The sequence below is a fragment of the Halorussus amylolyticus genome (assembly GCF_004143485.2).
In the GTDB taxonomy this organism is placed as follows: Archaea; Halobacteriota; Halobacteria; order Halobacteriales; family Haladaptataceae; genus Halorussus; species Halorussus amylolyticus.
The window spans coordinates 231,621-288,151 of the sequence record NZ_ML974131.1 but is presented as its reverse complement, the minus strand read 5'-3'; the positions used below and the strand labels follow the sequence as shown (position 1 = coordinate 288,151).

53 protein-coding genes and 1 tRNA gene (2 of these 54 cut by a window edge) are annotated in these 56,531 nt (G+C 66.6%); 23 read left to right on the top strand and 31 right to left on the bottom strand.

The window, feature by feature from the left end; translation table 11 throughout:
* The 15 genes from EKH81_RS05305 to EKH81_RS05235 form a co-directional block, all read left to right on the top strand.
* Window positions 1–309, top strand: the 3' portion of a protein-coding gene (locus EKH81_RS05305; RefSeq protein WP_132056909.1) for a group I intron-associated PD-(D/E)XK endonuclease. Its footprint begins 117 nt before the window's first position; 309 of the gene's 426 nt are visible here — the last part of the coding sequence; its start codon lies beyond the left edge, outside the window; it ends in the stop codon at window positions 307–309.
* Window positions 310–408: 99 nt separating this feature from the next.
* A tRNA-Asp gene (locus tag EKH81_RS05300) sits at window positions 409–481 on the top strand.
* A 116-nt stretch (window positions 482–597) separates the two neighbouring features.
* Window positions 598–1,101, top strand: a complete 504-nt coding sequence (locus EKH81_RS05295; RefSeq protein ID WP_132056907.1) for an HPP family protein — start codon at window positions 598–600, stop codon at window positions 1,099–1,101.
* A gap of 127 nt (window positions 1,102–1,228) precedes the next feature.
* The gene (locus tag EKH81_RS05290) at window positions 1,229–3,133 is read left to right on the top strand and encodes a hypothetical protein (RefSeq protein WP_132056905.1); all 1,905 of its coding nucleotides are present in this window, start codon (window positions 1,229–1,231) and stop codon (window positions 3,131–3,133) included.
* Window positions 3,134–3,197: 64 nt separating this feature from the next.
* Entirely contained in the window at window positions 3,198–4,814 is a 1,617-nt protein-coding gene (locus EKH81_RS05285; RefSeq protein ID WP_132056903.1) for an FtsZ/tubulin family protein, read from the top strand.
* Between the two features lie 2 nt (window positions 4,815–4,816).
* A complete protein-coding gene (locus tag EKH81_RS05280) occupies window positions 4,817–5,893 on the top strand; it encodes a hypothetical protein (RefSeq protein ID WP_162224500.1) in 1,077 nt (358 codons plus the stop codon).
* 27 nt (window positions 5,894–5,920) lie between these two features.
* Window positions 5,921–6,346, top strand: coding sequence for a hypothetical protein (locus tag EKH81_RS05275; protein ID WP_162224499.1), 426 nt, complete (start codon window positions 5,921–5,923; stop codon window positions 6,344–6,346).
* A 90-nt stretch (window positions 6,347–6,436) separates the two neighbouring features.
* Window positions 6,437–7,633, top strand: a complete 1,197-nt coding sequence (locus tag EKH81_RS05270) for an FtsZ/tubulin family protein (RefSeq protein ID WP_132056899.1) — start codon at window positions 6,437–6,439, stop codon at window positions 7,631–7,633.
* Window positions 7,630–7,893 (top strand): hypothetical protein, encoded by a 264-nt coding sequence (locus EKH81_RS05265; protein WP_132056897.1) that lies wholly within the window; start codon window positions 7,630–7,632, stop codon window positions 7,891–7,893. Before EKH81_RS05270 ends, EKH81_RS05265 begins: the two co-directional genes overlap by 4 nt.
* Window positions 7,893–8,954, top strand: a complete 1,062-nt coding sequence (locus tag EKH81_RS05260; RefSeq protein WP_132056895.1) for a hypothetical protein — start codon at window positions 7,893–7,895, stop codon at window positions 8,952–8,954. Before EKH81_RS05265 ends, EKH81_RS05260 begins: the two co-directional genes overlap by 1 nt.
* A complete protein-coding gene (locus EKH81_RS05255; protein ID WP_132056893.1) occupies window positions 8,951–11,050 on the top strand; it encodes a hypothetical protein in 2,100 nt (699 codons plus the stop codon). The genes EKH81_RS05260 and EKH81_RS05255 overlap by 4 nt, the downstream gene beginning before the upstream one ends.
* A 1-nt stretch (window position 11,051) precedes the next feature.
* Window positions 11,052–12,266: an FtsZ/tubulin family protein gene (locus EKH81_RS05250; protein ID WP_132056891.1), complete on the top strand. Its 1,215-nt coding sequence runs from the start codon at window positions 11,052–11,054 to the stop codon at window positions 12,264–12,266.
* Between the two features lie 2 nt (window positions 12,267–12,268).
* Window positions 12,269–15,073, top strand: coding sequence for a carboxypeptidase-like regulatory domain-containing protein (locus EKH81_RS05245; RefSeq protein ID WP_132056889.1), 2,805 nt, complete (start codon window positions 12,269–12,271; stop codon window positions 15,071–15,073).
* Window positions 15,074–15,086: 13 nt separating this feature from the next.
* The gene (locus EKH81_RS05240; RefSeq protein WP_132056887.1) at window positions 15,087–16,094 is read left to right on the top strand and encodes a hypothetical protein; all 1,008 of its coding nucleotides are present in this window, start codon (window positions 15,087–15,089) and stop codon (window positions 16,092–16,094) included.
* Window positions 16,087–18,780, top strand: a complete 2,694-nt coding sequence (locus EKH81_RS05235) for a COG1361 family protein (protein ID WP_132056885.1) — start codon at window positions 16,087–16,089, stop codon at window positions 18,778–18,780. Before EKH81_RS05240 ends, EKH81_RS05235 begins: the two co-directional genes overlap by 8 nt.
* Before the next feature lie 108 nt (window positions 18,781–18,888).
* Here EKH81_RS05235 and EKH81_RS05230 read toward each other — a convergent pair whose 3' ends face one another.
* The 8 genes from EKH81_RS05230 to EKH81_RS05195 all read right to left on the bottom strand — a co-directional run bounded on the left by EKH81_RS05230 (window position 18,889) and on the right by EKH81_RS05195 (window position 28,411).
* Window positions 18,889–21,693, bottom strand: a complete 2,805-nt coding sequence (locus tag EKH81_RS05230) for an outer membrane protein assembly factor BamB family protein (RefSeq protein WP_132056883.1) — start codon at window positions 21,691–21,693, stop codon at window positions 18,889–18,891.
* Entirely contained in the window at window positions 21,690–23,315 is a 1,626-nt protein-coding gene (locus EKH81_RS05225; RefSeq protein WP_238392125.1) for an ATP-binding protein, read from the bottom strand. The genes EKH81_RS05230 and EKH81_RS05225 overlap by 4 nt, the downstream gene beginning before the upstream one ends.
* An 89-nt stretch (window positions 23,316–23,404) precedes the next feature.
* Window positions 23,405–24,046, bottom strand: coding sequence for a hypothetical protein (locus EKH81_RS05220; RefSeq protein WP_132056879.1), 642 nt, complete (start codon window positions 24,044–24,046; stop codon window positions 23,405–23,407).
* A gap of 4 nt (window positions 24,047–24,050) precedes the next feature.
* Window positions 24,051–25,064, bottom strand: coding sequence for a hypothetical protein (locus tag EKH81_RS05215; protein WP_132056877.1), 1,014 nt, complete (start codon window positions 25,062–25,064; stop codon window positions 24,051–24,053).
* Window positions 25,065–25,090: 26 nt separating this feature from the next.
* A complete protein-coding gene (locus EKH81_RS05210; protein ID WP_132056875.1) occupies window positions 25,091–26,215 on the bottom strand; it encodes a hypothetical protein in 1,125 nt (374 codons plus the stop codon).
* Window positions 26,216–26,402: 187 nt separating this feature from the next.
* Window positions 26,403–26,768 (bottom strand): fluoride efflux transporter FluC, encoded by a 366-nt coding sequence (locus EKH81_RS05205; protein WP_132056873.1) that lies wholly within the window; start codon window positions 26,766–26,768, stop codon window positions 26,403–26,405.
* Window positions 26,765–27,136 (bottom strand): fluoride efflux transporter FluC, encoded by a 372-nt coding sequence (locus EKH81_RS05200; protein ID WP_132056871.1) that lies wholly within the window; start codon window positions 27,134–27,136, stop codon window positions 26,765–26,767. The genes EKH81_RS05205 and EKH81_RS05200 overlap by 4 nt, the downstream gene beginning before the upstream one ends.
* 189 nt (window positions 27,137–27,325) lie before the next feature.
* Complete coding sequence (locus tag EKH81_RS05195; RefSeq protein ID WP_132056869.1) at window positions 27,326–28,411, bottom strand: ATP-binding protein; 1,086 nt, start codon at window positions 28,409–28,411, stop codon at window positions 27,326–27,328.
* 76 nt (window positions 28,412–28,487) lie between these two features.
* Here EKH81_RS05195 and EKH81_RS05190 point away from each other — a divergent pair, with 76 nt between their 5' ends.
* Window positions 28,488–28,988 (top strand): DUF7382 domain-containing protein, encoded by a 501-nt coding sequence (locus EKH81_RS05190; RefSeq protein WP_238392124.1) that lies wholly within the window; start codon window positions 28,488–28,490, stop codon window positions 28,986–28,988.
* 24 nt (window positions 28,989–29,012) lie between these two features.
* On the opposite strand, the gene EKH81_RS05185 is transcribed toward EKH81_RS05190, so the two are convergent.
* From EKH81_RS05185 to EKH81_RS05150, 8 genes are all read right to left on the bottom strand, one after another.
* Window positions 29,013–29,810 (bottom strand): protein-L-isoaspartate O-methyltransferase family protein, encoded by a 798-nt coding sequence (locus tag EKH81_RS05185; RefSeq protein ID WP_132056867.1) that lies wholly within the window; start codon window positions 29,808–29,810, stop codon window positions 29,013–29,015.
* Between the two features lie 95 nt (window positions 29,811–29,905).
* Window positions 29,906–30,817 (bottom strand): class I SAM-dependent methyltransferase, encoded by a 912-nt coding sequence (locus EKH81_RS05180; RefSeq protein WP_132056865.1) that lies wholly within the window; start codon window positions 30,815–30,817, stop codon window positions 29,906–29,908.
* A 25-nt stretch (window positions 30,818–30,842) separates the two neighbouring features.
* The gene (locus tag EKH81_RS05175; protein ID WP_132056863.1) at window positions 30,843–31,490 is read right to left on the bottom strand and encodes a protein-L-isoaspartate(D-aspartate) O-methyltransferase; all 648 of its coding nucleotides are present in this window, start codon (window positions 31,488–31,490) and stop codon (window positions 30,843–30,845) included.
* Between the two features lie 46 nt (window positions 31,491–31,536).
* On the bottom strand, window positions 31,537–32,190 hold the full coding sequence (locus tag EKH81_RS05170; protein ID WP_132056861.1) for an HVO_0476 family zinc finger protein: 654 nt from the start codon (window positions 32,188–32,190) through the stop codon (window positions 31,537–31,539).
* Between the two features lie 182 nt (window positions 32,191–32,372).
* The gene (locus tag EKH81_RS05165; protein WP_132056860.1) at window positions 32,373–32,693 is read right to left on the bottom strand and encodes a DUF7126 family protein; all 321 of its coding nucleotides are present in this window, start codon (window positions 32,691–32,693) and stop codon (window positions 32,373–32,375) included.
* Window positions 32,693–33,610, bottom strand: a complete 918-nt coding sequence (guaA, locus tag EKH81_RS05160) for a glutamine-hydrolyzing GMP synthase (RefSeq protein WP_132056858.1) — start codon at window positions 33,608–33,610, stop codon at window positions 32,693–32,695. Before guaA ends, EKH81_RS05165 begins: the two co-directional genes overlap by 1 nt.
* Window positions 33,610–35,271, bottom strand: a complete 1,662-nt coding sequence (locus EKH81_RS05155) for a CTP synthase (protein WP_132056856.1) — start codon at window positions 35,269–35,271, stop codon at window positions 33,610–33,612. Before EKH81_RS05155 ends, guaA begins: the two co-directional genes overlap by 1 nt.
* A gap of 90 nt (window positions 35,272–35,361) precedes the next feature.
* Complete coding sequence (locus EKH81_RS05150) at window positions 35,362–35,970, bottom strand: dienelactone hydrolase family protein (protein WP_132056854.1); 609 nt, start codon at window positions 35,968–35,970, stop codon at window positions 35,362–35,364.
* Between the two features lie 159 nt (window positions 35,971–36,129).
* Between EKH81_RS05150 and EKH81_RS05145 the strand changes: the two genes are divergently transcribed.
* Window positions 36,130–36,966, top strand: a complete 837-nt coding sequence (locus EKH81_RS05145; protein WP_132056852.1) for a PspA/IM30 family protein — start codon at window positions 36,130–36,132, stop codon at window positions 36,964–36,966.
* Window position 36,967: 1 nt separating this feature from the next.
* Here the strand turns inward: EKH81_RS05145 and EKH81_RS05140 are convergent, their stop codons facing one another.
* Complete coding sequence (locus EKH81_RS05140) at window positions 36,968–38,329, bottom strand: hypothetical protein (RefSeq protein WP_132056850.1); 1,362 nt, start codon at window positions 38,327–38,329, stop codon at window positions 36,968–36,970.
* A gap of 493 nt (window positions 38,330–38,822) precedes the next feature.
* Here EKH81_RS05140 and EKH81_RS05135 point away from each other — a divergent pair, with 493 nt between their 5' ends.
* On the top strand, window positions 38,823–39,293 hold the full coding sequence (locus EKH81_RS05135; protein ID WP_132056848.1) for a desampylase: 471 nt from the start codon (window positions 38,823–38,825) through the stop codon (window positions 39,291–39,293).
* A 296-nt stretch (window positions 39,294–39,589) separates the two neighbouring features.
* On the opposite strand, the gene EKH81_RS05130 is transcribed toward EKH81_RS05135, so the two are convergent.
* Together EKH81_RS05130 and EKH81_RS05125 are read right to left on the bottom strand one after the other, a co-directional pair.
* Entirely contained in the window at window positions 39,590–39,883 is a 294-nt protein-coding gene (locus EKH81_RS05130) for a DUF7977 family protein (protein WP_202935066.1), read from the bottom strand.
* On the bottom strand, window positions 39,880–40,929 hold the full coding sequence (locus tag EKH81_RS05125; protein ID WP_132056846.1) for a zinc-binding dehydrogenase: 1,050 nt from the start codon (window positions 40,927–40,929) through the stop codon (window positions 39,880–39,882). The genes EKH81_RS05130 and EKH81_RS05125 overlap by 4 nt, the downstream gene beginning before the upstream one ends.
* Before the next feature lie 211 nt (window positions 40,930–41,140).
* Between EKH81_RS05125 and EKH81_RS05120 the strand changes: the two genes are divergently transcribed.
* The gene (locus EKH81_RS05120) at window positions 41,141–42,670 is read left to right on the top strand and encodes a methyl-accepting chemotaxis protein (protein WP_132056844.1); all 1,530 of its coding nucleotides are present in this window, start codon (window positions 41,141–41,143) and stop codon (window positions 42,668–42,670) included.
* On the opposite strand, the gene ppc is transcribed toward EKH81_RS05120, so the two are convergent.
* The gene (gene ppc / locus EKH81_RS05115; protein ID WP_132056842.1) at window positions 42,667–45,360 is read right to left on the bottom strand and encodes a phosphoenolpyruvate carboxylase; all 2,694 of its coding nucleotides are present in this window, start codon (window positions 45,358–45,360) and stop codon (window positions 42,667–42,669) included. The genes EKH81_RS05120 and ppc overlap by 4 nt on opposite strands.
* 131 nt (window positions 45,361–45,491) lie before the next feature.
* Here ppc and EKH81_RS05110 point away from each other — a divergent pair, with 131 nt between their 5' ends.
* Entirely contained in the window at window positions 45,492–46,247 is a 756-nt protein-coding gene (locus tag EKH81_RS05110; protein ID WP_132056840.1) for a hypothetical protein, read from the top strand.
* 66 nt (window positions 46,248–46,313) lie between these two features.
* Here the strand turns inward: EKH81_RS05110 and EKH81_RS05105 are convergent, their stop codons facing one another.
* The 7 genes from EKH81_RS05105 to EKH81_RS05075 all read right to left on the bottom strand — a co-directional run bounded on the left by EKH81_RS05105 (window position 46,314) and on the right by EKH81_RS05075 (window position 51,294).
* A complete protein-coding gene (locus EKH81_RS05105) occupies window positions 46,314–46,643 on the bottom strand; it encodes a transcription factor S (protein WP_132056838.1) in 330 nt (109 codons plus the stop codon).
* A 95-nt stretch (window positions 46,644–46,738) separates the two neighbouring features.
* Window positions 46,739–47,284, bottom strand: coding sequence for a DUF8135 domain-containing protein (locus EKH81_RS05100; RefSeq protein WP_238392123.1), 546 nt, complete (start codon window positions 47,282–47,284; stop codon window positions 46,739–46,741).
* Window positions 47,281–48,174 (bottom strand): hypothetical protein, encoded by an 894-nt coding sequence (locus EKH81_RS05095; RefSeq protein WP_132056836.1) that lies wholly within the window; start codon window positions 48,172–48,174, stop codon window positions 47,281–47,283. Before EKH81_RS05095 ends, EKH81_RS05100 begins: the two co-directional genes overlap by 4 nt.
* A gap of 109 nt (window positions 48,175–48,283) precedes the next feature.
* Complete coding sequence (locus EKH81_RS05090; protein WP_132056834.1) at window positions 48,284–49,150, bottom strand: dihydrodipicolinate synthase family protein; 867 nt, start codon at window positions 49,148–49,150, stop codon at window positions 48,284–48,286.
* A gap of 47 nt (window positions 49,151–49,197) precedes the next feature.
* Window positions 49,198–49,494: a hypothetical protein gene (locus EKH81_RS05085; protein ID WP_132056832.1), complete on the bottom strand. Its 297-nt coding sequence runs from the start codon at window positions 49,492–49,494 to the stop codon at window positions 49,198–49,200.
* A gap of 664 nt (window positions 49,495–50,158) precedes the next feature.
* Window positions 50,159–50,833: a potassium channel family protein gene (locus tag EKH81_RS05080; RefSeq protein ID WP_132056830.1), complete on the bottom strand. Its 675-nt coding sequence runs from the start codon at window positions 50,831–50,833 to the stop codon at window positions 50,159–50,161.
* Between the two features lie 98 nt (window positions 50,834–50,931).
* The gene (locus EKH81_RS05075; RefSeq protein WP_132056828.1) at window positions 50,932–51,294 is read right to left on the bottom strand and encodes a response regulator; all 363 of its coding nucleotides are present in this window, start codon (window positions 51,292–51,294) and stop codon (window positions 50,932–50,934) included.
* A gap of 267 nt (window positions 51,295–51,561) precedes the next feature.
* Here EKH81_RS05075 and EKH81_RS05070 point away from each other — a divergent pair, with 267 nt between their 5' ends.
* Window positions 51,562–51,999 (top strand): universal stress protein, encoded by a 438-nt coding sequence (locus EKH81_RS05070; RefSeq protein ID WP_132056827.1) that lies wholly within the window; start codon window positions 51,562–51,564, stop codon window positions 51,997–51,999.
* Between the two features lie 14 nt (window positions 52,000–52,013).
* Here EKH81_RS05070 and EKH81_RS05065 read toward each other — a convergent pair whose 3' ends face one another.
* A complete protein-coding gene (locus EKH81_RS05065; RefSeq protein ID WP_394352036.1) occupies window positions 52,014–52,319 on the bottom strand; it encodes a DUF2249 domain-containing protein in 306 nt (101 codons plus the stop codon).
* A gap of 113 nt (window positions 52,320–52,432) precedes the next feature.
* On the opposite strand from EKH81_RS05065, the gene EKH81_RS05060 reads away from it, so the two are divergent.
* Entirely contained in the window at window positions 52,433–53,056 is a 624-nt protein-coding gene (locus EKH81_RS05060; RefSeq protein WP_132057733.1) for a helix-turn-helix domain-containing protein, read from the top strand.
* Window positions 53,057–53,196: 140 nt separating this feature from the next.
* Window positions 53,197–54,015, top strand: a complete 819-nt coding sequence (locus EKH81_RS05055) for a hypothetical protein (RefSeq protein ID WP_132056825.1) — start codon at window positions 53,197–53,199, stop codon at window positions 54,013–54,015.
* Between the two features lie 9 nt (window positions 54,016–54,024).
* On the opposite strand, the gene hemG is transcribed toward EKH81_RS05055, so the two are convergent.
* The 3 genes in view from hemG to EKH81_RS05040 are tightly spaced (each overlapping or abutting the next) and all read right to left on the bottom strand, a layout consistent with a single transcriptional unit that may run on beyond the window.
* Window positions 54,025–55,320, bottom strand: coding sequence for a protoporphyrinogen oxidase (hemG, locus tag EKH81_RS05050; RefSeq protein ID WP_132056823.1), 1,296 nt, complete (start codon window positions 55,318–55,320; stop codon window positions 54,025–54,027).
* Window positions 55,317–55,670: a hypothetical protein gene (locus EKH81_RS05045; protein WP_132056821.1), complete on the bottom strand. Its 354-nt coding sequence runs from the start codon at window positions 55,668–55,670 to the stop codon at window positions 55,317–55,319. The genes hemG and EKH81_RS05045 overlap by 4 nt, the downstream gene beginning before the upstream one ends.
* Window positions 55,670–56,531: the 3' portion of a radical SAM protein gene (locus tag EKH81_RS05040; RefSeq protein ID WP_132056820.1), read on the bottom strand. The gene runs 281 nt beyond the window's last position; the window shows 862 of its 1,143 coding nt (coding positions 282–1,143); its start codon lies off the right edge, out of view; its stop codon occupies window positions 55,670–55,672. Before EKH81_RS05040 ends, EKH81_RS05045 begins: the two co-directional genes overlap by 1 nt.

Genomic DNA, 56,531 nt, shown 5'->3' with positions numbered 1-56,531 from the left:
TATGATCTCGTCGTAGACTGCGGAGAGGGTCTACAACGCATCCAATGTAAAACCGCCTGGACAAACAAACCAGACACGATGCGTTTCAACACACACTCTCAGACCACGAGAGATGGGAAGTATCACGAAAATACGTACGATGGGGATATCGACGCGTTCATCGTCCGGTACCCGAAAAACGAGCGCATTTACTGGGTCGACATCGAGGAAGCGACCGGACAGAAGATGGAACTTCGCTTCGAGGGCGAGATTGACCACCCGTCTATCAATTGGGCTGAGGAATACGAATTTCGAGGGCGAATTCCATAACCTGAGGCCGGAAAGTGTGTCGAGGTATCACACCCCAATAGCGGAGCAAATCGGCACGCCTTAATACGGGCCGCCGAAATGAACGAGTGCACTACGAAAGCCCGGGTGGTGTAGTGGCCCATCATACAACCCTGTCACGGTTGTGACGCGGGTTCAAATCCCGCCTCGGGCGCTTTCTGCTGACGCCAACTCGTGAGCGAGGAGCATCGCGACGAGCAAACGCTGGCGACAGCGACTGCGAAACCGAAATCGACCACCGTTATAACCGCGTTCCACAGACGCGTGGACATGAACAGACGCCGCATCGGCACGAGCCTCTACGCGAGCGTGCTGTTCACGGTTCTCGGTCTCGTCGCGTGGCTGACCGGCCAGCCGTTCATCTTCCCGAGCCTCGGGCCGTCGGCGTTCATCCTCGCGTTCGACCGGCGGGGCGAGCGCACCTCGACGTATCGAATCGTCGGGAGTCACTTCATCGGCGCGGTAGCGGGGCTGCTCGCGTACACGCTTATCGCCGATGGCGTGTCGCTCACGAGCACGCCCGCTGGCCTGTCGTCCGACGGCCTTCGACTCGCCGCGAGCGGCGTCGTCTCCATCGCGGTTACGAGTTGGGGAATGATAGCGACCGACACGAATCACGCCCCGGCGTGTGCGACGACGCTCATCGTCTCGCTCGGATTATTATCGACGCCGCGACAGGCCGCGACCATCGTGGTGAGCGTCGTGATTCTGGTCGAGGTCCACCGGGCGTTCGTCGCGGGATTCGACCGAATGAAGCGGTATCTGGAATCGTGACCGGAGCAGACCGCGGTCGCGGTCTGCTCCGGTCGGGCGTGAAGTGAACGACGGCCGATACTCTCTCGAATCCGGACATACCACCAAGGGCAAACGTTTTGAAACCCCACTGAGAGAGATGTAGGTGATGGCTACAGGTCGTGACACGCAGTTACCCCTCGCGGCATGGGGGCTCGCAGGGGTACCAATACTGGCGACGTTCGTCCAGACGACGTTGGCGGTCGCTGAGACGACACTGGGCTCGGCGGGTCTTAGCGGCGTGCAGGACGCGATTCGCTCGGTCGCGGTGTTCGACGCCGCCGCGATTCTCATGTGGCAGAGTCCGGGGCTGGTGTCCGGACTGTTCGTACTCATCGCGGGCGCGTGGGCCGCACAGGGCGTAGCGCAGTTCGGGCGGCACAACCGCGACGTGACGTTCGCGGCCGCGGGACTCGTCTCTGTGCTGTTCTTCGCGCTGTTCTTCGGCGTTTACTTCCCGATGTTCGGGTCTGACGTACCGCTCGTGCAGGTCCTCGGGTTCTTCGCAGTTCCGGTCGTCGCGTCGGGCGCGGCGGTCGGGTCGGCGCTCGGTCACGACTGGGACGAGAAGGTAGTCGAGGAGAAGTCGGCCGAACTCGCCGCGGTCGCGTCGGACCTCGACCGGAAGCGAGAGGCGTTCGAGGAGGCGTATCGCCGACGAATCGGTGACCTCGACGCGCTCGCCGATATCGCGCCGAACGGGGTCGAGCGTGCCCGAGAACGTCGGCGAGAGTTCCGAGAGCGGTGCGACGGTCTCGAATCCGACGTGGCGGCCGCCGGCCGCGGGTCGGCCGACCAACTCCGGGCCGAGGCGTCGTCGCTCGCGAGTCGCGTCGAGAGTCTCGACCCCGAGACGGAAGTCGGTCGCATCGAGGACGACCTCCGCGAGCGGGTCGCGTCCGGCGTCAGAACCACCTACGGTACGGTCCAGTGCTGGTCGCGGTACGACCGGTCGTACGAACTCGTGAACCTCCCGAGTCGGTTCCGAGACGTAGAGATTCAAGCGTTCGACACGGCGGTCCACGTCGGCCGAATCGACGAAGCGTTTCTCTCGCGTCTCGACGAGGGTGCCGACCTCGAAACCGTCGCGCAGGCGGTCGGCGAGGTGGACGACCACGTCGGGCGCATCGAGGCTTACGTCGGCCAGTACGAATCCTCGTTCGCCGAGCGTGCCGACGCGGCCGGGTCCGATATCGAGACGGTCGAGACCAAGTGCGACCGATTCGAGGGCCGTGTCGCCGACCGACTCTCGGAGTTAGTGGTCGAGGGCCGCGACGGCGACCTCCCGAGCGTGCGGGGAGTCCGCGAGCGACTGGATTCGGGACGGGACGCGCTTCACGACTGTCGGTTCGACGAGGCCGAGCGTGCGGCCGAGGAGGCCGCCGAAGACGCGAGCGAGGCCGTGACGCTCGTGGAGTTCCTCTGGAGCGTCGTCGGCACCATCGACCACCGCGGCGAGCGCGTCTCGCTTCCCGCGAGCGTGGACCCGACGGCTATCGAGCGGCTTCGCCCGGCGTTCGAGCGCGAGTACGGCGTCGAGTTTCGGGTCGCCGACGGCGCGCTCGAACTCACGTACCGGGAGCGGGCGGGCGAGACGGAACCCGGTGACGAATCCGAGGGCGGTTCCGAATCCGGAGTCGGCGGAGAAGTCGCCGCTCACGAACGGGGCGAAGCCGACGTCCGAACCGAGTCCGACGGGCAGGTCGAGCGGGCCCGACCCGAGGAGGTAATCGACTCGGTGCTGTTCGTGTTCCGCGAGCTGAAAACCGCCGGGCGGGCGACCGACGGCGACCACGCCGAAATCCAGACCGGCGAACTGCCCGAGAGCGTCGCCACGCCCGCAGTGCTGACACAGATACGCCGGTTCGGGCAGCGCCAGACCGACGTGCTCGAAACGCTCGACGTGCAGGAGAACGCGCCGCCCGGATTCATCGAACTCGTTCCCAAGGAAGGGACGTCCGTCGAGGCCGCGGCGGACGCGCTTCACGAGCGATACCGGGAGCAGTACGGATAGCGCGAAGCGCGGATGCAGTAGAACGGGACGGGAGCACCGACCGCTCGACACAGAATACACAACAATGACAAAGTGCAGAATCTGCTACCAGACGAAGGCCGAATGGCCGGAGAACAGCCTCGACGACCACCTGCTCGAATCCCACGCGACCGACGAGACTTCGATTCGCGCGGTGTACAGCGACCGGTACGAACGCCTGTTCGAGAACGGCGCACCGGTCGAAACCGACGACGAGACCGACGCAGACTCCGAGGCGGAGTCCGGGTCGGAACTCGGACCCCTCGACGACGGAGGCTTCGATAGCTCGGTGAGCGACGACCTGCTCGACGACACCTACGGAAAGAAGTGGTACATGATAGGCGTCGGCGGCGCGGGTAACAACATCATGGACGCCATCTTGCTCCGGAAATCGACGCTGGAGCGCAACAACGAGGACCGGTCGCTGGTGTGGCGGGGCGGTCTCGCGGGCTACGGCATGCTCAACACCAACATCGCCGAGTTGGAGCAGACCTACTACGCCCAGGAACTCAAGGAGTACAGCAGAAACGACCTGCTTCCGAACGCCATCATCGGGTTCGGCAAGCACGACTACTCCGGGATGGGGCGGCGGTGGGACAACGGCGAGAAGGTGGTCCGGGCGGACTTCGAGGACGGCAATCCGTTCCGCGAACGGTGGGACATGGACCCCCAGCACATCCGGGACGCCCAGGCAATCATGTTCGTCCACAGCGTCACGAAGGGCACCGGGTGCGGTTCGACGCCCGCGCTCGCCGAACACGTCCGCGAGGAGGTGCTGTCCGACGACTACGTCATCGACAAGGCGATTCTGAGTTCGGTCGTCATCCCCTCCGCGGAGGACAAGTTCGGCGGCCGGGCGCGGACCAACGGCGCGGTCGGACTCGCCCGGATGTCCCAGACCGCCGACGCCATCATCCCGTTCAACAACGAGCGACTGCAGGACGTGCAGGGCGACGTAAAGCCACGCATCGACGGCATCGAGCGGTACAATCCACCCCAGTACACCGAACTCAACAAGCCGCTGGTCGCGTTCCTGGAGGCGTTCACCATGTCCTCGACGCCCCAGATTATCGACCAAGACGCGACCATGTCGATTCAGGGCGAGGTGTTCGACGTGTCCGACAGCTTCCGGCCCGTCGAGGACAAGTACCCGCTCGACCTCGACCGCGAGTACACCCCCGCGGTCATCCTCGCGCCCGTGTTGGGCCGGTCGCGGGACGCCTCGCTCGACAAGTCGGGCCTCGAAATTCTGGTGCGGAACGCGCTGTTCCACAACAAGCTCTCGGACTTCGACCCCACGACCGCGTGGGGCGGCACCTTCCTCATCTACGGTCCCGAGGAGAAGATGGAGAGCATCTCGCCGTACGTCAACGACAACACGCTCCGTGAGATAATCGGCGGCGAGGAGATGCTCGACGTGGGAGACGTGAGCGGTGCGGAGTCCATCGACATCCACATCAGCCAGATGGTCATCCCGTACCTCGACGACGTCTACCTCTGGGGCACGCTCTGGAACCCCCGGATGCCGTCGCTCGAAGCGATGTACGAACACGCAAAGAAACTCAAAGAGGAGGGCAACAGCAGACAGGCCGAGAGCCTCCGGGACATCTGGCACCTCGTGGACCCGCTGTTCTCGTGTCTCGGTCGGGAGAACATGGCCTAATCATGGAGGTGCTCGTCCCACTCGGTGCGGCCGCGGCATCGCTGGTCGGCGTCGGCGTCCTCGGTCTGTTCGGGCGCGACTCGAACGACGACGGCGGTCTGAGTCGAATCGCACGGCGACTCGACGCCCGAGAGGACCCCGACGCGGTCGAGCGAAAGCTCGACGCGCTCGACAGAGCGATAGACACGCTGATAGCCGACGCCGACCTCGACCGCCACGTTTCGAACCCCCCGGCCGCCGACGCGTCGAGCGTCGAGAAGGCCGAGGCGCTGTCGCGGGCGGTCGAGCGCGACCGGCTCTCGGTCGGCCCGGCGGCAACGGCGGGGTCGGAGGGTGAGACCGGTGGGACGGTTGCGAGCGCGGCCGCCGCCGTCAAAAGTGACGCGTCGCCGTCTTCTCCCGCGGCCCGTCGGTTGCTCGACGCGACCGCGGCACCGGCCCGTGCGGACCGCGGCGAACTGACCGACCTGCTCGAACGCGCGGTCGGCGCGCTCGACACGCAACGCGAACTCGAACGCGCACTGGGCGACGTGTCCGAGGGCGACGAGTTCGCGCCGAGCGAGGCCCGACGGGTCCGAAATCGGCTCGACCACCCCGACAACGCGGTCACGGCGGGGGTCCGGCGGCTGGCCGCGAAGGCCGAGGAGAGCCACGCGACCGCCGAGAACCGCGAGACTGAGTACGAACGAATCGCCGACGCCACCGACACGCTGACCGAGAGCGCGACCGAAGCGACAGACCTCGACGTCGGCCCGAACAGCGGTCGGCCGGTCGCCGAGCGGTTGGGCGTCGTCGCCGACGCGGTGAACCGCGACGAACTCGGATTCGGTGCGGGCGGGAGCGGCCGCGTCCCCGCGGCCGCGGCCGAGGTTCGGCGGTCTCGAAACCCCGAGAGCGCGATTGCGAAGCGTCTCCTCGACCGACTCGCGTCGCCGAAACTGGGCGACGTGGAGGCCGCGCTCGACACCGCGGCCGAGCAGTTGGACGCCGCGACCACGACCCACAGCATCGTCTCGGACCTCGACCGCGATTCGGTTCGAAGCCTCGCCGACGCCGTGGCGGACCGACTCGACGACTAATCGGGGCCGGTCGCCGACGCGCTCGCCGTGCGCGTCGGCGACCTTCGAGGGATGCTCGACCGCGCCGACGAGTCGAATCGGGTCATCCCCTACGCGATTCGGAACGAACTCCGATTTTACGACCGGACGTTGCTCTCGGAACTCGGCGGGACGGGCGCGGCCAGCGGAGGTTCGAGCGAGAGCGCGGACGTGCCGCTCGCGCGAGTCGCCGAGCGCCGCGAGGACCTCGAAGACAGGTACGTCGAGGGTCGCCGCGACCACAACCACAGCATCCCGCTCCACTTCCTCTCGCTGGTGGACGCGCTCGCGGACGAGGCCGAGCGCGCGGCCGCGACCGGCGACGACGCGCGCGCCGCCGGACTCTGTGCGGCCGCGGACGAAACCCTCGACCACGTGACACAGCTCTACGAGCGAAACGAATACAGCGTCATGCTGAGACGGCTCCGTGGATAGCCCACCCGTAAGATATACATCATATATCTAAGTTTTGATTTTCGCCAGATATATGTACGAGCTTTGTAGATAAAGTACCGACGTACCGACATGGTATACGTATTTGCTGGCACAGGGCAAGCAGGGAGCGCAATCGTAGACGACGTGTTCGGGCACCGACGCGTCTCTACACCTGCATCTCCCCTCGTGTTCAATTCGACCATTCGAGACCTCAGAAATTTATCAAATATCGACGAGGAGAGTCAGTACGGCATCGCCGAGCGACACGGATTGGTCGAACGGGGCACGCCGGGGTTCGAGGAACAGGTCACAGGTGGGTTCGGTCGGAATCCGGTGGAGGCCGACTCCGTGATGGAGGACCACCGCGGGGAACTCGTAGAGACGCTGGCGGCTCACTTCGACGAGCCCGACGGAACGCCGGGCGACATCCCGTTCGCGTTCGTCTGTCTCGGACTCGGCGGCGGAACCGGGTGCGGTATCGCGCCCCACGTCGCCGACGCCATCAAGGAGTACACCGACGGCGTGGCACAAATCATCGGAGTCGGCGTGCTTCCGAACACGGACGGACCGGTCGCCGAGGACGACGACGAGCAGATAAGCGCGGGCCGACAGGCGTGGAACACCATCTACGGTCTCGACCGACTGGAGGAGTCGGTCGATGGCATCGTCCTCGTGGACAATCAGCGACTCGCCTACGAGAACGCCGCCGAGGGCCGATTTTCGGAGTACAACGAGTACGTGGCGTCTGGTCTCGTGGACCTCATCTCGGGTTCGACGCTCGAACGAATCGACCCGAGCGAGTACGACGAGGTGGACCCGCCGGTCGTGGACCTCCAGGACGTGGTGACGTCGCTGTCGTTCGACACCCGGGGCACGAACTCCCGGCCGGGGTACGCGACCATCGGGCGGTCGGTCACGATGACCAAGTCGCTGGTCGGCTATCTCGTCCCGTTCGTCGGCGACCGCGAGGTCGATAGCAGCGCGCTCTCGCGACTCGCGGCGAGCAAGCAGACGCTCTCGGGCGTCTCGCCGAGCGAGGCCCAGAAGGCAATTGGTCTCATCCGAGCACCCGTCGAACACATCTCGAACGAGGGCAAGCGCATCGAGACCTCGACCATCCGGCGGTTCCTCGAATCGCAGTGCTCGGAGGTCAACCTCGGCGTGGCGCTGACCCGCCGGAACCTCGCGTCGTTCACGTCGCTGTTCACGTACGAGCGCGACCAAATCGACCGAATCGCGGAGATAGAAGACCAAGCCGACCAGTACGAGGCACAGAATCCGATATGAGACGCGAACGCTCTGTCGTGGGTCTCGCGGTCGTCTTCGCGCTCGCGGTCGCTCTCCAGTCGGCCGTGACCGGAGCCGACGGCGGGACGACCACTTCGGCGCTGTCCGCACAGATACACCAGCAGGCGGACGCGACGTACGCCGCTGTCACGCTCGCGAACGACATCTGGACGCCGCGGGTCGCGGGACTCGGGGTCGGCCTCGCGGTCGGACTGGTGGCTGGTGGGGCTGGCGCGTACCTGAAGCGAGGTGACGCGTAGTGAGGCGGCGAATTTTCGTGGCGTTTCTCGCGGTGTTGCTCGTCGCACAGCCTGCGGTCGCGGCCGACTACCCGGACGTGGAAACGGCCTGTTCGGAGGCCGGCGGGGGCGAGGTGCTAATCGGCGTCCTCCCGGGGGCTGACACCCCGAGTGACGGGCAGGTGCTGAACGACACCACGACGCTGTACGCCGGAACCACGCTGAAGGTCGCGCTCTGCAAGAACGGCGAACTCGCGAACACCCAAGGGTCGGAGTGGTCGCTCGCCGATTCGCCCGGACTCGAAACACTCGACCGGAGCCAGTCAGACGTGACGGTTCGTGTGACCGGCGACGAGTCCGAGACCGACGTGCCGAGCCTCGTGGAGGACAAAGACGACCTCGACGGCGTCTCGATTCGCGTCCAGCAGCCGCCGACGGTCGAGTCCGAACTCGCGGACAGTTCGATAGCCTTCGGAAGTGCGGACGCCGCGTCGGCGTACGCCGAGAGCGAAACCGAGTACCTCGACGCGCTGGCAGACTACTCCAACGCGACCGAGCGACTGAACGACACGGATGTTTCGGCGGCTTCCGACGACCCGGAGAACTCGACCGAGGAGCTGTTGGACCCGCTCAACGAGAGCAGCCAGTCGGTCGCGAATCACACGAACGAACTCGAAAACCACCTGTACGAAACTGCGTGGAACTCGAGCGGCGGTTCGAACGCGATACTGGCGTTGGAGGCCACGAACGACCGCAAGCGGGCCGCGGACGCCGACGCGCGTGCGGCGAAACAGAACTACCTGACGCGACTCGAAGCGGCCGAAAGCGACGCGCGGTCGACCGTTCTCCTCAATCTGGTCGGCGCGGCGGTCGTCGGTCTCGTGGTCGGCGGGATTCCGGGGTGGAAGCTGACCGCGAGCAAACTCGAAGACATCAGATACGACCGGCAAGTCAACTCGAGCGTGACCTACGGGCCGCGCGTGCTCGCGCGAGCGGGCGGCCTCGCGCTCGTCGCGCTCCTCGTCACGGCGGCGGCGCTATTCGCGCTCGGCGGACTCACGGCACTCGGAGGGTTACTATGAAACGCGAACTCAAAGCGGCACTCGGTATCGGCGGTATCGTCCTCGTGGCGGCAGTGGTCGGAATCGGCCTGTTCCTGTTTACGAGCTCCCGACTCGGCGTCGGCTTCATCGCAATCGGGATTCCGGCCCTGCTCGTGGTCGGCGTCGGCGTCTACGTGCGCGGCGTCGTCTCCAAGCCGGGAACGTCCCAGTCGGACTACGCCAAACAGCAGGCGACCGACACCGCGACCGCGCTCCGGGACTTCCACGCGGAGTTCGACGACCTTCGCGGTCGGTACCCGGCGTGGGACGCTTCGGGCGTGGAGTCGTCGGTCGAACACGTCGCGAACGACCTCGAAGAACACGGCGTCAGCTTCGACGCCGAGTCGGGGTCGTACTCGATGAAGCGGTTCAGTTCGGCCGACATTCAGGGACTGGAACAGATTCGCTCGGACATCGACGACCTCGGCGAGACGCTCGCGTCGTCGTTCGAGTTGTTCGTCCGGGACGAGCTTCAGAGACTCGACGAGACGCTCCTCAGACTGGAGGGTGCCGACCTCGCGACGGTCGGCACGTGGGAGGGTCAGCAGGCCGCCGACGACGCCGACGACATCGGCGCATTCGAAGACGTGCTGGCGTCCCACCGCGAACAGGCCACCCGGACTGTCGAGCGCGCGAGCGAGGAAGTCGAGCGCCTGCTCGCGGACGTGGACGGCCCGGTGGACGAGAACCGCGTCCGCGACCTGCTCGCGGACGCAGACTCCCGCGCGTCGGCCGACGACCACGCGGGCGCGGTCGATTCGGTGCTCGACGCGCAGGCCGCGCTCGAAGGCGAACTCTCGGGGCGGTTCGAGGCCGACCGCGAATCGGTCGAGAATCTGCTCGAAACCGTCGAGTCGTCGGTGGTCGATGACTACGTGGACGCTCACCACGTCGAGCGGGTCCGAGACATCGACGCCGCGATGGCGTCGCTCGACTCGGCGCTCGACGTGAGCGACCTCCGGAAACACCAGGACGACCTCCGGGAGACCGCGACCGCGATGGTCGAGGAGATGGCCGCCGACCTCGAAGCCGACCTCTCGACGCTCGCGGACGCCGACGTTCCGGCCGACTACTACCAGCGACCGTCGGCCGCGACCCAGGATTACGTGGCCGACCTTCGACGGACCGACTCGCTCGACGACTTCCGAATGACGTGGACCGGCGCGGTCGGCGACCTGTCGAGCGCGCTCGACCAGGTGAGCGAGAAGGCGTCCGTCGCCGAGTCGTACGCAGACATCGAGGCGGTCATCGACGAGGAACTCCGGACCGACGCCGAGGTTTCGGGTGACGACCTCCCGGTCAAACAGGTCGGGCGGTTCATGGACCTCTACGCCCGCAACAACCCGGACGTGACCTACGACCCCGCCGGGCCGACGCTGTCGTCAGCGGGCGACGGCGAGATGTACGACGTGACGGTGTTCGCGCAGTTCGACCAGGGCGGTCCCAAGCGCGGCGTGACCGTCGAAATCGACGGCACCGGCCACGCCGACAGCGAGCGCCGCGAGACCCATCTCGCCGAGGAGGTCACCTTCGAAGACGTGCCGTACGGCGAGTACACGGTTCGGGCGGTGCCGGGTCCCGACGATTACCGGACTCCCGAGGAGAGCGTGACCGTCGAGGACGACGCGGAAGTCGAACTCACGATGGAGGAAGTCGGCCTGCGCGAGCAGGTGTGTGCGGGCGTCGAGAGCGACATCCGCGAGTACCTGCCCGAACTCACCGACGATTTGAACGAACAGTACGACGACGAAGGCTACCTCTCGACGTCGATGTCCTACCCCATCACGGACGACTACGTGCCGTGTCTGCTCGCGCTGTGGGCCGAGCAGGAGGACCTGTCGGTCACCATGACCGACGAGGGCGTGGTCGCGTACGACCGCGTCCAGTCGAATCAGGAGGTGGAGATGGTCGTCGAGCACAACCTCGACGCGGGCGAGTCGATGTCGTTCGACGACCTGCGCGACCGATTCCTCTCGGCACCGCTTCCCGACGACGTGATTCGGGAGACGGTCGCGGACGGCGCAAAGGCCGAGTCGGTCGAACTGACGCCGAGCGGTATCAGGAAGGATGAGTAACATGTCACAGAAGGCAGATACATACACGCGGTGGACGGTCATCGCGTCCGGCGAGGGTGGCGGGCGAATCGCTTCGCAGTTTTTCACCCGGTCGGACAACCCCGGTATCGACGACCGCATCCTCGTAATGAACACGAATCGCGCGGACATCAGAAACACCATCAGTCGGATGGAGACCCATCTCGACGACGGCGAGGACCCGTGGGCCAACCACGCGCTCGAATTCGGCTCCCAGCAGGGCGCGGGGAACTTTTTCGTGATGGGTCAGGAGGCCGCCCGCGAGGACCTGGACCGAATCGTGGGGAGCATGAGCCAAGTCGGGACCGCGACCGACGCGTTCCTCCACACGGCGACTCTCGGCGGCGGGACCGGAAACGGGTCGATACCGTACATCATCGACCAGTTCAAGAGCGGTCTCGACTCCGACGCCCACGAGGGGTGGATGGACAGCACCATCCACACCGCGCTCGCGGTGTGGCCGTACTACTACGAGGCACCCCAGCGCCAGTTCAACGCGGTGTGCGGTCTCTCGCGACTCCTCCGGTCGTCGGACGGGAGCCAGAACGCCGACATGGTGTTGCTGGCGGCGAACTCTCACCTGAGCGACGACGAGACCACGGGCACCGACTACAGCGAGGTCAACGACCAGATAATCTCGGCCATCGACCTGATGATAGGTGCGGGCCGCGAGACGCGCGGGGTCATCGACGTGCAAGACTACGTGACGGTTCCCTCGCAAATCGGCGCGTACCACTTCACGCCCGCGGTCGCGACCGACCTCAACGGCGACCTGTTCGAGATGGAGTACATGTTCGACAAGGCCGCCGAGAACGCGTTCGTCCCGATGGACGTGGGCACCTCCCGGGTCACGTACGCGGTCGTTCGCGCGCCCGAGTCGATGATACAGAACGGCGACATCACCGAACCGGACGTGCAGAACGCGTTCAACGACTGGAAGCGCAAGCACGGCCTGCTCGGCGCGTCGGGCATGACGAGTCTGACCCCGAAACAAGAGCGAGGTACCGACGTCGACGTGCTCCTGTTGCTCGGCGGGTTCGATTTGGACCCCCTGCTCGACCACTCGTGGGAGGAGTACGAGGAGTACAAAGAGAGCCTCCAGTCGGGTCGCTCGCTCGGCAACGGCCAGCTTTCGGCCACCGAACTCGGACGCATCGAGGAGAATCTGACCGAGTACATCGAAATCAACGAGGGGTAGCCATGCCAGGCACGCGTCACTCACGACTCGAACGCGCGGGCGCGGTCGTCGTCGCCGCGCTCCTCGTCTGCTCGATGGTCGCGGCGGTCGCGGGCGTCGGGAGCGCCCACGGCGGCGACCACGTGACCCGCAACGGCGACACGCTGGAGATAACCCTCGGCGCACAGCACTTCGACGGCGACAACCGGAACGTCACCGTCAGCGCGGCGGGTGGCTCTGTGGACCGAAACGCGAGTGCCGGAGCGGGCGAAGCAACGTACAGCGTGCCCGTCGCGCGACTCAGCGAACCGCAGACCGACCTCTCGAACGCGAGCGTCACGGTGAAACCGCAGAACGGAAGCGCCGTCACCGAGCACGAGAACCTCCAGTTACTCACGTTCGACGGGTCCGCGTCCGCGAAGCTTTCGGGCGCGACGCTCGAACTGCCGGTCACGCAGGCGCTCGGCTACGCCGACGGCGGCGGTGCCGACGCCCGACTCGACGGCGAGACCGGGCCGGTCGATGCGACCGTCGAGTACCGAAACGGCACCGACGTTCTCGCGGCGTCGCTCGCGCCCGACCGCCTCGACCTCCCGCTCGAACAGAGCGCGACGATTCAGGTCTCGAACGGAAATTCGACAGACGTGAATCTCCGGTCGCTCGTGACCGGTGCGACCGAAATCGAACGCGACGGCAACGAGACGGTCGTCGTGAACCCGTTCGTGGTCGCCGACACCGACTACGACCTCGTGGTGACCACCGAGAACCCGACCGGGACCTACGCGGCGACGGTGACGGCGAGCGGGACCGAACTCGCGGTCACCGACGAGGCGCTCGCGAGCGCCGGGGCCCTGAGCGTCTCGGCGTATCACGGCGGCGACCCGCTGTTCGAGGACGCCAGTCCCGAGGGCGGCGAGACCGAGACGATGACCGCGACCGTGGCGTCGAACGGAACCGCGGTGAACTTCAGCGACGAGTCGCTTTCGGCCGACGGCGCGACGCTCTTGATGCACGTCGTGGACGAGGAGTCGGCGGCGGTGAACGCGACCGTCTCGGTCGAGAACGGAACCCTCGACCTGAGCGGAACCGACTATCGACTGCATCCGAACGGAAGCTATCGACTCATGCTCGCGGGCGACCGATTCGTCCGCGCAGAAATCGACGGACCCGAACCCGACAACAGCACTCTGAGCTACGCCCCGGCCGACTCCTCCACCGGCGAGAGCGGCGACGCCGCGAACGCCGACGGCGATTCCGGCGGGACGTTCGCGGCCGTTCCCGGCGGCCTACTCGGCGTGGCAGCCATCGCGGGGACGCTCGTGGTACTGGGCGCTGGCGCGGGTATCGCACTGATTCGAAAGCGCCGAACTCCCTCGGTGACGACCGGGAGTTCGGCACCCCCGGCCGCGGCCACCGACCCCTCGGTCACCGTCACCGTCGAGGACGCGGGGACCGGCACCAACCTCGATGCGAAAGTGACCGCGACTGCGAAGAACAACTTCACGAACGGTCATCAGGACACCGAGGAGACCACCGTCTCGGACGGAGCGGGGTCGCTCACGCTCGAACGCGGGACGTGGATTCTCGAAGCCGAGACCGGTGGCGTCACCGAACAGAAGACCGTGAACGTCCGGGGCGACAAACAGGTCGGCTTCGAGTTCGGGCCGAAGAAAGCCCGCGTGTCGGTGACCGACGACGACGGCGAACCCCTGTCGGACATCCCCGTCACCGCGACGCTCGACAACGGCGACTCACGAACCGAGCGGACCGACGACCGCGGGAGAGTGGGGCTCTCGGTTCCCTTCGCGGCGACCGAAGTCGAGGTGTCGGCCGACCACGAGAAGTACGAGAGCGACGCGGCGACGCTCTCGTTGGGCGGTTCCGCGCCGGTCGAGGACTCGCTGACGCTCCGACAGTTGACCGGGCGACTCGACGTGACCGCGACCGTCGAGGGGACGCCGGTCGCGGGGCTTCCGGTCGAGATTCGGCCGGAGGAGGACGCCGTGGCCGAACTCGGCGGGACCCACCGGGCGACCACCGACGAGTCGGGAGTCGCGACGTTCGACGACCTGCTCGTCGGCACCTACGAGGCCCGACTGGAGTTCTCCGGCGGTGGAAACGCCTTTTCGGCCCAGTCGAAGCGGGTCGAGGTCCGCGACGGCGGGCGGACCCGCGAGACGCTCGACTCGCCGTTCGAGTTCACCCTCGGACGCGCCGAGCGCGACCGAATCACCTCGATTCGACAGGACGTGGAGTCGCTCGCCGCCGCGAGCGGACGCGACGTGGCGGTGCCGCGGTACTACGGGAGCGTCGTGACCGCGCTGGTGGACACGGTCGAGCGCACGTCTCGGCAGGGTCATCGCTTCGCCACCGCGGACGCCGACCCCGACGCGGTCGTGGCGGCGCTCCTCGACGCGGCCGAGGAGGCGGTCGAACTGATACACACCGCGATGACCACCAAGCGGAACACCGACCTGTTCGGGGCGTGCGCCGACATGCCCGACGAGTGGGTCGAGTGGTCGGGGAGCTTCGACGCCGACGCGCTGTTCGAACTCCTCGAAGACGACCGGACGAGCCAGCGCCAGACCGTGCTCCAGCGGCTCCGGGCGGTGGACGACCGAATCGACCGCGAGCGGTCGGACCTCGCGGTGGTCGCGCCCGCCCGAGAGCTGTGGGACGGCGTCAAAGAGTTCGTCAACTCCGAGCGGGGCGATGACCGGGTTCGCGGGGCCGCGGTCGCGTTCGTCGCAATCGGACTGCTCGACGGCGTGGACGAACTGTTCGACCACGACGAACTGCGGAGCAGACTGGAGCGGACGGTGTTCTAACCGGGAGGAAAACATGGCAGGAAAACACAAGCGCGCCCGATGCGTGTTCGTGGTCGTCCTCGTCTGCTGGTCGGCGGTCGCTCCCGCGACCGCCGCCAGCGCGGCGACCCAAGACTCGTCGCCCGAGACGGCCGACGAGTACCTCGAATCGCTCCGGGCGCTCGAAGGACAGGAGGCGTTCGAGGAGTACAGCGAGTTCGAAGTCGTGCGCGCACAGGCCGTCTCGGCCGTGCAGGTCGGCGAGTTCACCGACGCGAAGGCCGACCGAATGGCGCTCGTCTACGACGTGCTGGTGAGCTTCGACGAGGCGTACGAACTGAGCCAGTCGGGCGAGCGCGCCGAGAGCATTGACCGCGCGAACGAGACCGAAGCCCGTTTGGAGGAGCTTCGGTCGGCGGGCGGGAGCCAGTACGCCGCGCTAACGTCCATCGCGCTCGACCGTTTCTACCAGAATCAGGGCGAGACGCTCCACGACGAGGCGCTCGCGGCCAACGACACCCGGGTCGCGCTCGAACTGATGGGAAGCGCCGCGACCGCCTACCAGCGCGGCGGCGCAGTCGAGGAGTACTCGAATCTGGTAGTCCAGCGCGAGAGCCTCCAATCGACGTACGAGAGCGACGTGGAGACCGTGAACGAGTCGGTGGCGGCCGCAGACGCGTTCTTCGCCGACTGCGGCGAGTCGTGCACCTCGCCGGTCGGCGCGCTCACGACCCACACCGTCTCCGTGTTCGACCACTACGCCGACGCCAGAACTGCGAGCGACCGACTCGGTACGGCGTCGGAGGCCACGGCCGAACACGGCCTGTCGGACCGGTCGGAGACGGTCGGAACGATGAGCGAGCGCGCCCAATCGACCGTGTTCTCGCTCGCGGTCGCGAGCGTAATCCTCGCGGTCGGCTTCGCGCTCGTGGTCGCGCTCGTCGCGATGGTCGTCGCCCACCGCCTCTCGGCGTGGGCGAAGGACGTGGAGGACTCCCAAATCGGTGACATCGTGCTGACCGAGGAGGTCGTCCATGGATAGCCGCACCGTCCTCGTGGTCGCGGTGGCGCTGATGGTGGGTCTCCACGGCTTCGCGGGGAGCGCGGCGGCCAACATCGACGGCACCGTCCAACTCGCCGACGCCGCCGAGGGGTCCTCAGGGACGACGACTCAGACGGTGACCCACACCTTCACCGCGAGTTCGAACGAGAGCGTGACCGCCAACGACCGAATCCAGGCCGACGGCGGCAACGTCGTGTTCGAATTCAGTGAGTGGGAGGGTAACGGGCAGAGCGGCGAGGGAACCTCGTGGAACCTCGTCGCGGGCAGCGAGTACGAGGTCACCTACGAAGTGACGGTCAGCGAGAACGCCGCACCCCAACGGTACGTCGAGAACATCTTCCAGAGCGGTCCCTACGAGGAGATAGACGTCGAAGTCGTCGCACCGCAAATCGACGGCATCTTCCAACAGAACGTGGACCTCGCGTTCGAATCGCAGAACGAGGGGACGGCCGAACACGAGGTAGACATCGACAACGTCGGTAGCGGCGAGATGCGCCCGACTGATATCACCTTCAGCGGCGTGCCAAGCGGTCTCAGCGTGGACTACTCCGGGCTTCCGAACCGAATCGACGCCGGTGGGAGCACCACCGCGACCCTCGAACTCACGGCGGACTCGTCGCTGAACGAGGGCACCTATCAGTTCGACGCCACGGTGACTGACAACCTTGGCAACACCGAGACGTTCCCCGTCGAAGTCCAAGTCACAAAGCCCGCCGTCCTCGGCGTCGACGACGACGAGGTGGACGTCGGCGACGTGCTCGTCGGTACCGACGAGACGACCGAGTTCACCATCACCGAGGAGGGCGGCTCCACCGGCATCTCGGGTGTGGACTCGCAGGTCACGTCGTCCGACCAGCACGGGTCGATAGACTTCAGCGGCCTGCCCTACGTCAGCACCTCGGCGGGCGGAAGCGACACCGCCGAGGTGACGATATCGGCGGGCGACAACGCACCCCAGCACAGCGACCTCGAATTCGACGCCCGACTCACGCCCGACAGCGAGAACGGCGTGGGCGAGGAGGTGACGTTCACGGGACGAGTCATCTACCCCGCGCGGTTCGGCGACCTGTCGATGTCGGACACCGAGATGGTGTTCGACGAACCCCAGTCGGAAGTGAGTTCCCACACCCAGACCGTCACGGTCGATGTCCCGAACGACGGCGACCAAGAGCTGAACGTGTTCGGCGCGAGCGCCGGAATCGACGACGCCGACGTGAGCGCGAGCGTCGTGGACTCCCCGGACACGATACAGGGACAGGAGTCCGGCGAGGTCGAAGTCGAAATCGAGGCCGACCCCGGAACGCCCGAGGGGAGCTACCCCCTGACCGTCGAGGTCGATTCCGACGAGGACGGCACCGAGAGCGTCACCTCGGACGTGGAGGTCACTCACGACGTGGAACTCGCGGTCGAGCGCACGTCAATCGAGTACGGCGACGTCATCGTGACCGAGAACCTCACCGAGAGTACCGACATCGCGGAGGCGCTGGAGTACCGCGACGTGTCGAACCTCGAAATCACCAAAGAGTCGGGTCCCGACGAGTGGCTCACGGTCGTAGACCGCCCGCCGGAGACGCTGACCGCGGGCGAGACCGCGCCGCTCGTCGTCGCGGTCGAGTTCGACACCTCCGCGGAACTCTACCGCGAGTACACGTGGGAGTTCGAAGTGACCGGCGACGACATCGAGTCCGAGACCGTCACCGTGACCGCGACCCCCGAGCCGGTGTCGTTCGAGGAGATACGCGACCCGCTCGCGGAGTACACTGACGGGAACGACTGGCGGAGCGACACCGCATCGGGGATGGTGACGACGCTCGACACGCTCGAAGGCGAGCTTCGCGAGGGCGGGGACGTGTCGCGGACCGACCTCACGACCTCGATTGCGGCCGGACGGAGTACGCTCCTGTTCGTAGAATCGGTCGAGTCTGCCAGAGACACGATGGAGAGCGACGGCAACGAGGCGGCTCAGGACGAAGTCGTTCGAGCCGCCGCGACCTACAATCTCCTCGACAGCTACATCGACGAGTACGACGACGACGAGCTACAGTCGTCGGCCGGGGAGTCCCGAGACGCGGCCGAGGAGACCGTCAACAACCTCGTGGACGAGCAGACCACGTACTACGAGTCACAGCTCGAATCCGACGACGTCTCGATGATAGAGCAAGCGAACATCAACCGTCAGCTCGCACAGCTCGCGTCACTCCAGGGCGACGAGGAACGCGCGGAGGAGCTCCGAGCCGAGTCCTCGGCGGCGTTCGACGAGTACAGCGAGACGGTGGCACAGGGCAACGAACAGCGGCAAGAGGCCCGCGACGTGCGCGAGGAGATGCGCGACGGGACCGTGACGGTCGTCGCGGGACAGCCGCTCGTGTTCAGCCCGGCGAACTGGGACGCGTTCACCACCCAGTCGTCGTCGGTCCTCTCGGCCTACGACGACGCAGCGGCGTCGTTCGAGGCCGCCGGAGCCGACGAGGAGGCCGACCGCGTGACGAGCGAGCGCCAGCAGGCCGCGAGTCAGCTCCAGCTCGCGCGCTACTCGCTGTACGGTTCGACCGCAGTCTCCGGTCTGCTGTTCGTGGGACTGCTGGGATACCTCGGTCGGAACACCTACGCCTACGTCCGGGACGCCCGCGAAGCGGTCAGCGGCGACTTCCTCGTGGCGTCGTAGGCGGTTCTCGATTCGATTTTCGACGACCGCGCTTTTTACAGCCCGGAAAATCGCTCGCGCTACACGACCGAATCGACTGACTTCTGAGCGGAAAATTCGTACCGACGACTACTGCACCGCGAACGACGAAGCGACGTGAGTCGGCCGAGAGTCGTCGGTCCCGTCGCCGTCCGCGCGCTCGACGCGCCACTCGTCGAGCGTCGATTCGGACCAGCCGTCCTCGTCGGCGGGGGCCGGGCCGCGGAGCGTCAGTTCGGTCTCGTCGTCGTCCGTGGCGAGGGCGACCGCGACCGAAACGTCGGGGCCCTCGGCCTCCACGTCCACGAAGTGAGTGAACGCCTCGTCCGCATCGAGGCGCTCTACCGACTCGCTCCCCGCGTACATCAGGTCGCTGACCGCCTCGCCGGTCGCCTCGACCGACACGTCCGAAACGGGCGACCCCGAGGCGTTCTCGACCACGAGGACGACGCTCCCGTAGCCGCCCGAAACGCGGGTCTCCTCGCCGACCGACGCCGCGAGCGCGTCGATACCCTCCGGGTCGTCGGCGTCGGCGTCGGGAACGTACCCCATCGTCCCCCACCGTTCGGGGTCGCGGTCGTCGTAGGCGTACTCGACCGCGGTCTCGACCGCGGTCCCGGACAGCCCCCCGGATTCGACCGGGCGGGTCCACTCGACCGTCTCGCCCGGCGGGACCCGAAGGTCGGTGTCCCACACGCCGAATCCCTTGACACCGATTCGAGTCACGTCACACCCCACGTCGCGTCGATTGGTGAGCGTGACCGCGAGACGGCGACCCCCGTCGTCGGCGTCGAAGCCGACTTCGACCGCGAACTCGGCGGGGCCGACCGCGAGGCTTCGTCCGTCGATTCGGGCGTCGGACGCGTTCTCAGCCGTGACGGTTCCGGACGGAAGTTCGACCGGTCCCGTCTCGGCGAACGCGTGTCTGCGTACGAGGGTGGCGCGCTCGCCCGGCGCGAGCGCGCCGACCGCGGCCGTCTCGGAGGGGAACGACGCCCGAACGTCCTCGGCGGTCTCGTCGCCCTCGTTCTCGATTGTGAGACGCTCGCGCACGCCCTGCGTCCGGGCGGGGTCGGTCGATTCGACGGTTCGGTCGGCCGAGAGGACCGCACCGGTCGGGTCCGGAGTCCTGCGCTCGGCGTCGGTCGCCGCGTTCGACGGTGCACCCCCGGTCGGCGTGCGCGCCTGTGCGTCCTCGCTCGTCGCGCTTCGAGCGACCGGTTCGGACGGCCGCTCGTGCGCTGGCACCTCGAACTCTCCGGCGTCGAACGTCGCCGACTCGCGCGCGCCGAGTCCGTCGAGACTCGCGTCCACTCGCACCTCGCCCGGCGCGGTCTCGGGTCGGAGCGCGAGAACGAGCGCGCCCCCGCCGGGGAGTTCGACTCGGCGCTCGACCCGCCCGCCGACGCGGTCCCCTTCGACTGCGAGGTCGTCGGCGAGTTCGGCGTCGGTCGCGTTTTCGACCCGAACGTCCACGAACGACCGGTCGGTCGCCTCGATTGCGAGGTCGGCGGCACGGTCGGGGAGCGACACGTCGGTACCGGTCTCGCCACGCTCGGTTCGAACCGTCAACGGAACCGTCCGTCCGGGGTCGAACTCGGTCTCGACGGTTGCGGTCGCGGACTCGCCGGACCGGAGTCGCTCGAAACGAGCATCGCCGGGCGACACCGAAACGCCGTCGAGGGGCGTCTCGCCGTCGTTTCGGACCGTAACGGCCAGCGTGGCAGTGCCGTCAGCGACGGCGTCGAGTTCGGCGGTCACGTCGAGCGCATCGGTCGGCGATGCGCTCGACGCGACCGGGAGCGACGCCGACGCCAAGGTGCTGTCGCGGATACCGACCGCGACGGTCGCGGTCTGGTCGGCGGTCACGGTGCCGACCGACACCGACAGGTCGGCAGACTCGCCCGGTGGGAGGTCTATCGAGCGGTCGCCACCGGCGAACACGACGCCCTCGCCGTCGATTTCGAGCGCGGCCGAGACGGGGTCGTCGCCGTCGTTTCGGACCGTGAAGTCGAGTTCGTCGGCCGCGCCGGGGACGAGTTCGGCGTCGTCGATTTCGACCGCGAGCGCCTCGGACGGGTCGCCAATGGAGCGATACACCGAGACGGTGCCGTCGGCGACGACGCAGAACAAACTCCCGTCGCTCGTGGGGTAGACATCACCGCTCGGGAGGTCGGTGACCGGTCCGTACGTGCCGTCGGGCGCGAGCGACACCAGTTCGCCATCGGCGGTGAACAACAGGGCGTCGTCGCCGCGCTCGGGGAGGTCGGTGACCGTGAGTTCGCGCTCCCACTGCCGGTCGCCGGTCTCGGCGTCGATTCCAACCACGCGCTCGTCTTTGAGCGAGACGACGATGGTCTCGCCGACGATTCCGGCCGACTCGATTGCGCCGTCGAGGTTTCGGTCGAACCGCTCGCTCCCGTCGGGGTTCCGGACCGCGAGAAACGACCACGCGACGAACACGAACGCGCCGTCGGTCGCGAAGAAACCGGGGTCATCGGTCACGTCCGCGTGAGGGTCGGACGCGTCGAACCGCTGGCTGCCGGTCTCGCCGTCGAATCCGAGGAAGGCGTCGTCGTCGGTCACGACGCCGAGCACGTCTGCCCCCGGAAGCGCGGCCAACGTCTCGGCCGACGGGAGTTCGACCGACCAGACGCGGGTGCCCGCGCCCGAGAGCGCGGCGACGGTGTCGCCTGCCAGCGCGTAGATTCGGTTGCCGACCGCGAGGTCGGCGACCGGGTCGTCGAACTCGGTCGTCGTTCTGCCGTCCGAGGAGACGACCGCAATCTCGCCCGCCTCGGTGCCGAGGACGACGCGGTCGGCGTCGGCGGCGACCGCGGTCACGGTCGCGGACTCGAACGACCCGGTCGGCGCGTAGTCGGTCGGTGGCGTCACGACTCGTTCCCTCCGCCTGCAGGCGGGCGAGCGGGTTCGCCGTCCTCCGGGGTGTCTCCCGATTCCTCGCCGTCACCGTCCGCGGGCGGCGACTCCGAGGAGTCGCCGCCCGCCGCGCTCGCGAGCAGGTCGCCGAGTCCGCCACCGCCGCCTCGGCCGAGCGAGATACCGTGCTCCTCGGCCTGGTCTTCGATGTAGCGCTGCATCTCCGGGTAGCCTTCGAGGTCGTCCAACTGCTCGCGCACGCTGGAGACGTACTGGCGGACCGTCTTGGGTTCGGTGTCGTCCAGCCACTCCAGCAGGTACTCGGTGTCCGGGGTGATGGGGTCGCGGTCCGGGTCCACGATGCTCTCGACGAACTCGCGCTGGAGGTCGCTTCCGAGCACGCGGTCGGCGATTTCGGCGGGCGTGTACCCCACCGACGCCTCGCCGAGTCGCTCGAAGTCGATGTCGTCGGCGTTGGGGAGCGACCGGAGATTCACCTCCCACACCTGCGACATAACTTTCGCGTCGGGTTGGGGGATGAACTGCTGGATGGGGAACCGCCGGGTCGCCGCGGGGTCGATAGTGAACGGCATGTTGGTCGCGCCGATGACCAACAGATTGTCCTCGATGTCGTTCATCTCCTGGAGGAACGCGTTGGTGAGCGACCGCTCGTGGCGCTGGAGGCCGTCGTCGCTCCGGTCGGGAATCAGGGTCTCGACCTCGTCGAAGAACAGGACCGCGAACCCGCCCTGGGCGACCTGGTGGGCCTGGTCGAACACCGCCTCGATGCGGCGCTCGGACTCGCCGGGGTACCGCGAGAGCACGTCCCCGCCCTTGATTTCGAGGAACTTCACGTCGCCGTACTCCTCCTCGATGTCGGTCTCCTCTTTGGCCTCGTGGGCGATGGCCTCCGAGACGAGGGTCTTTCCGCACCCGGGCGGGCCGTACAACATCATGCTCCCGCCGCGGGCCGCGAACTCCTCGCCGTATCGGTCCTCGACAGCGCGCTGTTTCTCGGGGTCGAACATCGCCAGCATCGTCCGGGCGGTCCCTTTCACGGTTTCCAACCCGGCCACGTCGTCCTCGAAGCTCTTGGTCGGCTTCTTGGGCGTGATGTCGATGTCCACCTCCTCGCGGCCGCCCTGTTCGCCGCCCGAACCACCCTGTCCGCCGCCTTGTCCGCCGCCGGAACCGCGAGCGCCACCCGCGGCCCCACCGCCGGAGTGATTCACGCTCGGGTCGGGTTCGTCGGCGAACTCCAGTTCGGTGGCGTCGGTGACTCGCAAGGTGGTGTAGTCGGCGGGTTCGGCGTCGTTGACCGTGAACTCGATTCGCTGGCCGTCGAAGTCGGCCACCTCCTCGATGCCGGGGTGGAGGAGGTACTCGCGACTCCGGAGCGCGGCCGCCAGCGATTCGTCGTCGAGACCCGGCGCGTGGAGCGTGGCCTCCCTGCAGACCGGCACCGACCGCAACTGGGGCGAGGTATCCACCAGAAAGCTTTCACCGCGGTCGATGCCACCGAACAGTTGCTCGACGCTCTCGTTCAGATACACCTTGTTGCCGATGCTGTCGGCGAGGCGGTCGTCCTCGGGGTCCACCCTGAAGAAGACGGGGACGCCTCGGTGGCGTATCTTCACGACCTCCGTCGATGCGTCGAGTTTACTTCGACCGACGACGACGTGAGAGGTCGGCTGGTCTCGTTTCAGTATCGGTGTGAGGTTAAGAGTCATAGTTCGTTGGATAGCTTCCTGACCAATCTCGCGGCGGTCCGCCGCGCGTCTCTGGCTTCGTCGTCGATGCCGCCGTCGGGCGGTGCAATCCAGTCGGTCACCGCGACCGCGTGGCCGACGACCGAGCGGAGGTCGGTGACGACTTCGCGGAGTCCGAGCAGGGCGTCGGCGAACGCGGGCCAGCCCTGCGCGTCGATTCGACCCGCGAGTCGGCCGCAAGTCTGTCGTATCGCGTCGAGTCGGTCGCCGAGCCACGGGTACAACACGTACCAGTTCGCCGCGGCCGGACCGGCCGACGGAAGCGGGACGAGGAGCGTTCCGGCGACGGTTTCGAGGCGACCGCCGTCGAGCGCACGAACCGCCGGGTCGGCCTCGTCACGGGCCATCGGGTCCTCGCGCTCGTAGGTCCGGCGGAGCACCGACTCGACCGCCTCGTCGTCGTCGGCCGACCGGGGCCGCGACAGCGGCGGCACGGGAAACGCGACCACGACTAGTTCCACGAGGTCGGCGAGGTCGGCGAGCGCCCGCTCGACGCACCGCCGAATCGGGCGCTCGTCGTCGAGTCGGCGGTGGCGACGGAGCGCCGTGAAACGAGCTTCGACCGACCGGACCGTCCCGACGAATGACATCGCGTACATCGACTCACGCGGTGTCGTGTAGCACCTGGTCCACGCTCTCGACGCTCTCGCTGACCTCCTCTATCTGGCCGGTGTTGTCCATGAGGTCGTCGAGGAACTCCTCGTCGGACTGCTCTTCCATCTTGTCCTCGGGACCGAAGGTGTCGGTCAGCCCTGTGACGATGTCCACGAAGTTGTCGAGTTGCTCGACCGCATTCTGCGGGAACAGGTCGTTTTTGAGCGCGAGTTCCCGGAAGTCCTCGCGTATCTCGGCCATCGTCGCCTGCACGGTCTCGAAGTCCTCGACGAGTTCGCCGAGCTTCTGAGCCTGTCCGGCGGATTCGGCGATGTCGCCGTCCTCCTTGACCTTCTCCATCGACTCGTACATGTGGTAGCGCTTGCGCAACTGCTTGAACCGCTGGTACTCGGTGTCGTCGAGTTCGGATGGATGGCGGCCCGCGAGGTGGCTCTGTATCTCCTGTTTTATCTCGGCCTTCTTGTCGCTCGTCCGTGACGTGAGGTTCACGTCGCTCTGAACGTCCTGTTCGTGTTTCTTGAGTCGTTCTTGGGCGTCCTTGACCCGCTGGACCGCGGTCTCGATACGGTCGATGGAGGTGTCGAGTGTCGCGGCCCAGTTGTTGAGCATCTTCGGGTTGTTTTCGAGCGCCTCCGACGGCGACTTCAGCACCACGACGTCGCCGCCGTCGTCGCCGATTTCGAATATTTCCTCGCTGGCGAGATAGTCGATGAGCGCGCTCGCCCCCGTCTCGCCGCGGACGTACGTCTCCTCGGCGTTGACGAGCGCGTCCACCGCAACGTTCCGGGAAATCGTGCCCTCGCCGACTTCGTTTATCGTCAGCGTCTCGCCGAGTTCGTGGCGCGTCAACTGCGCGACGACGTCCTCCCAGTTGCCCTGCGCCGACTGGTCGTCTCCGCGGTCGGCGACCTCCTTCGGGAGTCGAACCGGTTCCTCGGTGCTGTTTCGCGGTCTAGCCACGACGTGTTCGCCCTTCGTCTCGAATTCGGTGTATTTCTGCATTGTTGTCTATTTCTCCGGATAGGCGTTCAAAATTCTTCTTCTATCTTTTCGCGGGTCGCAGCCTCGATTTCCCGCTGGACGTACTCGTTGGCGTCGGGGTCGGTCGCCAGCGTGAGCGCGTCGATGTCCGAACGGACGGTCTCGACCATCTGACTTGGAGTCGAAGCCATCGAGTCTGCGAGGACCTGACGGGACAGCTCCTCGGCGTGCGAGTCGATTTTTTCGTCGAACTGCTCCTCGTGGACGGCCATCCCGGCGTCCTCGTCCACGACGATGCCGGGATACGACTCGCCGGTCTCGCCCGACCCCTCCGCGAGCGTCGTCTCGACGTGTTCGACCACCGTATCCCGGAGACCGGGTTCGCGTTCGAGAACGTCGGTGCGCTCTTTGATTTCGGTCACGAGGAGCTGTCGGTACTCGCGTTCGGGCATCACGTAGCCGCTCTCTCCGAACGCCTCGGTCACGCGCTCGGTGAGTTGGTCGGCGAGCTTGGTGGCGTACTCGTCGATGGCGGTCTTGACCAAGTACTCGCCGTCGAGGTCGATGATGAAGTCTTGCGTCTCCAGATACCGAATTACGTCGGCGGTCGCCGAGACGCTTATCTCCTTTTCGAGCTCGCCGTGAGTCAGTTTCCCCTTCGTGGCGCGCTGGCTGAGACGAGCGGCGACGCCCGCCTCTCCGGCCTGCTCTTTGAGCTGGGAGCCGATGGTGTAGTAGTCGCGCTCCCCGGTCGCGATGCGTCGGACCAGATTCCGGTCGGCGAGTTCGTCGGTGAAGAAGTCGATGTCGTCGATGGCGAGGTCGAACCGCGACCGGAGTTCCTCGCCGGTGACTACGAGCTGCTGGCGAAACAGCGTGGTGAGTTCGGTGGCGATATCCTCGCCGTTGCCTGTTCCGAACGGGTCGTAGTAGTACACCCCGGTTCGGAGCCGCTGGAGCTTCGAGTACTCGTCGCCCGCTACGTTCTCCATCGCTTTTTTGATGTCGGTCGCCGAGAGCGAGCTCGCCTTCAGCGGACTCTTGTCGGCGCTCTCGTACTCCGACCGGAGTTGGTCGGTCACTTGGTCGACGTACAGAAACCCGTAGTTCTGTAATGCGACCGACATACAGATGTCCGAGAGAACGTCGGTGTCAGTGGGACGAAGTGGCATCGGTAATTCCACGTTTTTGCTACATACTAAAGTTTGCGACGTTTCCCGCAAAGACACCGAATGGCGCGTTCACAGAGTCGAAAACCGACCACCCGATAACGTCAAATGTCAATACTTTACGCATTGCTTCGAATATCTCTCGGCTGGGACCCTCGCGAAACGATACCGTCGATTCGGCCTGCGCGACTCACGACAGCCAGATTGCCACCCACCCGCCGAGACCCACAGCGAGTAGCGCGCCCGCCAGATTCACCGCCGCGTTTCGAATCGCGGCCCGACGCTCGCCGTCCTCGTACAGTAGCACCGTCTCGACCGCGAAGCTCGAAAACGTGGTAAATGCGCCGCAGAAACCGACCCCGAACGTCGCCGAGAGAGCCGACCCCTCGGCCGAAACCACGGTCAGCGCGCCGAGTGCGAAGCTCCCGAGGACGTTGACCGCGAGGGTGTCCGCGGTCCGACCCGAGAGCAGGACGCCGACCGCGTACCGGGCGAGCGCGCCGAGCGCGCCGCCCGCACCGACCAGCAGGACGATATTTGCACCGAGGGCGCTCATCTCGACACCTCCCCGGAAACCGCGGTCCGGACGACCGCACGCCCCGCGAGGACGGCCGCGAAGCCGAGCGCGTAGTTCGCGCCGACGTTCGCCACCGCGAACGTCGGCGACAGCGCGGCGGTCTCGACCGCGAACGTGCTGTACGTGGTGAACGACGAGAGAAAGCCGGTACCGACCAGCAGGCGGAGTTCGGGTGTGAGCCGCCCCGTCAGCCGGACCTCGTAGAGCACGACGCCGAGCGCGAAGCTCCCCGCGACGTTGACCGCGAGCGTGCCCCACGGGAATCCGGCGGGGAGCGCGACCGCGACGGCGTGGCGGGCGACCGCTCCGGCGAAGCCGCCCACCGCGACGAGCAGGAGCGGGCGCAGTCGCTCTCTCGCGGCGGCGTCGGCGACGCGCGTCGCCGACGCCGCCGCGGTTTCCGGACCGCTCTCGGCGCTCGAACCGTTCTCACCGCCCGGACCGTTCTCACCACCGGCCTCGGCTGGCTTCCCCGACTTCGTCATTCGACTCTGTCCGTGACCAATCGCGGAGTCGAAATACCGCTTTCGGAGCGCTCATCCGAGGTCCGAAGCGCACGGGCTTCCACCGCCGTGGGGCGTCCCGCGCTCGCGGATTCGGACCGCGTGGACGCTCTCTGTCGCGTCGTCCACGACCAGCGCCTCGCCCGGATTCTCGGGCAGACGCTCGTCGAACGACGACGAGACGTAGGTCGGGCGGGCGTCGGCGAGCGCGCCGAGGTCGGCGTGTGAGGTGAGGCGGTGGGCGACCACAAGGTCGGCCTGCGAAATCGCCACCGGAGGGAGCGCGCTCGGTCGCTGTGTCGCCGCAACGAGACTGACGCCGGGTTGGCGGCCCCGAGTCAGCACTGTTCGGAGCGCGGGGTCCGCGGTGCCAGTGAAGAAGGCGTGGGCCTCGTCCACCAGTAACCACGGAAGTCGAGCCGGAGTCCCGCGAACGCAGCGGTCGTAGAGACCGCTCGCGACCCCGCGCACGACCGCGTTCGCAGGAGTTGGGTCGAATCCCGAGAGGTCGAGGACGACGCCCGCCCCCGAGTTCGATTCCGCGTCCGACCTGCTCGGCGACCCGTCGCCGAGCAGGTCCGAAGCGGCCAGTCCTTCGGGTGCGAACGCGTCCCACGAATCCGCGAGCGCGAGGTGATTCTCGGCGGCCCGGCGGGTCGCGCGCTCGGCCTTCGTATCGGCGGCCGCGACGAACTCCCGCATTCCGGCGAGGGTCGCACAGGCTCCGGCGGCCTGCCAGACGAGCGCGCCGACCGCCGAGTCGGGTGCGAGACCGAGCAGGTCGCACCACGCCCGCGGCCCGAGCGCGTCGGCGGGCACCCGCGGGCACGAGACGACTTCGACACCGACGCCCGCGAGCGACGAGAAGACGCCCATCGGGTCGGCGACGACGGGCAGGACTCCGGACGCCCGGGTGAGTTCCTCCGCGAGCACGCCGAGGGTGTACGATTTTCCGTAGCCGCGCTTGCCGACCACGAGACCCGCGTGCGGGCGGTTGAGGTCGATGCGGACCCGCGCGCCGGGGCTTCCGTCGCGAGCGCGGTAGGCTCCGAGGTGGCCGGTGGGAGCGTCGGGGGTTGCGGAGTCGTCGGAGTCGCGGCGGCCGAGCGTTCGGGACACGGGGAGGGTTGGTCGCGCTTTCGAATATAAAAGTTTGCGCGAGGGTTTAAATCAAAAGCCGGGACCAAGCCTGCTCATGACGTGCCTGCTCGGCTACTACGGCTACTTCGACAGTCCGCATTTCGACACCTTCGACCGCTTTCACAGCGACAATCGCGCCATCGAAGGGCTTCCAATCCGCCTCGTCATCGCGCTCGTGGTCGGGGTCGCCAGCCTCGGCGTGATGATGAACATGCTCTCGGGTCTCAACGGACTCACCGTGACCGAACTCGACGCCCAACCCGAACCCGACGTTATCGGTCCCGACCAGCAGAGCGTCGAAATCGCGGTGGTGGACCCCGACGGCGCGCCCGTCTCGGACGCGACTGTGGTGGTCAAAAGCGACACCGCGACCATCGACGGCGTGGCGACCGGAACGACCGGCGACGACGGAACCGCGAAGCTCTCGCTCGACCCCGAACTCGGACCGAATCAGCAGGAAGGGAGCTTGGAGGTGACGATAAAGCCGCCCGCGGGGAGCGACTACGCCGACGACCGGGAGAACACCGCGATACTCGTGCTGGACGACTATGACTAGACGCCAAGCGCGAGAGTCGGTTGGCTACGAGTAGCCGTCCCAGTCTATCCACTCGTGTTCCCATCCGGTCTGTCGCTCGCGAGCGCGCTGGGCGCGCTCGCGGTCCTCCCGGACGGTTCGGTTGCGCTCGATGGACCCCGAATGCTCGCCCTCCACGAGGAGGGGCGCGAACAGGACGGAGCCGAGCGGTTGCGTGTCGTCGGCCTCTCCGTCACCATCTCGCGGCGATGCCGCTCGACCGTCCGCGGAACGGGGTTCCGCGCCCTCCACGATTGTAAGCGACTGCTGGCCCGCCCCGAGCGGGATGACCAGTCGCCCGCCGGGTGCGAGTTGGTCGCGGAGCGCGCGCGGCGGTTCGACCGCGGCGGCTTCCACGAGGATGCGGTCGAACGGCGCGTACTCGGGCAGTCCGTCCGCGCCGTTTCGGCGGTCCACGAACACGCCGTCGTAGCCCGCCGATTCGAGGTTCGCGCGGGCGTCGAGGACGAGGCCGCGGGTGATGTCCACCGCGTGGACGTTGCACTCGCCCACGATTTCCGCGAGGACCGCCGCGGTGTAGCCCACGCCAGCGCCGACGACGAGTACCGAGTCGCCCGGTTCGGCGTCGAGGGCTTCGAGCAGACGCGCCGCGGTGCTGGGCGCGAGGACGCGAGTGCCTCGGTGTTCGAACGCCCGGTCGGCGTAGGCGAGCTGGTCGTCGTCTACGAACTCGTGGCGCGGGACCGTCCGCATCGCGGTGCTGAGGCTGTCGCTGGAGACGAACCCCTTCGAGGGGTGTTCGAGGCTGTCTACCATATCGTCGCGCAACACCGCGAGTTCCATACGTCCACCCTGGCGTCGGAGGGTCTTGAATCGCCCGGCCACGGTACGGTCCGGCCCCGCGACTCGTCGCGGGGCCGGACCGGACGAACGGCCGGTCAGTCGCTCGGTCGGTGGCCCGCGATGGCCTGCTGGTCGGTGCCGGGAACGTCCCGAATTTCCACGTCTTCGAACCCCGCATCGCGAAGCCACTCGGTGAACTGGGTCTCGGTGTAGGTGTCGCCGCGCTCGGTCTGGGCGAGCATGTGCGCGCCGAAGAGGGCGGCGTCCTCGGCGCGGCCCCGCACCGTATCGGTGAGAACGACCGCGCCGCCGGGGTCGAGCGCGTCGTAGGCGTGGCCGAGAAATCGGCGGTTCTCGTCGGGCGAGAGCGCGTGAGCGACCCGCGAGCAGAACACGAGGTCGAAGCCCGTCGGGAGTTCATCGGTGATGTCGCCTTCGGCCAGTTCGATTGGCTCGTGTTCGAGGAATCGACGGTCGATGTCGATAACGTCGGGGCGGTCCACGAGCGTCACGTCGAACCCCCGGCGGACGAACTCCTTCGCGAAGAGACCCGGGCCGCCGCCCGCGTCGAGAACGCGCTCGGCGTCGGGGTTCCGGTGGACCGCGGCGGTGACGCTCGCCCGTACTGCGGCCTCGTCGGCGTTCGCCATCGCGCCCATGAAGTTCACCGTCCAGTCATCGGGCGATTCGGGCGGTTCGCCCGTCGTCATCGTCTCGGGGAGGCGAATCCACCGCTCCACGCAGTCGAGCGTGTGGGGGACGCTCCCGATGGAGCGCACGTCCGCCTTGGCGATGAATCCGAGCGCGCGGTTCGTGATTTCGTACTCGCCCTCGACTCGCTTCAGATAGCCCAGTTCGACCATCGCGTCGAGGGTGATGCGGGCGGCGCGCTCGGTGACGCCCGCCGCGTCGGCGACCGCCTCCGGCGTTCTGGCCTCGGTCGTCACCGCGTCGAGGACGCCCGTCTCGCGGGCCGCGCGCAGAAGGAGCGCTTCGCGGTAGTCCATGTCGGGAGCGTGGCGGGCCGTCGGCTTAATCCTCCTGCATCCGGACGAACCGGACCCGTCCGCGCGTCTCGCGGTCGAGCGACCCGTCGGCGCGCCGACGGGCGAACACGAGCCGCTGGTCCGCAGTTCCGACGGGCGCGAGCAGGCGGCCCCCGGGTCTGACCTGTTCGACTACCGCGTTCGGAATCTCCGAGGCGGCGCAGGTCAGATACGCCGCGTCGTAGGGCGCGTGCTCGGGCCACCCCTCGCGGCCGTCGCCGACCCGAATCGAGACGCCGCCGTACCCGAGGCGGTCGAGTCGGTCGCGGGCCGACTCGGCGAGCGAGTCGTGATACTCCACGCTGTAGACGTTCTCGGGACCGACGACGGCGGCCGTGACCGCGGCGTGGTATCCGCACCCGGTGCCGATTTCGAGGACGGTCTCGCCGGGGTCGAGGTCGAGCGTATCGACCATCGTCGCCACCATGTGGGGCGCGCTGATGGTCTGGTCGTTCCCGATGGGGAGCGGCCGGTCGTCGTAGGCTCGGTTCCTGTGGGTGGGCGGCACGAACTCGTGGCGCGGAACTCCGCGCATCGCTTCGACTGTCGATTCGTCGAACGACTCGCGGGCCGCGAGTCGCTCGACGAGGCGGTTGCGAGCCTGCTCGAACGTCGGGTCCCCACCCCCGGACATCTCAGTTCACCTCGCGGCGCATCGAATCACCTCGCGGCGCATCGAATCACCACGCAGACCACGCCGACGAGGTCTCGTCGTCGGCGTAGAGCCGTTTCACGTCCTTTGCGACCGCGCTGTCGCCTTTCTCGCCGAGCGGATTGAAGTAGTAGCCCTCCGCGTCGTCGCGGAGCGCGATGGACTTGACCTTGAACTTCTCGTCGCCGAACTCCTCGGACTCGCCGACGACGAACTCGTGGTCGCCGGGCACGTCCATCTTGAGGCTCGTCGAATCGTCGTGGCTCCCGTCGTTGGGATTGACGGTGACGTTGACGCGGACGTTGTCCACCGCGCGAGTCCAGAACGTCTCCACGTCCTTCACTTTCGCTTGCTCGCGGCGCACCTCGTCGCCGAGTTGGAGGTCGGTGATTCGCACGACCATGATGGCCTCGGGCGTTTCGAGGACGAACTCCTCGCCGACCGCGACCGTCTCCTCGGGCGGCGCGTCGGCCGTCGCGGTGAACGATTCGCCGTCCTGAGACACCACGACGTCGCGCTCGACCTGCTCGTCTTTCTCGACCTTGGTCTTGTGGACGTGACTGCACTCCGTGCATCGCACCGTCGCGTGACCGCTTCCCTCCTTCAGCACCTCGTGGACCGTCTCGGCGTCGGGCGAACACGAGGGGCACGCCACGGGGACGCGCTGGGCTGTTTCGCTCATATACACCCCGCTACGGACCGCGTGCGTAAAAACGCGTGGAGTTGGGCGGAAGAAGTCGCGAAGTGGGGGTCAAGGAACTGACGAGCGCGGGTCGGGCCGGTCGCGACCGGCCCGACCCGCGCTCGTCTGGAGAGGGCCAATCGCGCTCGATACGGAGAACGAAAATGGGGTGCAAACCGGACTCAGGCCGCGAGTTCCTCGGCGACGGCCTCAGCCGACAGCAACTGCGGGTCCACGATGAAGTCGGCCTGTCCGCGCGCGAAGTCCGGCAGACTGTCCCCGGCGTACACCACGACCCGAACGTCGTCGTTCAGGTCCTTGGCGACCGGGATGGTGGTCGCGCTCGCCGCGAGCGTCAGAACCACCGCGTCGGCGTCGGTGATTCCGGCCTCCTCCAAGGCGGGCCGGGTGCCGAACTCCTCGATTCGCGTGACTTCGACGCCCTCGCGTTCGAGGGCGTCGCCCAGTCCGTCCTCGTCGGGACCGACGACTATCGCCTTCATCACTCGTACTCGATGGTCGCTGGCGGTTTGTGGGTTACGTCGTAGACGACGCGCGCGACGTTCTCGTGAACGCCGGTGATGCGACTCTGGATGCGCTGGAGCGTCTCCCAGTCGATTTCCTGGGCGCGAGCGGTCATGCCGTCCCGGCTTTCCACCGAGCGAACCGCGACCACCCAGCCGTGGACGCGGTTGTCGCCCTTGACGCCGGTGGCCTTCCCGATGACCGCGGCGAACGCCTGCCACGGCTCGTGTTCTTCGAGTTCGTCCTCGACGACGTGGCACGCTTCGCGCGCGACTTCGACCTTCTCGGGCGTGACTTCGCCGATGACTCGGACCGCGAGGCCCGGACCGGGGAACGGCATGCGCTCGGCGACGACTTCCTCCAGACCGAGTTCGCGGGCCACCTCCCGGACTTCGTCCTTGTAGAGGTCACGAACCGGCTCCACGATGCCGTCGAAGTCCACGACCTCGGGGAGACCGCCGACGTTGTGGTGGGACTTGATGTTGCCCTCGCTCTCGATGCGGTCGGGGTAGATGGTCCCCTGCACGAGCTGTTTCGCGTCGGTCTCGCGCGCGACCGTCTCGAACTCCCGGATGAACTGCTCGCCGATGACGTGGCGCTTCTCCTCGGGGTCGGTGATTCCCGCGAGCGCGTCGAAGAATCGGTCTCGAGCGTCCACGATTCGCAGGCTCTCCATGAACGCGAACGTCTCGCGGACGCCCTCTGTCTCGCCCTTCCGCATCAGGCCGGTATCGACGTAGACCGGGGTGAGTTGGTCGCCGATGGCCTCGTACGCGAGCGCGGCCGCGACCGACGAGTCCACGCCGCCCGACAGCGCGATGATGGCGTTGTCGTCGCCGACTTCCTCGCGAATTTCTTCGACGGCTTCCTCGACAAACTCCGCTGCGTTCACCATCAGGCCTCCACCTCCTCTCGGGCCGCGGCCGAATCATCCGTCTCGCCGTCGAGGACCGCGTCGAGCAGGCCGACAAACGGCGGACTCGCGCGAGTCGGCCGCGACCGGAACTCGGGGTGGAACTGCGTGCCGAAGAAGTACGGGTGGCCGTCGAGTTCGAGAATCTCCATCCGATTGCCCGACTCGCCCGAGAACACGAGGTCGGTTCCCTCGAACGCGTCGAAGTACTCGGGGTTGACCTCGTAGCGGTGACGGTGGCGCTCAGTGCAGGAGGTGCCGCCGTAGACGCGTTCGGCGAGCGTTCCGGCTTCGATGGTGGTCTCGTGCGCGCCGAGTCGCATCGTCCCGCCGAGGTCTTCGAGGTCGTACTGCTCGGGCAGGAGGTCGATGACCGGGTGGGGCGTGTCGGGGTCGAGTTCGGCCGAGTGTGCGCCCTCTAGTCCGAGGACGTTTCGTGCAAACTCCACGACCGCTAGCTGGAAGCCGAGACACAGTCCGAGATACGGCACGCCGTTCTCGCGGGCGTACCGGACTGCCTCGATTTTGCCCTCGGTTCCGCGGGAGCCGAAGCCGCCGGGGACTACGATGCCGTCGGCCTCACGGAGGCGCTCTTCGTGGTCGTCGTCCATCTTCTCGGAGTCTACCCACAGGACGTTCACGTCCACGTTCTTCTCCAGTCCGGCGTGCTTGAGCGCCTCGTTGACAGAGAGGTAAGCGTCTTCGAGGTCGTACTTGCCGACCAGCGCGATGTCCACCTCGCCGTGGGTGTCTTGGGTGACGAGCTTTCGCCACTCGTTGTCGCGGTCGGCCTTCGGAATCGCGTCCTCGGCGAGGTCGAGACGGTCCATCACGTACTCGTCAAGACCTTCCTCCTCGACCATCAGCGGAACGTGGTAGATGTCGGCCACGTCGGCGTTCGAGAAGACGGCGTCGGTCGGTACGTCGCAGAACAGCGCGATTTTCTCCTTGGTGGAGGCGTCGAGTTCGTTCTCACACCGCCCGACCAGAATGTCGGGCTGAAGACCGATACTCCGGAGTTCCTTCACCGAGTGCTGAGTCGGCTTGGTCTTCTGCTCGCCGTTTTTCGAGTAGGGGACGAGCGTGACGTGCGTGAGAAGAAAGTCGCCCTCGTCTTCCTCGTGGGCGAACTGCCGGAGGGCTTCGAGGAAGGGCATCCCCTCGATGTCGCCCACGGTCCCGCCGACTTCCACGATGCACACGTCGTGGCCCTCGGCGGCCTCGCGGATGCGGCGCTTGATGTCGTCGGTGACGTGGGGGATAATCTGGACCGTCTTCCCGAGGTAGTCGCCCGCGCGCTCCTTGTCGATGACGTGCTGGTAGGTCTTACCCGTCGTGACGTTGTGGTCGAACGTCATGTCGATGTCGAGGAAGCGCTCGTAGTTCCCAAGGTCGAGGTCCACCTCGCCGCCGTCTTTGAGGACGTACACCTCGCCGTGCTGGAAGGGGTTCATCGTCCCGGCGTCCACGTTGAGATACGGGTCCACCTTGACCGCGGTCACGTCGAATCCGGCGTTGGCGAGCAGGCGGCCCGTCGAGGCCGCGGTGATGCCCTTGCCGAGGCCGGACATGACGCCCCCGGTCACGAAGATGAACTTGTTCCCGAGAGAAGGGTCGTAATCGGTTTCGGGTTCGGTCGGCATACCGAGTGTCGGCGAGCGTCGTTCAAAACGATTTCGGAGCGCGAGTCGGTCGTCACGCGATGTCACAGAAACCGGCGTTCTGTCGGGGTGTCACCCGAGGCGCTCGACCAGAAACCCGCCCACCGCGTCGGCCACCTTCGCGTGTTGTCCCACGAAGAAGTGGTCGCCACGTATCTCCACGACCTCGTGGCCCAACTCTCGCGCGCGCTCGACCACCGGCTCCCAGTTCACGGTGTCGTCGCGCGTGCCGTACACCACCTGTACCGGGGCCTCGATATCCGAGAGCGCCGCCACGGCGTCCAAGTCCTCCGCGAGTCGCGGGGTCGGCGCGAGCAGCGAGACGGCGTCCGGCTGTGGCTCGACGGTCGCCGCCGCGAGCGCGGCGACCGCGGTCCCGAAACTGAAGCCGAAGATGCCCACGCGGTCGTAGCGCTCGTCGGCCCACCGGAGCGCGTTCCGGGCGTCCTCGCGCTCGCCGTACCCCTTGTCCCAGTCGCCGTAGTCGAAGCGCAGGCACGCGATTTCGCGGTCGGTCAGAAACTCGCTCACCGCGGTCAGGCGCGCGTCGCCGCGGTGGCCGCGGTGTTGTGGATGGGGCGGGCACGCGACGACGATTGCACCCGGGTCGGCGTCGTCGGGCGTGTCGAGCGTGGCGCGAACGTCGCGTCCGCCGGGGAGCGGGAGGTCTTCGGAGTTCACGCGCGTTGTTTGCGGGGGGATTTAGATAAGGATTGCACTCGGCTTCGGGTCGCGAGGTCGAGAACGCGTGGCCCGCGAGGCGACGGGAACCGGCATCGACGCGTCAGACGACTGTTGGAGAGGTGAGGATTTTAAGGGTACGGTCACCAAAGAGGGGGTATGGGAGTACTCTCACGCATGTCGTACGTCGTCCGGTCGAAGATAAACGCCATCCTCAACCGGGCCGAGGACCCGTCGGAGACGCTCGATTACTCCTACGAGCAGATGCGCGACGAGCTACAGGACGTGAAACAGGGCATCGCAGACCTCACGACCCAGAAGAAGCGACTCGAAATGCAGAAACGCAAGCTCGAGGAGAACGTCGAGAAGCACAACGACCAGGCTCGACAGGCCGTGGAGGCCGACCGCGAGGACCTCGCGCGCCAAGCGCTCGAAAAGAAGAAGACCAAGATGAACCAAATCGAGGAGCTAGAGGGCCAAATCGCGAACCTCCAGAACACGCAGGACAACCTCGTGGACAAGAAGAACCAGCTCCAGAACCGCATCGAGGAGTTCCGCACCAAGAAGGAGAGCATGAAGGCGCGCTACGAGGCCGCGGAAGCTCAGACCCGCGTCTCGGAGGCCATGACCGGTGCGGGCGACGAGATGGAAGACGTCGGGCGCGCAATCGAGCGCGCCGAGGAGCGCACCGAGGACATGGAGGCCCGCTCGCAGGCGATGGACGAACTCCAGGAGTCGGGCGCGTTCGAGGACGCCCTCTCGGACAAGGACAGCCTCGACCGCGAACTCGAAGACGTCCGGACCTCCGGCGAAGTCGATGCCGAACTCGAGACCCTGAAGTCCGAGATGGGCAAGGGGTCGTCCGACTCGGGCGGCTCCGGCGGGGAGACCGATATCGAGGCCGAACTCGAAACCGAGACCGAGACCGAAGCCGACGTCGTAGACGAAGACATCGAACAGGAACTCGAAGAGATTCGAGACGAAGACGAGAGCTAGATTACCGTCCGGCCTGGGCGAATCGCTCGGCCAAGGCCGCATCGGGTGCCGTCGTTATTCTGACCGTGTCGCCGTCGCGCTCGACGACGTAGTGGACGCTCGGCGCGTCGTCGGACGCCGGAACCACCAGCGTCCCGTTCGCGCCAGTCTTCGCGCCGCGAGCGTCGAGCATCCCGCGCCACGTCTCCGCGAACTCCGCGGCCTCGGTCTCGTCGTCCCAGACGGTTACCCAGTGAGTCGCGCTCGTGGCCTGCTCGGTCGCGTAGTACATCCTGTCGTTCGCCCAGCCGTCGGCGGCCGCGGCCGCATCGGCGTACGACACGTCGTTGATTCTGAGCGCGTGGCGAATCGCGAGTTCGCCCACGGTGTCCTCGTGGTACGTGGTTAGCTCGCCGAACTCCTGCGAGGAGTTCGGCGGGGCCGGAAGCGGCGCGCGCGCGCCGCTTCCGGCCGACGCGTCGGGGTGGAGAAGCTCGGCGGTCGAGTTCGGCGGCCGCCGAATCGCGGCGCTTCGCTCGTCGGGCGACCCGCCGCTCGCCCGATAGTACTCGTGGCCGTAGTAGTAGGGCGCGCCCGCGATGCTGTGGGGCCACGCCGGGCGCGCGAGCGTTCGATTGTAGTCGCCGACAGAGTAGCCGCCCCCGGCGTACGCATCGACGTACTCGCGGGTGGTCCACATCGCGTCACCCTCGACCACAGCGGTCGCGACCAACTGGGTGTCGGTCGTCCACTCGCCGAAGTGAGTCCGGAACTCCTCGCGCGAGGGCGAAATCAGGTCGTGCTGGAACTGGAGCGCGTGGACGAACTCGTGGGCCAGCACCACCTCTTGAGCGATGTCGTACTTCGCGAGGTCGGACGCGTTCATGAGGTGGATGTGGACGCCGTCGGCGCGTTCGACAGCGTAACCGAGCGGCATCCGGCGGTCGGTCGAGGCGTTCGAATAGAGTTGGAGGGCGCGCGCGCCCTCGGGGCGCACGTCGGCGAACTGGTCTCGGAGGTCGGTCTCCGGGCCGTCGGCGTCGTCGTACTCGTGGAGGACGATTTCGTCGGTCGCGGTCAGGTCCCGGAGCGATTCGACCCGAGAGAGGACCCCCTCAGGGTCGTAGTCGGGGTCGAACCCCTTCGTCACCACGCGCTCGTCTTCGTCGCTCTGCGTGGTCGTTTCGTTCCCGTTCGCGGTCGTCGTACTCGTTTCGGTTGTCGTCTCGGTCGTTACCGTCGTCGGACCGTCGCGTTCCGCAGTCGTCGGGCCGACTGCCGTCGATTCCCCGTCCCCCGGTGTCGAGGCGCCGAGCGCCGGGGTCGCACCCGCGAGCGCGAGCATGACCGCCAGCACCACGGCGACTCTGGCTGACCGTGCCATGCACTCACGGACGGGCCGCAGAACCAAAAAGCTCCGCGGCGGAGCGGCCCCGCGGATATTTCCGTCGGGTCACCGTCCAGTGGGAGTTGGTGAACCTCTCGCGGGCGATGCTCTAGTTCATCCTCAGGGACATGGACCGCGAGGACGAACCCGAGTGGGACTGACGACCGGCGAGAATCGGGTATCCTGAATTGTCGCAGACCACGGGACGCGCCGCATCTGCGTTCGGTCGCCTCTGCGGTGCGGGCGACCGAACGCAGATGCAAGCGGGGAGGCACGGGGGCGCGGTGCTGTGCGGGGCGGTCTTCATATGTACCGGGAGTCGTTCGCTTTTCGGAACTGAGAATCGTTCACTTCTCGGAACTGAGAGTCGTTCACTTCTCGGACTACACATCGTTCGAGAGGCTACCCCAGACTTGACGACCTGCACGATAGACTGCTACAGACAGCACTTATCCCGACCCGCCCCCAATCTCGGAACCGAACGCACACCGTGCCGACCATCACCATCCCGAAACGAATCCGCGACGAAATCCTCGCACACGCCCGCGACGGCGCGCCCGAGGAAATCTGCGGCGTCCTCGCTGGCGTGCGCGAGGGCGACCCCAGTGACGACGACCCGGAGGCGTCACACCGCATCGAGGCGCACCATCGCGTCGAGACTCACCACCCCGCCGAGAACGTCGCCGACTCGCCCCGGACGCGGTACGAAATCGACCCGCGCGAGCAACTCGACCTGCTGGAATCGGTCGAAGCGTCGGGGTCGGAGGTGGTGGGGTTCTACCACTCTCACCCGCGAGGTCCCGCTGAACCGAGCGCGACCGACGCGGCGGCGGCGACGTGGCCCGGCCGGTCGTACGTCATCGCGTCGCTCGGGGACGATGGTGGTGCTTCTCTCGGGTCGTGGCGCTGGACGGGCGAGGAGTTCGTGACCGAGACGGTTCGGGTCGTTGTATCGGAGTAGTCTGACTCTCGACTAAAGCATCCTGCTCTCGCTCTCGACGTACTTTTTTGACCGAAGCGTCCTGCTCGCACGTCACAAATGAAGACCGCACGGCACCGCAACCGCGGGCCACACCCTCCCCAACCGACTGCGCTTCTCGGCCTTCGGCCTGCGATGCTCATCCCTCGCACGAATGATGGCGCGCCACGAGGGCGCGCCAGCGCGCGCCGACTGTGGATGGACGAGGAGGACGCGGATGAGAAGGACGAAGTTTCGAGAGAGGAAGTCCGAGAAATCTGAATCCCGGTTTCGGCGTCTCAGTTCGACCGCTGAGCCGACCAGACCGCGACCAGACCCAGCAGAATCGCCGGAATCATCGGCAACACGAGATACGCGAATCGGAAGGGCGCGACCGGCGGAAGCAGGAGAATCACGGCCGGGACGACCAGAAAGCTGAACACGATGACGCCGACCAGTACCCACCCGCGCCAGTCCCACTCCTCCTTCCCGCGCTCGATTGGAGCGGCGTGGTCGGTCGTCGCGTCCGAATCCCCGTCCTCGCGGTCGCTCTCGACCTGTCCGGGCCGGTGGGTGTAGGTGTCGTCGGTCATTCCCTACCGTACTCGCTGTCGGGGAGCACCACGACTTTTCCGAATCCCTCGCGGTCTTCGAGCATCTCGTGGGCGCGGGCGGTCTCGCTCATCGGCAGCACCTCCCGAATCGCGGGTTCGAGGTCGCCCGACCACACGAGGTCGAGCACGTCCTCGGCTTCCCCGAGGGTCGCCATCGTGGACCCGATGACGTGGAGTTGGTTCCAGAAGATGCGATTGATGTCGGTAGTGGGATTTCCGCCCGTGGTCGCGCCGCAGGTTAGCACCCGACCACCCTTCGCGAGGCTCTTGAGCGAGTCGCGCCACGTCGCCGCGCCGACGTGGTCCACCACCACGTCAACACCGCGCTTGCCCGTCATCTCGCGGATTCGCTCGGCGAAGTTCGCTTCCTCGTAGTCGATGACGTGGTCCGCGCCGAGTTCTCTGGCGCGGTCGAGTTTTTCCTCACTGCTCCCGGTGGCGTAGACGTTCGCCCCGGCGTACTTGGCTATCTGGACCGCGGCGTGACCGACCCCGCCCGACGCGCCGAGAACGAGCACGTCCTCGCCGGGTTTCACCTCGCCGCGCGTGATGAGCATCCGCCACGCGGTCTGGAAGACGAGCGGCGCGGCCGCCGCGGTCCGCCAATCGACGCCTTTGGGGACCTCGATGAGATTGTCCTCGGGCACCGCGGCCATCTCGGCGTGGACGCCGGGGACGTGCTCGCCGATGACGTGGAAGTCCACGCACATCGTGGTGTCGCCGTGGCGACAGTACTCGCACGTCCCACACGAGACCGCGGCGGCGAGCGCCACCCGGTCGCCGGGTTCGAATCTGGTCACGTCCGCGCCGACTTCGAGGACGACGCCCGCGCCGTCGCTCCCCGGGATGTGAGGCATGTCGAGGTCCATGCCGGGCAGGCCCTTGCGCGTCCACACGTCGAGGTGGTTCAGCGCGCCCGCCTTCACGTCCACCAGCACCTCGTCGCGGTCTGGCGTCGGGTCGGGGAAGTCGCCGTACTCGATTACGTCCCGGTCCCCGTGGTCGGTGAACTGGACCGCTTTCATGTCCGAACCGTTGGCTTCCGGGGGTAAAACTGTACCTCTCCCCGGAGTTTGCCGCCGAGAGCCTCGACTCACACTGTCGCCGACAGTGTCACCCCTCGGTGCTGACGCTCATAATCGTTGTTGCCGGGTCGAGGACCACGGTCCGCCTGCCGAGACACCGCTTTTTTCGAAAAGCGTCAAACATATATACTACGAGTCATCTTTTATATGCATGTCAAAATCGACGGGAATATTCGCCGAGCAGGAGCTTACTGGGACCGTCTCCCCGGCGGAACTCGACGCGCGAAAGTCGCTGGTCGGATTCGGTGAAACCGACGCCGAGAACGTGGCCGGCGTCCGAGAACTTCTCGACGGCCGGGACGACCCGATTGCCGAGCGACTCCGGGACGCGTACGCCGACCACGACGACATCGACGCCGACCAGACCGCGGCGCTGGCGGAACTCGGCGTGACGCTGACCGACACCGCCGAGGCGTACGACGCCGACCACTTCGCCGAGCGCGCTCGATTCGGCGCGGCCCACGACGAACTCGGGCTTCCGTCGTCGGCGTACCTCTGTGGCCACACACGGCTGTTCGAGGCGGTTCTCCCCGCGCTGGCCGAGACGCTTCAGGCCGACATGGAGCGGTCGGTCCGGGAACTCGCGCCGAGCACAAGGGGCGTCGAATCGGGCGAAGACGGCGATTCCGAGTCCGACGAGCTTTCGGTTCTCATCGAGCAGGTGAACGCCCACGTCACCGAGCGATTCGAGCAAGTGACCTCGCTCGCGCGCCTGTTCGCGCTCGACGCGAGCGTGGGACTCGACGCCTACGAAGTCGGCGACGACGCCGACCTCCGCGCGGAGTACGAAGAACTGGTCGAGGAACACGACCGGATGGAGCGCGAGATGAAGAAGGCAGAGGCGGTCCAAGAGCAGGCCCAAGCAAACGTGACCGACCTCAACAAGTCGGCACAGGACGTGACACAGAGTTCGCAGGAAATCAGCCAACTCACCAGCGAGCAGTCCGACCAGATGAACCAAATCGCGACCGAGGTGTCGAAACAGAGTGCGACCATCGAGGAGGTCGCCGCGAGCGCCGAGGAGGTCGGACAGAAGAGCCGCGAGACCCAGCGTCTCGCCGAGGAGGGCCAAGAACTCGGTCAGCGAGCCATCGAGGCGACCGGCGAGACCGACGAGGCCCGCGAGAGCATCGTGGCGGACGCCGAGGCGCTACAGGAGGCCGTGGACGAAATCGGTGACGCGGTGAGGATGATAAACGACGTGGCCGACCAGACGAACCTCCTCGCGCTCAACGCCTCCATCGAGGCCGCTCGTGCCGGAGAGGCCGGGGACGGCTTCGCGGTCGTCGCCGAGGAGGTCAAGAATCTGGCCGAGGAGTCCCAGACCCGCGCCTCAGAAATCGAGTCGATGGTCGAGCGAATCGAGGACAGAACGCAGAGCACGCTGATGAGCCTCGGCGAGAGCGAGCGGTCCATCTCCGACACCGTCGAGGCGGTCGAGAAGACCGGCCAGAAGCTCGAACGCATCGTGGACGCGGCGACCGAGACCGCGACCGGGATGGGCGAAATCACCGACGCGACCGACGAGCAGGCCGCCAGCACCGAGGAGGTGGCGAGCATGATAGACGACGCCGCCGACAAGGCCGAGCAGGTGTCCGACGAGGTGGACACCATCGCCGCCGCGACCGAGGAACAGTCGATGATGGTGTCGGAACTCGACGACGTGATTTCGAAGCTCTAGCCCGTGTTCTTCATCCCGGCCGCGATTCCCGTGACCGTCAGCCTGAGCGCGCGCTCGTCGTCGGGCGTCCGGTCGGAATCGGCGAGCAGATTCACCTGCAGGAGGTTCAGCGGGTCCACGTAGGGGTTTCTGCGCTCCAGGCTCTCTTCGAGCCACTCGCGGGTCAGGAGTCCGTCGCGGCCCGCAATCGCGGTCACGAGTTCGACCGCGCGGTCGTACTCCGATTCGAGTTCCGGGAAGAACTGCTCGCGGAGGTCGTCGGGCGCGAGTGCAGCGTACTCGGTCGCGATTTCGAGGTCGGTGCGGGCGAGCGCCAGCGCGGCGTTGTCGAGGGTGGTCCGGAAGAACGGCCACTCGTCGTACATCTCCCGGAGGGTGTCGAGGTCGCCGCCCGATTCGAGGAACGCGTCCAGTCCGGCGGCGAGCGAGTACCACCCCGGAAGGATACACCGACTCTGCGTCCACGAGAACACCCACGGAATCGCCCGGAGGTCCTCGACCGACCGCTCGCCCGACCGGGAGGCCGGGCGCGACCCGAGGTGGAGTTCCTCGATGACCTCGATGGGAGTCGTTTGCTCGAAGTACGACACGAATCCCTCGGTTTCGAGCAGGCCGCGGTACGCCTCGCGGGCGGCGTCGGCCGCGACATCCATCGCGTCGGTCCACTCGCCGGGCACGTCCTCGGCATCGGTGTCGAGCGCGCGGTGGCGGGCGCGGAGTTGGGCGTCGAGCATCTGCTCCAGATTGCGCTCGGCGATTCGGGGGTTGGCGTACTTCTCGGCGATTGCCTCGCCCTGCTCGGTGAACTTGACCTGTCCGGACACCGTCTCGGGCGGGAGCGCGAGCAGGGCGTCGTTCATCGGACCGCCGCCCCGCGAGATGGACCCGCCCCGGCCGTGGAACAGTCGGAGCGACACGTCGTAGTCGTCGCAGATGTCGGCGATGTGCTTCTGGTTTCGGTAGAGGCTCCAGTTGGCCGCGAGGAAGCCGTTCTCCTTGTTGGAGTCCGAGTAGCCGAGCATGATTTCCTGCGTTCCGTTCCGGGCGTCGAGCGCCGCGGCGTACGCCTCGTTCTCGAACAGCGTGCCCATGATTCGGCGCGCGCCCGACAGCGCGTACTCGGTTTCGAGCAGGGGCACTACGTCGAGTCCCGAGTGTCCGGGGAGAGCCACGATTCCGGCCTGGTCGGCCAGAAACAGGACTTCGAGGACGTGACTCGCTTCCTCGGTCATGCTGATACAGTAGGTGTCGATGGCCTGCGCGCCGTACTCGGCCTGCCAGTCGGCGGTCCGCGAGAAGAGGGAGAGGACGCGCTCGGCGGTCTCCGAGAGGTCGGCGGTGTCGTCCACGTCTATCACGGGGTCGTCCTGCAGGATGGCCTCGGTCAGGACCTCGACGCGCTCGGCCTCGTCGAGAGTCTCGTATTCGATTCCCTCGCGCGCGAGCGCCTCGCCGACCGCCGCGGTGTGATTCTCCTGGTGGTCGCGCAGGTCGAGACTCGCGAGCGTCAGCCCGAACGTCTCGACCTGCCGAACGAGCGAATCGACCTCGGCTTCGGCGATGACCTCCGCGCCGTTTTCGCGCAGGCTCTCGGCGATTGCCTCCACGTCGGCGAGGAGTTCGTCTGCGTCCTCGTACTCGCCGGGGCGCACGTCGCCGACCCTGTCGAGGCGCTCGCGCATCAGCCTGAGCTTCTGGCGGTAGGGTTCGTCGGGGTAGCGTTCTCGGGCCTCCGAAGCGACGGTCGGCAGGCGCTCGCGGTCGGCGTCGAGACGCGCGCGCAGGTCGTCGCCGAGTTCGACGCTCCGGTCGTCCTGGCTCAGGACGCCCGAGAGGCGTTCGAGTTCCGTCCGGTAGCGCGACACCGCGACCTCCCGCTGGCGCGCGAGGGTCTCGGCGGTCACCTCGGGCGTGACGTAGGGGTTGCCGTCGCGGTCGCTCCCGGCCCACGACCGGAACTCGAACAGCTTCGGAATCCGAGCGTCCTCGAACCGGTCGCCGAGTTCGCGTTCGAGTTCGTCGTACACCTCGCCGACCACGTCGAACAGCACGTTTTCGAGGTACCACTGGACGTTGAGCGCCTCGTCGGTCACCTCGGGGCGGCGGTCCCGGACCTGCGGGGTCTGCCAGAGGCTCGTGACCTCGGATTCGAGGTCGCGCTCGACGCGCGCTCGCTCGCGGTCGGTCAGGCGGTGTTCGTCGAGCGTTTCTAAGTCGCCCGCGACCGCTCGGAGTTTCGCCTTCACGGTCTTCCGACGCGCCTCGGTCGGGTGGGCGGTGAACGTGGGTTCGACCAGCACGTCGTCGAGGACGCCCCGGACGGTCTCCGTGTCCGCGCCCGCCTCCGCGAGCGCGTCGGCGGCCGCGGCCACGCTGTCCGAGAGGGTGCCCGCTTGGGACCCCTCGCGGATGGCTCGGACGCGCTCGCGCTCCTCGGCGAGATTTACGAGTTCGAAGTAGGTCGTGAACGCCCGCGCGACCGCTGCCTCGTTCTCGGACGAGAGGCCGTCGAGCGTGATTCGGAGCGAGTCGCGCGAGTCAGTCTCGCCCTGCCGGTAGTCGATGGCGGCGGTTCGGGCCGACTCCACGAGGTCGAACGCCTCGCCGGAGGCTTGGGCTTCGAGCACGTCGCCGAGGAGCGCGCCGAGTTCGCGCACGTCCTGACGCACGTCTCTGGCGTGCAATTTCATACCACACCATTCGGGGCGAGGGGGCTAAAGTGTCGGGACGACGCGAAAATTGCCACTCGGAGGTGAGTGAATCACGATATAACTCGCCAAGAATCCGATGATTTAAATTGGTTCTTTCGGATGAAGTTCATATGCCGGTTCAGGAGTTTATTGGAATTGGCCTTTCTTTAGTTGCAATTCTAATAGCATTACATACTAAATACAAACAACGAGAGAAAGACCGTCTAAGAGATTTAGCTGGGAAACTGAAGACCATCCGGGAGAATTTAAAATATATCCCTAAAACTTTGCAAAACCCACACTCACATGAAGATTTAGATCTGAGACTGTATGAAATTCCTAGAGATATGCTTGCCTGCCATTATAAAACAGGACAGGATGAGGTGACAATATCTGTCAAAATTGAAACTGGCTACGGCGAAGATTCAAAAGAATTGAACAATTCAGAAAAGATTTTTGACAAATACATTAACGGAGAACGTTTCCATATCCGATTGAGAGTGGGAAATCCAGACGAATTCTATGCTTCTGACCGCCAGTTTTTGATAACCGACCCATTTAGCTATTCCTCGTACTTTTATGATCAGGTTTCGGATGTGGAGCAAGAATTTGGCGACGTGATTGAGGATTTTGATGAGGAATTACTCAAAAATTTAAAATCTCATCTGAGGTCCATGCTCAGACAGCATTCCAATCATCTCGTTGAGGAGTCGCAATCGTTTTCATTGAACGTTAGCGATTTTGAATCAGCTGAGGAGTTGGGAGAAGAGGTTTTTAAAGAGTTATATTATTATAATGATCTGGAAGACGATATAGAAGAGCTGGAAAGGAAATTGGAAGAATTAGAGTCGTTTAGAACCACTATTTTACAAACTAGCTATTCTTAAACCTATTTATATTTAGTTTTGGAAAACCCGCTATACAATTCTCGGCAGCGTTGAGCTTTCGCTTGATCAACTGTACTCGCGCCACCGATACCCGCAGTCCTGACACTTGAAAAACCGCGTCGGCGGTTCGTCGGCCGCGCCGGTCTGCTTGATAGTGTACCACGCCGTGTCGTGACCGCACTTGTCGCAAATCACGTCGTTGGCGGTGGGTTTGCCCTCGAAGTTAGCGTCCTCGCTCGTCTCGATGACCTCCGAGTCGCCCTGCTCTTCGGTGCTGACGAACTCCGCCGCCTTCTCCTCGTCCTTGCCGGTGGTGTGCTGGCAGTCGTCGTTCGCACACACCATCTTCGACCCCATGGACTTCATCATCGAGCCGCATTCGTCGCAGAATTGCATGGCCGGGGGTAGACGACGGCTACTGATAAGCGCCACGTTCCGGCGGGTCCGCGACGACGCGACCGATTCGCTGTCGCCTGCTCAACGCCGTCGCGCTACTCGCCGTCGTCGTCCGCGTCGAATCCGAGGTCGCCGAGTTCCGTCTCGTCCACCACCATCGGGCAGTCGGCCACCCGGAAGTGGTCGGTGTCGGGCATTTCGAGGATGTCGGTTCCCTCGTGCGTGCAGGCGAGTTCGGGCGGGTCGCCGAAGTGCGGACAGCCGTGACACGTTCGCTTCGGAATGGTGCGAACGTCGCGGCCAGCGAACCGCCCGGTGGCGTCGGGTTCGTCGGGCGGCACCGCCACGCTGATTCCGTCGTCACCGTCGCCCTCGGCCAACTGCTCCCAGAGCTTCTCGCCGTCGAGTTCGCCGACTTCGACCGACTCGAACGGGTCGTCGTCGGTCGCACGGCGTCGGCGACGGCGTTCGTCCACCTCGGAGGCGACGCCCGAGAGCGGGCCGTCCCGAGGGGGCCGGTCGTCGGCGCGCTCGCCCTCGCCCGCCCGCGACCGGATTTCGTCGGCGAGGTCGCCGAGCGGCGCGTCGCGGTTCGGGGAGTCGTCGGCGCGAGTCGAGGAATCGTCGCCGCCGTCGGTCATTCGTCGTCCTCCAGCATGTCGTCGAGCGCCGCCGAGTGGTCGGCGGCGTCGCTTTCGGCCACGCGGTCGATGTCCCAGTCGGCGCGCTCGCCTTCGAGCGCGGGCGGGTCGCCCACGACGAGCGTGTGCGACCCGAAGAAGCCCTGTTTGGGCTGGACGTCGTTGAACGTGCTCGCGCAGTGAGGGCACTTCGGAGAGGCGAGCAGGCCGACGTGAACCGTCTGGCCGCAGTGGCCGCACGCGGCGCTCTCGACCCCGCGACGATTGGCGAGCGTAGCGAGTTCGTCGGCGGCCGCGCGGGTCGCGTGGCGGGCCGACAGCATTTCGACCTGGTCGCGGAGGTCCACGGTGACCTCCGCGAGCGTGGTGAGTTTGGTCTCGACGTCGTCGGTCGCGTCGGTCAGATACTCCAACACGTCCTCGTAGTTCTCGAAGCCGGTCTCGACGGTCTCGTCCAACTCGGCGACTCGCTCCGTGAGCGAGTCGAGTTCGGCCGCGAGGTCGTCGGCGCGGTCCGCGACCGACGCGGGCGCGAGTTCGGCGTGGTCGTGGTCGCTCGGGGCCTTCCCGTCGGTCTCGCGCTTGACCTGAATCACCCGGTCGCGCACGTCCTGAATCTTCTCGTCGAACTCCTCGCGCGCGTCCTCGACTTCAGTCTCGAAGTCGTCGTGAGTGGCTTCGAGTCGGTCCACGAACTCCCGGCGGAGCGCCTCGATTTCCTCGGACGTGTCGAGAGTCTGAGACGCGTCGGGGCCGTCGCCGTTACCGGTTCGGAGTTGCGCGAGCAGTTCGTCCCGACTCACCCCCAACTCCTCGGCCTTCGAATCGAGCCACCCCTCCAGCGAGTCGCCGCCCCCGGGCGGCGACTCGCTGACATCTTCGCCAGCCATTCGGTTGGAGTTGAGAGAGCGCGGACTTAATGGTTGGCCTCTCTGTCGGACGGTCCGCTCGGAGTCGGGGCAGAAAATGACGGATACGCGGCAACTCTGTTTCGGTCGGTCAGACCTCGGCGTCTTCGACTAGTTCGGCCACGATTTCCACCGTCTCGTCGTCGGCGGGCCGGTGGGGCTTTCGCGGGTGACCCGCGGGCGCACCGCGCTCGGCCATCGCGGCCTTCGCGCCGGGCACGCCAAAGCGTGAGGTGACCGCGCGGTTGAGTTCCACGAGACTCGCGTTGAGTTGGCGGGCCGCCGCGTCGTCGCCGCCGACGTGGAGTCGGTGGATTTCGCTCGCGCGCTCGGGCGCGACGTTCGCGAGGCCGAGGATGCCGCCGTCCGCGCCCGACGCGAGCGCGTGGGCGTAGACGCTCCCGCTCCCCACGAGGAGGTCGAACTCCTCGTCGTCGGTCAGCGCGCGCTCGCGCTGGAGCGTCGTCAGGTCGCCCGACGAGTCTTTCATCCCAGCGACGTTGTCGTGGCTCGCGAGTCGGCCGACGACTTCGGGGTTCAGCTTCACATGAGTGTACGCCGGGACGCTGTAGAGGTACACCGGAATCGGACTCTCGTCGGCGACTTCGCGGTAGTAGGCTTCGAGTCCGTCGTCGTCGTGGCCGTAGTAGAACGGGGTCACGACCAGCGCGGCGTCCGCGCCCGACTCGGCCGCGAGTTCGGTCTGGCGCAGGGTCTCGCTGAGTCCGGGGTGGCCGGTCCCCGCCAACACGGGCCCGTCGGCCTCCTCGGCCACGATTCGAGTCACGCGGTCGCGCTCCTCGACGCTCATCAGTTCGGCCTCGCTGTTCGACCCGCACGGGACGATGAAGTCCACGCCGCGGTCTTCGACCCACGCGACCAGTTCGCGGAGTCGGTCGGTGTCGAGTTCGCCGCCCTCGTCGAAGGGCGTAATCAGGGGAACGCCAGTGCCTCGCATACGGAGTCCTCGTCCCGACCGGCCTTGAATCTGGCCGACGCGGAAATCTACGCCCGGCCCGACGCGACCGCGGCGACCCCGAACGCGACGATTAGCGTGAGGAGCGTCCACGCGAGCCACCACCCGTCGGCGACCGGACCCCTCCGGAGGGCCACCGCGAGACCCGCGGTGACGACGCCGTACGCGACGATTGTGCCGCCGGTGACTCGCGCGACGCGCGAGTCACCGGCGGCTCTTTCCGGGTCGTAGTTCGCCAACAGCCACAGATTCCCGCGAGCGATACTCACGCCAGCGGCGAGGAGGGCGAGGGCGGTCGCACCGACGACGAGCGCGCTCGTGTTCACGGTCGTCGGTAGGTGCTGAAAAGTCATAAATTTGAACCCTCGGCCGACGGGTTCGAACGACGAACTGCGTTTGGTCGCGAAGTACCGGACCGAGACGTCCGCCGAGCGTCTGACGCACTTTTAAGTCAGCGCCGTACACACGCCCGACTGGGCGCGCACGACGGCCTCTCCCCCATCCTCCCACACGCGCGCCCGGCACACCACCACACCTTCCCCCCTCTCCCCCCTCATCCGCTCCCATTTTGGACCGCCACAGGAGTCGTGCGATTCGGGAGTGCGGTTGCGTAGGCGACGCGTAACGACCATTACAGCGCCGGACAGTCACAGCCTACGACCGCTACAGACGGCCCATAACAAAGTCCGAACTCGCCGGAGAAGGGAACGCGCCCGACGGTTCGGGCGCACGCGTGCAGCAGTCTCCCGGTCGAGCGACCCGACGACGCCGGAGGCCCTGGCGGCGAGTTGGCTTCTCGCCACAGTGTCACCAATCCTCCCACGAAAGTTCTCGTCTCGGGTGCCGACGACCCCGCGCTGTCCACTCGCCCTCCGCTTTTTCATACTGTCGGCTGTACGTCCGTGGAAATCACCGCTGAGGAGTGGACGTTCCCTCGGCTCTACCCTCGTCTTCTACGCACCGCTGTTCGAAGCAGTACAGCCGACAGTCTCAGTCGGAAGCCGCGGCACTGTCGCCCTGCAACTGCTCGCGCGCCGCCGACAGCGCGTCGCGGTCGGCGATGACCGCGAGCCTATCGCCCGCCTCGACGGTGGTCTGAGGCAGCGGAATCGTCATCCGCTCGCGTGCTCGACCGTGGGCGTAAATTCGGGCGTTCTCGGGGAGTTCGATTGCGGTGACCCGGTCGCCGACCACCGGGGAGCCTTCGGAGATAGTCATCGTCGTCAACTGAAGCCCCTCGGTGAGGTCGGCGATGACGTTGAAGTCGCCGCCGAGGAGCGCGGTCTTCGCGCTCGCTGCGCCGAGTCGCTCGGGGTACACCACCTCGTCCACGTCGTCGGCGAACTTGTGGTAGATGTCGCCCCGGTAGTCCTCGTCGATGCGCATGACGGTCCGACAGCCGTAATGTTTGCCAATCATGCACGCCGCGAAGTTGACGTTGAGGTCGCCGGTCAGCCCCGCGATGGCGTCGGCGGTTTCGAGGTCGGTCCCTTCGAGGACGTCCTCGTTTGCCCCGTCGCCCTCGACGACCAGAAACTCCTCGGAGCGCGCTCGGTCGGCCTTCTCGGGGTCGTTCTCCACGACCGTGACCTCGTGACCTTCCTCTTTGAGAATGCGGGCGGTGCGCAGGCCCACGCGGCCCGCACCGACGATGACGAATCGCATGGACGCCTCTACTCCGGGAAGAACCAAAAGGGTTGGCGCGGGTTCGAACGCTCTCGACGGGGCGAAATTCGCGGCGGGATGAAGTCTGCGACGCGCGCTTACCGCGAGGTCTCGCGACCGTCTACCAGTTCGGTCACGGTCTCGTAGAGGCGCTCGGCGTCTCCGACGGGCTTGGTGAGGTAGGCGTCGCAGTCGAGGTCGGGCGACGGACTCGACGCCGAAATCACGGCGACTCGGCAGTCGAGCCCCTCGGCTCGGATTTCGCCGAGGAGGTCGTCGCCGCACCCGTCGGGGAGTCGCCGGTCGAGCAACACCACGTCGAGGTCGGTGTCGAACAGTTCGCGGGCGTCGGCCGCGCTGTACGCCGTCAGCACGTCGTACTCCTCGGAGAGAATTTTCGCGAACCCGTCGGCGAGCGGGCGGTTGTCGTCCACCACCAGTACGGTCGGGTCTTGAGTCATACTCGTATTGTCAGGCACTACGCTCTACTCGGCCGATGGAACCCCACGCATAACGAATGGGCAGTTCGTTGCAGAGCGTTGCAACCGTTGCAGTCGCGGCCTCGGTTCGTCCCGCAGGACCGGCGGCCCTTTCGCGGTCTTTCGCCGGCGATTCAGCGCGCGGTTCTCACGCGACACGTCTGGCCGAGTCCCGGCGTATCGGGTCGTTTCCACCGCGCGAGAATCGGACGTGTTTATTTATTTCGGGAGCGCAAACCACCGATTGTCATGTACGACACCGTGTTGCTTCCGACCGATGGAAGTCGAGCTATGGAACGCGTCGTCGAACACGCCCGCGACATCGCCGCGCGCCGGGACGCCGCGGTCCACGTCCTCTACGTCGTGGACGACCGGGCGTTTCTGACTCTCGACGACGACCGGATTCCGGGAGTGACCGACGAACTCCGCGACGAGGGCGAGCACGCGACCGCCGAGGCCGCCGAAGCGCTCGAAGGCGACGGCCTCGACGTGACCGCCGCGGTCCGGAAGGGCAACCCCGCCGACGAGATTCTGGCCTACGCCGACGAGGCCGACGCGGACCTCGTGGTGATGGGCACGCACGGTTCGGACCCGACTCGCGACATGCTCGGAAGCGTCTCCCAGAAGGTGGTCACGCTGGCGTCCGTTCCGGTGCTAACGGTGAACATCGGCGACACCTCGGCGTAGGGCGGGTCCTCGAACTACGTCTCGGACCGCCAGATGGCCGTGAGTACGTCGTCGCCGTCCCGAACCGTGTCGAACTCGTAGCCCCTGTCGCCGAGTTTGGGGTAGAGGTGTTGGGGGGCGCGGTCGTTGCGCTGGACCAGCACGGTCCGGTCGTCGAGGTCCGCGAGCGTTTCGAGCGTCTCGGTCAGGGGTTTCGGCGGTCCCGCCGCGCGCACGTCGAGCGCACGCCGCGGCCGGTCGGTCGGCGCGTCGGTCCGTTTGACGCCTCTCGCCGCGAAGTCGGCCTGCTTTGAAGTCACGTTCTCACGGATGGTGCGCACTGCTACCACGTTTATCCCGAATCCGTTCGCCGGTCGTCCAAGTCACCCGGGCGAGGTACCGAACATGTTCGGGAGGACTTATGCGAGTGCGGAACGAGAAGCTTCGAACACAGATGCCGACCGCGAAACTCCACATCACGCTGCCCGAGAGCGTCTGGATTCACCAGCTATCGACTGCGCACCCCGACACCGATTTCCGCGTGCTGGCGGCGTTTCCGGCCGACGCCACCGGGGTCGGACTCCTCGAACTCTCCGGGCCGGACCTGCCGAGCGTCGTCGGCGAGATGGAGCGCCACGACGAAATCGTTCGGCTCGACCTCCAACAGGCGTCCGAAGACGCCGCCCTCGTGGAGTTCGAGACCACCGCACCGCTGTTGCTGTTCTCGGTTCAGGAGTCGGCGATGCCGCTCGAACTCCCGTTCACCATCCGCGACGGCGAGGCCACCGTCGAGGTCACGGCCTCTCGCGACCGCCTCTCGGCGTTCACCACGCAACTGGAGGCGTTCGGCATGCGCTTCGACGTTGAGTACGTCCGCGAGATGGTCGGCTCCGAGAGCCTGCTCACCGACCGCCAGCGCGACCTGCTCTCGGCCGCCGTCTCCGAGGGGTACTACGACACCCCGCGGGAGTGTTCGCTGACGGAGTTGGCCGAGACGGCGGGCGTGGCGAAATCGACCGCGAGCGAGACGTTGCATCGTGTGGAAGAGAAGATAATCAAGCAGTACATCGAGGGGTAAGCGACGGTCAGCCCGCCGGTCGGCAAAGTCCTAGGTGACGGCGAAGCCCGAGGTGGAACCGTTCGTCCGAGGTGGAGACACGACGGTTCCGAAGCCCAGACAGCAAAACGCATTTGTCGGCGAGTCAATAACATCGGACGATGCCCTCCGCGAATACGCCCCAGAGCGAGTCGGCCGAGAGCGACCAAACACAGTGGAGGAGACGACGGTTTCTCGAGAAGACCGGAGTCGCAGTAAGCTCTCTCGCGACCGCGTCCAGTCTCGCGGGGTGTCTCGACCGTCGCGAGCCGAGCGACTCGTCGGCAATCGAAGCGATAGAGGCGACCTTCGACGCGCTGGACGACATCGAAGGCTACGCGGTCGAGATAGGCGGTAGTGTCGAGGCGAGGGCGAGTGGTGAGACCTCGACGACAGTTCTCGACGGGGAGCAACGAATCGACGAGACGGCTCGCCGGTCCCACGCGTTCGTCGAGACCACCACCAATCGCGACGAACAATACCTCGACGACGAGACCCTCTACGAGCGATGTGACTCGTCTCGATACACCAACGTCGATGAGGTGTGGTATCCGACGGAAACGAAGGTGGATTGGGCGAAAGCGACGCTTCTCGGCTCCCAACAGTCCCTGTTGGAGATATCGGAGGTGTACGACCGCGGGACGGAGGACCGCTTCGGAGGCGAGGCTCGCGTCGTGGAGTTCGCGGTCAACCCCGAGAAATACGACCGATATCAGCGACGGCTCGGGGGCGCAGACGAAAACACTCCGACTCCCGACACCGTCTCCCTCACTCAGTGGCTGGTCGAAGACCGACCGGTTCGAGTCCGAACCGAAGTCGAACGGGGGTCGTCGTTCGGTCCCACGGTGGAGGAGGATATCCGATACGACGTGACCTACGAACCCGTCTCGATAGAACTGCCGGACATCGTCGAGGACGAAGACGCCTGTCCCGAAATCTGAGACGGGACCCTACGCGGTTTCGGCCAGTCGGCCGGCGACCGCCTTCGCCTCCCGAATCCGCCCCGGAATCCCGGCCCGCGCGGCGTAGTTCGTACACAGATGCACGCCCTCGGGCATCGAAACCCGGTCGAGCGCGGTCCAACTCCGGTCGTAGGCTGGCATCCCGCGCTCCAGTCGATGCACCGACAGCGCCCGCGCCGACTCGCCCGTAATCGCCTCGAACTCCCGGGCCGCCACGGATTCGAGTCGGTCGTCGCCCCACTCGACCAGCTCGGGATTTCGCGCACCGCCGAGATAGCAGGTGTAGACGCCGTCGCGGTCGAGCAGGCTGGCGTTCCACGTCGTCCCGAGGGTCCGAAACGACTCGTCGTACTGGACCTGATAGCCCGCGCCGGTCAGGTCGGCGTCCGAGCGGAGGTGGACCAGCACCTGCGGATTGTACCGCAGGTCGTCGAGCGCGGCCGCCGAGTCGGGCGCGAGGTCCCGGAACAGGTCGGCAGTCACGTCGGCCGGGGTGGTGACGACGAGGTCGCGGACCGCGACCTCGTCGTCGGGCGTTTCGAGGACGAACCGCGGCCGGTCGCCTTCGTCGCCGCCCTCGCCCGTTCCGGCGCGCCGAACCCCCCGGACCGGCGCGCCGAGGCGCACGCTCCCGGCGTGCGCCTCGGCGAGCGCCTCGGGAAGTCGCTGGAGTCCGGCGTCGAACGACGCGATTGGCGGCGGGTCCCGGCCGCTCAAGGCCTTTTTCGCGACCGAGAGGAGGACGCTCCCCTCGATGCCCGCCGAATCGAGCGCCCGCGAGAGCGAGTATCCCATCGGCATCTCGTCGGGGTGCGAACCGTAGAGACCGCCGTACAGCGGCCCGAAGTAGTTCCGGGCGACCTCGGAGCCGAACGTCCGGGTCAGGAATTCTTCGACCGTCTCGTCGTCTCGGGGCGGTCCTGTGAGGGGTTCGAGCAGGACGCGGAGCTTCGCGGGCCACGAAATCAGGTCGGTCGCGACCGCCTCGCGGGGCGTCTGTGGCACCCGTCGGAGCTTCCCGTGGTGGTAGACGTAGAGCGGCACGTCGGCGGCCTCCCGGAGTTCGTCACCGAGTCCGAGCGACTCGACGAGTTCGGCCAGAGTCGGCGTGAGGCGAGTTCGCTGCGGGCCGAGGTCGAGGACGCGGCCCTCGACCCGACGACTTTGCACGACCCCGCCGGGTTCGGAATCGGCCTCGAAGAGGTGGCTCTCGACGCCCATTTCCCGGAGGTAGTGGTGGGCCGCGAGACCGGTGAGTCCGCCGCCCACGACGCCGACTGTCATCGTTCCAGCAGAAGGTCGAGGGCGGTTTCGATGTCGGTGCGCTCGGCGTCGGCGAGGTTCGACGCCCACTCCTCGATTAGCGTGTTGGCGAGGTCATCCGCGAGGCGAGCGACCGCGGCGCGCTCGGCGGGCGTTACCTCGCCGCTGGCCGCCAAGCGCGCGAGCGCGGTGTCGAGTTCCCGCCGGGCCACGCGCTCGCCGCGCTCGCGGAGGTGGGCGACCGCCGGTTCGGGGTCGGGCGAATCGTCGGATTCCGGCGGTTCGCGCTCGGCGACTTCGGTCACGGATTCTGAGTCCGAGTCCGACGCCCGAAGCGACTGTCCCGAACGTGTTCGGTCGAGCGCGGACATCACGCGACCCCCCGCGGGAGCGGCCCGTCGTAGCCCTCGGGAACGAACGCACAGAGCGGGTCGCTCTCGAGCGGGTCGCCGGTGTACGCGTAGGCCCGCGACCTGCTCCCGCCACAGACGTTCCGGTAGGGACACGCGCCGCACTTGCCCTTCAGGTCGTCCTTCTCGCGGAGCGATTCGAACAGGTCGGCGTTCCGGTAGATGTCCACTACGCTCCGGTCGCGGACGTTCCCGGCCGACTTCGGCAGGAAGCCCGAGGGGTACACCTCGCCGACGTGGCTCACGAACGCGAAGCCGTCGCCCGCGGTGATGCCCATCTGACGGCGGGGCGGCCCGTCGGCCGCTTGGACGGCGACTCGGCGGTAGTGAGGCGCTTCGGTCGTCTTGACCCCGAAGGGCCACACCTCACGGTTGTCGGCCAGCCACTCCATCACCGATTCGGCCCGGTCGGGTGTAATGGGGTCGAGCGCCGCGCCCCGGCCCACCGGAACGAGGAAGAAGACGCTCCAGAGGACCGCGCCGAGGTCGGCGACGAGGTCGGCGATGGCGGGCAGGTCCGAGACGGTCTGCTTGCAGACGGTGGTGTTGACCTGCAGGGGAAGTCCCTCGTCTCCCGCGGCGAGCGCGGCCTCCATCGTCTCGGCGTAGCTCCCGTCCTCGCCCCGGAAGGCGTCGTGGGTCTCGGGGGTCGCGCCGTCGATGCTGACCGCCATCCGCCGGAGGCCCGCGTCCGCGAGGTCCTCGACCGCGCTCCGGGACAGCGAGGCGGTCCCGCTCGGTGTCATCGTGACGTGCAGGCCGATGTCGGTGCCGTACGCCACGAGGTCGGTCGCGTCGTCGCGCTTCAGCGGGTCGCCGCCC

What these genes read in the sequence shown, in the direction of transcription:
- EKH81_RS05295 (WP_132056907.1), top strand. Translation starts at nt 598, where the DNA reads ATGAACAGACGCCGCATCGGCACGAGCCTCTACGCGAGCGTGCTGTTC.
- EKH81_RS05290 (WP_132056905.1), top strand. Translation starts at nt 1,229, where the DNA reads ATGGCTACAGGTCGTGACACGCAGTTACCCCTCGCGGCATGGGGGCTC.
- EKH81_RS05285 (WP_132056903.1), top strand. Translation starts at nt 3,198, where the DNA reads ATGACAAAGTGCAGAATCTGCTACCAGACGAAGGCCGAATGGCCGGAG.
- EKH81_RS05280 (WP_162224500.1), top strand. Translation starts at nt 4,817, where the DNA reads ATGGAGGTGCTCGTCCCACTCGGTGCGGCCGCGGCATCGCTGGTCGGC.
- EKH81_RS05270 (WP_132056899.1), top strand. Translation starts at nt 6,437, where the DNA reads ATGGTATACGTATTTGCTGGCACAGGGCAAGCAGGGAGCGCAATCGTA.
- EKH81_RS05265 (WP_132056897.1), top strand. Translation starts at nt 7,630, where the DNA reads ATGAGACGCGAACGCTCTGTCGTGGGTCTCGCGGTCGTCTTCGCGCTC.
- EKH81_RS05255 (WP_132056893.1), top strand. Translation starts at nt 8,951, where the DNA reads ATGAAACGCGAACTCAAAGCGGCACTCGGTATCGGCGGTATCGTCCTC.
- EKH81_RS05250 (WP_132056891.1), top strand. Translation starts at nt 11,052, where the DNA reads ATGTCACAGAAGGCAGATACATACACGCGGTGGACGGTCATCGCGTCC.
- EKH81_RS05245 (WP_132056889.1), top strand. Translation starts at nt 12,269, where the DNA reads ATGCCAGGCACGCGTCACTCACGACTCGAACGCGCGGGCGCGGTCGTC.
- EKH81_RS05240 (WP_132056887.1), top strand. Translation starts at nt 15,087, where the DNA reads ATGGCAGGAAAACACAAGCGCGCCCGATGCGTGTTCGTGGTCGTCCTC.
- EKH81_RS05235 (WP_132056885.1), top strand. Translation starts at nt 16,087, where the DNA reads ATGGATAGCCGCACCGTCCTCGTGGTCGCGGTGGCGCTGATGGTGGGT.
- EKH81_RS05220 (WP_132056879.1), bottom strand. Translation starts at nt 24,046, where the DNA reads ATGTACGCGATGTCATTCGTCGGGACGGTCCGGTCGGTCGAAGCTCGT.
- EKH81_RS05215 (WP_132056877.1), bottom strand. Translation starts at nt 25,064, where the DNA reads ATGCAGAAATACACCGAATTCGAGACGAAGGGCGAACACGTCGTGGCT.
- EKH81_RS05210 (WP_132056875.1), bottom strand. Translation starts at nt 26,215, where the DNA reads ATGCCACTTCGTCCCACTGACACCGACGTTCTCTCGGACATCTGTATG.
- EKH81_RS05205 (WP_132056873.1), bottom strand. Translation starts at nt 26,768, where the DNA reads ATGAGCGCCCTCGGTGCAAATATCGTCCTGCTGGTCGGTGCGGGCGGC.
- EKH81_RS05190 (WP_238392124.1), top strand. Translation starts at nt 28,488, where the DNA reads ATGACGTGCCTGCTCGGCTACTACGGCTACTTCGACAGTCCGCATTTC.
- EKH81_RS05185 (WP_132056867.1), bottom strand. Translation starts at nt 29,810, where the DNA reads ATGGAACTCGCGGTGTTGCGCGACGATATGGTAGACAGCCTCGAACAC.
- EKH81_RS05180 (WP_132056865.1), bottom strand. Translation starts at nt 30,817, where the DNA reads ATGGACTACCGCGAAGCGCTCCTTCTGCGCGCGGCCCGCGAGACGGGC.
- EKH81_RS05175 (WP_132056863.1), bottom strand. Translation starts at nt 31,490, where the DNA reads ATGTCCGGGGGTGGGGACCCGACGTTCGAGCAGGCTCGCAACCGCCTC.
- EKH81_RS05170 (WP_132056861.1), bottom strand. Translation starts at nt 32,190, where the DNA reads ATGAGCGAAACAGCCCAGCGCGTCCCCGTGGCGTGCCCCTCGTGTTCG.
- EKH81_RS05165 (WP_132056860.1), bottom strand. Translation starts at nt 32,693, where the DNA reads ATGAAGGCGATAGTCGTCGGTCCCGACGAGGACGGACTGGGCGACGCC.
- guaA (WP_132056858.1), bottom strand. Translation starts at nt 33,610, where the DNA reads ATGGTGAACGCAGCGGAGTTTGTCGAGGAAGCCGTCGAAGAAATTCGC.
- EKH81_RS05155 (WP_132056856.1), bottom strand. Translation starts at nt 35,271, where the DNA reads ATGCCGACCGAACCCGAAACCGATTACGACCCTTCTCTCGGGAACAAG.
- EKH81_RS05145 (WP_132056852.1), top strand. Translation starts at nt 36,130, where the DNA reads ATGGGAGTACTCTCACGCATGTCGTACGTCGTCCGGTCGAAGATAAAC.
- EKH81_RS05140 (WP_132056850.1), bottom strand. Translation starts at nt 38,329, where the DNA reads ATGGCACGGTCAGCCAGAGTCGCCGTGGTGCTGGCGGTCATGCTCGCG.
- EKH81_RS05130 (WP_202935066.1), bottom strand. Translation starts at nt 39,883, where the DNA reads ATGACCGACGACACCTACACCCACCGGCCCGGACAGGTCGAGAGCGAC.
- EKH81_RS05125 (WP_132056846.1), bottom strand. Translation starts at nt 40,929, where the DNA reads ATGAAAGCGGTCCAGTTCACCGACCACGGGGACCGGGACGTAATCGAG.
- EKH81_RS05120 (WP_132056844.1), top strand. Translation starts at nt 41,141, where the DNA reads ATGTCAAAATCGACGGGAATATTCGCCGAGCAGGAGCTTACTGGGACC.
- ppc (WP_132056842.1), bottom strand. Translation starts at nt 45,360, where the DNA reads ATGAAATTGCACGCCAGAGACGTGCGTCAGGACGTGCGCGAACTCGGC.
- EKH81_RS05110 (WP_132056840.1), top strand. Translation starts at nt 45,492, where the DNA reads ATGCCGGTTCAGGAGTTTATTGGAATTGGCCTTTCTTTAGTTGCAATT.
- EKH81_RS05105 (WP_132056838.1), bottom strand. Translation starts at nt 46,643, where the DNA reads ATGCAATTCTGCGACGAATGCGGCTCGATGATGAAGTCCATGGGGTCG.
- EKH81_RS05100 (WP_238392123.1), bottom strand. Translation starts at nt 47,284, where the DNA reads ATGACCGACGGCGGCGACGATTCCTCGACTCGCGCCGACGACTCCCCG.
- EKH81_RS05095 (WP_132056836.1), bottom strand. Translation starts at nt 48,174, where the DNA reads ATGGCTGGCGAAGATGTCAGCGAGTCGCCGCCCGGGGGCGGCGACTCG.
- EKH81_RS05090 (WP_132056834.1), bottom strand. Translation starts at nt 49,150, where the DNA reads ATGCGAGGCACTGGCGTTCCCCTGATTACGCCCTTCGACGAGGGCGGC.
- EKH81_RS05080 (WP_132056830.1), bottom strand. Translation starts at nt 50,833, where the DNA reads ATGCGATTCGTCATCGTCGGTGCGGGCCGCGTGGGCCTGCGCACCGCC.
- EKH81_RS05075 (WP_132056828.1), bottom strand. Translation starts at nt 51,294, where the DNA reads ATGACTCAAGACCCGACCGTACTGGTGGTGGACGACAACCGCCCGCTC.
- EKH81_RS05070 (WP_132056827.1), top strand. Translation starts at nt 51,562, where the DNA reads ATGTACGACACCGTGTTGCTTCCGACCGATGGAAGTCGAGCTATGGAA.
- EKH81_RS05060 (WP_132057733.1), top strand. Translation starts at nt 52,433, where the DNA reads ATGCCGACCGCGAAACTCCACATCACGCTGCCCGAGAGCGTCTGGATT.
- EKH81_RS05055 (WP_132056825.1), top strand. Translation starts at nt 53,197, where the DNA reads ATGCCCTCCGCGAATACGCCCCAGAGCGAGTCGGCCGAGAGCGACCAA.
- hemG (WP_132056823.1), bottom strand. Translation starts at nt 55,320, where the DNA reads ATGACAGTCGGCGTCGTGGGCGGCGGACTCACCGGTCTCGCGGCCCAC.
- EKH81_RS05045 (WP_132056821.1), bottom strand. Translation starts at nt 55,670, where the DNA reads ATGTCCGCGCTCGACCGAACACGTTCGGGACAGTCGCTTCGGGCGTCG.